The sequence below is a fragment of the Sulfitobacter sp. NFXS29 genome, assembly GCF_040148765.1.
GTDB lineage: Bacteria > Pseudomonadota > Alphaproteobacteria > Rhodobacterales > Rhodobacteraceae > Sulfitobacter.
Window position 1 is genome coordinate 168432 of the sequence record NZ_JAGDED010000004.1, and the last position, 55452, is coordinate 223883.

The window sequence follows — 55452 nt, forward strand, 5'->3', positions numbered from 1 at the left end:
CCGTGGCGCTGCAACTTGGCGGGTCGGACCCCGTAGAGCTGGCACAGGCGGCACGGTTGGGGGCTGAGGCAGGCTATGATGAGATTAACCTCAATTGCGGCTGCCCGTCTGACCGGGTGCAATCCGGTGCTTTTGGCGCGGTCTTGATGCAGCAGCCTGGGCTGGTGGCGGACTGTGTGGATGCCATGCGCGCGGCCTGCGATGTCGAGGTGACGGTGAAATGCCGCATCGGCGTGGACGATCAGAACCCTGAGGAAATCTTGCCCGAGTTCCTCGCGCGTATCGTGGCGGCGGGCTGCACCCGCGTTACGATCCATGCGCGCAAGGCGTGGTTGCAGGGGCTGAGCCCCAAAGAAAACCGTGATATTCCGCCATTAAACTATGATCTCGTGCATCAGATGAAGGGGCTGTTTCCGAACCTGCATATTTCGGTCAATGGCGGGATCACCTCGCTCGATCAGGCCGAAGCTTTTCTGGACGCCGGATTAGATGGCGTCATGGTGGGGCGCAGCGCCTATCATGCGCCGACCGATATCCTCGCCAGCGCGGACCGGCGCGTCTACGGGCGGGGTACTGACAGCAGTGCAGAGGCCGCGGTGCAGGGGATGTTGCCCTATATCGAGGCGCATCTGGCCGGCGCCGGGCGTTTGGGGCAGATCACCCGACATATGCTGGGGCTTTTTGCCGGGCGGCCCGGCGCGCGGCAGTGGCGGCGTATCCTGTCCGAAGGGGCGCATAAGCCCGGCGCGGGGCCGGAACTGGTTGAGGCCGCCTTGGCCGAGGTCGCCGCGGCGCAGGAAATCGCCGCGGCGGGGTAGGGTTAGACCGTGGGCTCTGCCACCGGGCGGGGCCGCAGCAGCGCCAGCGTGAGCAGGGCGGCCACCAGTCCGCAGGCCGCGATCGCCCCCAGCATCGGTGTGACAGTCCCGTCAAAAAACGGCCCGGCAAGCGCGATTGCAAGCCCACCTGCCACCATCTGCAAGGTGCCGCCCAGCGAGGAGGCCAGACCGGCAATATCGCCGTGATCGTCCAGCGCCACGACCATCACCGTCGGCACGACGACGCCAAGGCAGGCGTTGGCGCAGAACAGCCCCGCCATCACCACATAGAGGCCCGGATCCGTCGCCAACGCGGTGATAAAGATGGCTGACGAGAAAAAGACGAAGCCCGCCACACCGCGCCGCACAAGGCTGCGCATGCCCCAGCGTTCGCCCAGCCACCCCGCCAGTTGCGAGGCCGAGAAAAAGCCGACCGCGTTGACCGCGAAGGCCAGCGAAAACCCCGTCGGCCCCAGCCCGTATTGGCCGGTATAGACGAAGGGCGCGAAGGCGATGAAGACAAAGAATGACCCCATGGCAAAGCCGCCGATAAAGGTCAGCCCCATGAAAATCGGATCGCTCAGAAGCACTTTCGCCCCACGCCAAAGGTTGCGCGGGTTGATCCGCACGCGGCGTTTGACGGGCAGCGTCTCGGGCTGGGCGAGGGCGGTAAGTGCCAGCGCGGCGATGGCCAAAACACCCAAGGTTACGAAGATCGCGCGCCAATCGGCCAGCGCCATCACCGCGCTGCCCGCCAGTGGGGCTAACATGGGCGAGATCGAGATCACCAGCATCAACATCGCCATCAACCGCGTCGCCTGTGTGCCGGTGTATTGGTCACGGATGATCGCACGCGGCACCACCATCAGCACGGCGCCGCCAAGCCCTTGCAGAGCCCGCCAGCCGGTTAGTGCCGCCATCGTTGGCGCGAAGGCGGCCCCGAAGGAGGCGATCACGAACAGCACCAGCCCCACCATGATCGGCAGCTTGCGCCCCGCCTGATCGGCCCATGGGCCGTAGAAAAGCTGGCCCAGCCCGAAGGCGATGAAATAGGCGGTGATGGTCGCCTGTACCGCCGTCTCAGACGCGCCATAGCTGGCGGCGATGGCGGGCATGGCGGGCAGATACATGTCGATGGCGAAGGGGCCGACCAGCCCCAGCAACCCGAGAATGAGCGCTGAACGTAGCACGTGATGTCCTTTCGGATGGGATGGCCGGGGCCAAAGGGGCAAGGCGGCAAGCGAAGACCGATGTCTGGGGCCGACTTTCGCGCGCAACCTAACTCCGCTTGGGGGAAGTGCAACCCCGGCGTTATCGCTTGAACCCCCGGCGCGAAAGGGCTTGATAGGCACATCGACAGCCGGGAGGGGCCAGATGCCAGAGTTGAACGATCTTTTGCCGATGCTGGTGCTTATCGCCCTGATCGGAGGTTTTGCCGGGGTTTTGGCAGGGCTGCTGGGCGTCGGCGGGGGGATCGTCTTGGTCCCCGCGTTTTTCTATGCGCTGCAATCGCTCGGCTATGACGGGCCACAGCTGATGCAGATTTGCCTTGCGACATCGCTGGCGACGATCATCGTCACCTCTGCGCGTTCAGTCCATGCGCATAATAAAAAGGGCGCGGTCGATTGGGAAATCCTGCGCACTTGGGCGCCGGGGATCATGGTGGGGGCCATCTTGGGCGTGCTGTTGGTGGCGCAATTGCGCACCCAGACCCTTCAGGCGATCTTTGGCGGACTGGCGTTGATTGTCGGGCTCTACTTAGGGTTCGGGCGCAGCGATTGGCGCTTGGGAGAGACCATGCCGCGTGGCATCAAACGCGCCATCCTGTCGCCGATGGTCGGGTTTCTGTCAGTGCTGATGGGGATCGGTGGCGGCAGCTTTGGCGTGCCGCTGATGACACTTCATGGTCGGCCCATTCACCGGGCCGTGGCCACGGCGGCGGGCTTCGGGCTCTTGATCGCCGTGCCCTCGGTGCTAGCCTTTCTCTTCGTTGATATCGCGCAAAGCCGCCCGCCCTTGACCATCGGCGCGGTTAATCTAGGTGCCTTCGGGATCGTCGTGACAATGACGCTCATCACCGCGCCTTGGGGCGTGCGGCTGGCCCATGCGATGGACCCCAAGCCGCTCAAACGGGTCTTTGCCGTATTTCTGGTGCTGGTGGCGCTAAATATGTTGAGAAAAGCACTTTGGGGCTGAGTTGACCCGCTTTTGACCTTAAACCTGCCGGAATGTGAGATTCTCTGCCCAATTTCGGACAATGTTCATCAAATTGCCGCAATCTCGACACAAACAACTGGCTTATTGCCTTAACATACGCAGAATCATCCGAACCAAGGGACGTGACGAGATGCGCCGAAGCGGGACCAAAGCAATCATCCTCAAAGGGCAGGGCAGAGACCTCGCCTATTGGAAACCTGCGCGCCGGGGCCGTCGGGCGTTTCGCTTTGACGGAATGTTCACCCGTGAAACCAGCCTGACATTTGCCCGTGCCTCGGTGCCTGCGGCCAATTACAACGCGACCCCGATGGGGCTTCACGATGCCACGGATGGCGAAGCGGCTCTTATTTTCCTGAACCAGATCGTCCAGCGTCGCGGCGCCTAAGGCTGCGCTAGTCGCGTCGCCGCGCCAGTTTCGCCGCGCGGCCCCCGCGCCGTTTTGCGTGGGCGCTTTCACGTTGGGGCAATTCCGCCATGATGGTGCGGCGCTCCTCCACGCTCATTACCGACCAGCGGCCAATCTCATCAATCGAACGCAGACAGCCGGTGCAGAGCCGGCTTTCGGGGTGCACCACGCAGATGTTGATGCAGGGGCTTTCGACCTCATCGCGCTGCCAGACTTTCTTATTCACGGCGCATCACCTGCAGGCGGTCCAAAAGCCCCTGAAGGATATAGCCCGCGGCCACATGGTCGATCACCTCAGCGCGGCGTTTGCGGGTGGTGTCAGCCTCTAGCAGTGCGCGTTCGGCGGCCACGGTCGACAGACGCTCGTCCCAATAGGTGATGGGCAGCGGCGTGAGCCGGTCGAAGTTGCGGGCGAAAGCGCGGGTCGACTGGCAACGCGGCCCTTCCGAGCCGTCCATGTTGCGCGGCAATCCCAAAACCAGCCCACCGATACGGCGCTCGGCGATGATCTCGGCCAGACGCGCGGCATCCAGCCCAAATTTCTTGCGCCGCACGGTTTCCAGCGGGGTGGCGACGGATTGGAAGCTGTCGCTCACCGCGACGCCGATGGTCTTTTCGCCCAGATCGAGCCCGATCAGCGCCTGCATCGGGGGCAGGGCGGCGATGAAATCTGCCGTGTCGTCGTAAATCATCCTGCCACTCCTGCACGTTCTCCGGCGCTGCGGATCATGTCCAGCGCCGCATTATCGCCCGAGAAGACCTCAAGCGCGTTATCATAGACTGCGCGGGCTTGATCTGTGTCCCCCAAAACGCCCAGCGATGTGATCAGCCGCGCCCAGTCCTGCGGGGGGCCTCCTTCGCTGGCCAGACGATCCGACAGGCCAGCCACCATGCCGCCGATCATCTCCATCCGGTCGTCCGCGCTCATCTCGGAGGCGGCTTCGATGTCTTCGGCGGATGGCCCCCGCGCCGGCGCTCCGGTGCCGATCTGAGGCATTTCGTAATTCACCCCGGCAAGGCTGGCGACCTGCGAAATCTGCGCGCGGATCGGCTCGATCCATGCCGCATCCGCTGGCCCGCGCCGCAAAAGCGCGTCCCAAATGCGGAAACCGACATCCGGCCGCCCGGTCTGCACCATCATCAGGCCAAGGTAATAGCGTGCGCGGCCATCCTGCTCATCGCGGTTGAGCACTTCCCGCAGGGCGGTTTCCGCCTCGGGAGAGACATAGCCCCCCGCCGCCAGCACCAAAAGTTCGGCGTAATCTGCGATGTCCTTCGCAGTCCGGTCCGCGCCCTTGAGACGCAGCACATTGCCCTGCGCCTCGGCTGCGGCGGCGAAATTACCGACGCGGGCCTCGTTCTGTGCCAGCAGGGTCTGGCCCTGCAAATCTTCGGGCCGTTCTTTGACCGTGGCGCGAAGCTGTTGCATCAGCGCAAGGTAATCCGCGCTCAGCCCCTCGGTGCTGGGGCTGACAGGCAGGCTTTCCACCGCGCTTTGCTGGCTGGGGCGGTTGCGGCGCATGTCTTCGGCAAAGGCGATGCGGTCGGCCAGGGCAAGATCGCCATAGCCGGGCTGCCCCAGATGCCAGTAGAGCGCCAGTGATCCGGCACCCAAGGCCACGACCCCTGCGATCAGCACGACGGGCGCGGGCCGCGAGGTGTTTTGCTGGCCCCCATCTTGCGCCGCATCGACGGCAAGGATGCGGCGCGAAATCTCGGTGCGGATCCGGACGGCATCGGCCTCAGACACCACACCGCGGGCGAGGTCACGCTCGACCTCGTCCAATTGGTCGCGGTAGACCTTGAGGTCATAATCCGCCTGCGCGGGCAGGGGCGTATCCGCGCCGCGCCATGCGGCCCGCGCCAGAAAACCGCCCACGACAAGCGCCATCGCGCCAGAGAGAAACCAGAATATCATGGCCTCTACCTAACCTTTGACCGGCCCCGACAAAAGACCGCAAATGCCGCGCCCCCTGCGGCATTTTTCACCAATCGCGCCACATGTCGCAAAACCGCATCCAAATGCCGTGGTGGTCATTTCGAATATCTGCTCCTAGGCTCAGAAAAGACCTCAGCCGCCCGCGCGGCCCGAATCCTTGCCGGGAAGTGACGTGATGAAGAAATACTCCGTTTTCGCAGTGGCCCGAGAGGCCATGCGCCATCATACGGGCTGGACCCGCGCCTGGCGCGATGCGCAGCCCAAGAAACGCTATGATGTGATCATCGTCGGCGCAGGCGGGCATGGGCTGGCTACGGCCTATTATCTGGGCAAGAATTTCGGCATCACCAATGTCGCGGTGCTTGAGAAGGGGTGGCTCGGCGGCGGCAACACTGGGCGCAACACGACGATCATCCGCTCGAATTACCTGCAAGACCCCTCGGCTGCGATCTACGAAAAGGCGCGCAGTCTCTATGAGACGATGAGTCAGGATTTGAACTACAACGTCATGTTCAGCCCCCGTGGGGTGATCATGTTGGCGCAGACCGAACATGAGGTGCGCGGCTATAAGCGTACCGCACATGCCAACGCGCTACAGGGCGTCACCACCGAATTCATCGGGCCGGACCGCGTCAAACAACTGGTGCCGATTATCAACATCGACGGGCCGCGCTATCCTGTGCTGGGCGGGCTCTGGCAAGCGCGCGGCGGCACGGCGCGGCATGATGCGGTGGCTTGGGGCTATGCGCGGGCCTGCTCGGATATGGGCATGGACATCATCCAGAAATGCGAGGTCACCGGTGTGCGCCAGACGGGCGGCAAGGTCACCGGTGTCAGCACCACGCGCGGCGATATTGATTGCGACAAACTGGGCATGGTCGTGGCAGGGCATTCGGGGCAGTTGGCAAATATGGCGGGCTTCCGTCTGCCGATGGAAAGCGTGGCCCTGCAAGCGCTGGTCAGCGAGCCGATCAAACCCTGTATGGATGTGGTCGTGATGGCCAATACGGTGCACGGCTACATGAGCCAGTCCGACAAGGGCGAGATGGTCATCGGCGGGGGCACCGATGGCTACAACAACTACACCCAACGCGGCAGTTTCCATCATATCGAAGAGACGGTGCGCGCGCTGGTTGAGACCTTCCCGATGATCTCACGGCTCAAGATGTTGCGGCAATGGGGCGGGATCGTGGATGTGACCGGCGACCGCTCTCCGATCCTCAGTAAGACCCCGGTTGAGGGGGTTTTTATCAACGGCGGCTGGGGCACGGGCGGGTTCAAGGCGATCCCCGGCTCGGGCTGGGGTTTTGCCGAGCTGATGGCCAAAGGGCATTCACCGCTGACCGACGCCTTCGGGCTGGAACGGTTTGCCGAAGGCCGATTTATCGACGAATCCGTGGCCGCAGGGGTGGCCCATTGATGTTGCGGATCGGCCACAAATCGCTGATGCGTTGTATCGGGCGGAACGATTTCTCCCGCGCTGGAGTTGCCTGTTCAGACATTGAATATAACGGAGCTGAACAATGGCAACCCCGGATCACAACCGTACAGACCACGTCGATCACACCAACACCACCACGACCACAACCACGACCGATCGTGGCGGCAGCAGCGGCCTTGCCTTTATCGTTGGCGCGGTTGTCGTTGTCGTGGCTCTGCTGGCATATTTCCTCTTTGCAGGTGGCGACATCGACGGTGCGAATGACGTTAACGTCAACGTCGAAGGCGCAACCGAAAGCACAGGCGAAGCCATTGAGGGCGCAGCCGAAGGCACTGCGGACGCCGTCGAAGAGACAGCCACACCGACTGAGTAAACCGATCTTGGCCGCGTCCCCTGTGGCGCTGCCCTTTCACGACCGACGCCGTTCCGCGCTTTTGCGCCGGGGCGGCGTTTTGCCGTTCTCCATACGACAAGGAGCCTGCCCATGCTGATCCTCACCTGTCCTTGCTGTCATGTCACCGCCGAAGAGACAGAGTTTCACGGCGGCGGTGAAGCGCATCTGAAACGTGTCGGCCCCGGTGGCGCGGACGACGATTTCGAAACCTATCTGTTCATGCGCGAGAACCCGAAGGGGGTGCATCTGGAACGGTGGCGCCATGTCTATGGCTGTGGCAAGTGGTTCCACATGGCCCGTGATACCGCCACGCTTGAGGTCTTTGGCAGCTATGCGGCCCAGACCCTCGCCCCGCCCGATCACATCCGTGAGGCGATCCGCAAACGCCATCCCGACTGGCAGTGGCGCAGCGCCAACTAGCCCCGTTCGGTTCTGATCCCCGCACCGGCATCCCTCTTTCTTCAGCCCGCAAGGTTTTCCAAGATGAGCACAAGACTGGCCACAGGCGGCCGCCTGCTGAACAAAAGCAAACCGCTGAGTTTCACCTTCAACGGCAAGCAAATGCGCGGCTATGAGGGCGACACGCTGGCCTCGGCCCTGCTGGCCAACGATCAGGTGCTGGTCGGGCGCTCGTTCAAATACCACCGCCCGCGCGGCATCGTGACCTCCGGCCCCGAAGAACCCAACGGTTTGGTGGGGCTGGGTCAAGAGGGGCAGTTTGAGCCCAATGCCCGTGTTACCACAACCGAACTTCATGAAGGGTTGGAAGCGGCGAGCCAGAACCATTGGCCGAGCCTTGAGTTCGATGTCGGCGCCCTTAACAAGCACCTCAGCCGCTTTCTGCCCGCAGGCTTCTACTACAAGATGTTCATGCATCCGCGCCCGCTGTGGAAGCATCTCTACGAGCCGATCATCCGCCATTCCGCAGGCTTGGGCAAAGCGCCGAAGGCGGCGGATGCGGATACCTATGAGCATTTCCATGCCTTCTGCGATGTGCTGGTCATCGGCGGCGGGGTTGCGGGGCTGCAGGCGGCGCTGGCCGCGGGGCTGAGCGGCGCGCGGGTCATCGTGATGGAGCAATCGGCCCATTGGGGCGGGCGTGCGCCGGTCGATGGGGGCACGGTGGATGGCGCACCGGTTGAGACGTGGATCACCGCGACACTCGACCGCCTCCGCGGCATGGAGAATGTCGACCTACGCGACCGCACCATGGGCGCGGGTGTTTACGATCACGGCTATGTGCTGGGCTATGAGCGGCTACGCGATCATGCCCCCGAAGCACTGGGCCCCCGCCACCGGCTGTGGCGCGTTCGGGCCGGGCATGTGATCACCGCGACAGGCGCGATTGAGCGGCCTATGAGCTTTGCGGGCAATGACGTGCCCGGCGTGATGCTGGCCTCGGCCATGCGCGACTATGTGGCGAATTACGGGGTCTCGCCGGGGGACCGCACTGTTCTGGTCACAAATAACGACAACGCCTATCTCACCGCCATTGCGCTAAAACAGGCGGGGCTGGATGTGCCTGCCGTGCTAGATGCCCGGGTATTGCCGCAAGACAGCGAATTGGTCGCAAAGGCCAAGGCGCTCGGCATTCGGGTGGTCATGGGCCATGCGGTTTCCTCGGTTCAGGGGGGCAAGCGGGTGACAGGCGTGGCGGTCTGTTCGCAGGCGGGCGAAGGCGCGGTGCTGGAAGAGATTGCCTGCGACGCCGTCGCCATGTCGGGTGGCTGGTCGCCCGTGGTGCACCTGTGGTCCCATTGCGGCGGCAAGCTGACATGGGACAAGACGCATGCCTGTTTCCGCCCCGATCAGGACCACCCGCCCACCGGGGCGGATGGGCACGGTTTCGTCACGCCCGCCGGGGCTGCGGCTGGGGTCTTTGCGCTCGACGACGTGCTGCATGACGCCCACGCCGCCGCCGATGGGGTGGCCACCTCGCTCGGGTTCAAGATGCCGCGTGATTACACCTCGCCCGAGGCGCTGCGCCGCGAAGAAGCGCCGATGATGCCGGTCTGGCAAATGCCGCAGGGCGCCAGCGTCAAACTGCGGGAGAAGACCTTTCTCGATTACCAGAACGACGTCAAAGTTTCGGACGTGCGTCTGGCCGCGCAAGAGGGCTTCGTCTCGGTTGAACATGCCAAACGCTATACCACGCTCGGCATGGCCACGGATCAGGGGAAGCTCAGCAATATCAACGGGCTGGCCACGCTAGCAGGCGCGCTGGATGCCGAGATTCCCAAGGTTGGCACCACCACCTTCCGCCCGCCTTATCACCCGATCTCGATGGGGGCGATTGCGGGGTCGGCGCGGGGCGATACCTTCCAACCGATCCGTCGCACCCCGCTGCATGATTGGCACGCGGCCAATGGCGCGGTGTGGGAGCCGGTTGGCCAATGGCGGCGGCCCTATGCCTATGTGCAAAGCGGCGAAAGCACCCATGACGCGGTGATGCGCGAGGTAACGAATACGCGGCAAAACCTTGGCCTGCTGGATGCCTCGACACTGGGCAAGCTGATCGTGCGCGGCCCGGATGCGGCGCGTTTCCTCGACATGATGTACACCAATATGATGTCGACGCTGAAGCCCGGCAAATGCCGCTATGGGTTGATGTGCAATGAAAACGGTTTCCTGATCGACGACGGCGTGGTCGCACGTTTGGATGAGCAGACCTTCCTTTGTCACACCACCACCGGCGGCGCCGATAGCATTCACGCGCATATGGAAGAATGGCTCCAGACCGAATGGTGGGACTGGAAAGTGCATGTGGTCAACGCCACCGAACACTATGCGCAGGTGGCCGTGGTCGGCCCCAATGCGCGCAAGTGTCTGGAGAAGCTCGGCGGCATGGACCTGAGCCGCGAGGCGCTTGGCTTTATGGAATGGACCGAGGGCGAATTGGGCGGTTTCAAGGTGCGCGTCTTCCGCATCTCTTTCTCGGGGGAACTGAGCTATGAGATCGCGGTCGAGGCCGGGCAGGGGCAGGCCTTTTGGGACGCGCTGCTGATCGCCGGGCATGACTTGGGCGTGATGCCCTATGGCACGGAATGTCTGCACATCCTGCGCGCCGAGAAGGGCTTCATCATGATCGGGGATGAGACCGACGGCACGGTGATCCCCCAAGACCTTGGCCTGAACTGGGCGATTTCGAAGAAGAAAGACGACTACCTTGGCAAACGCGCCCAGCAGCGCAGCCATATGCAGGACCCGACACGCTGGAAGCTGGTGGGGCTGGAAACCACCGATGGCAGCACCCTGCCGGATGGCGCATATGCGCTTGGCGAAGGAGAGAATGAGAACGGGCAAAAGGTGATGCAGGGGCGGGTGACCTCGACCTATCATTCGCCGACGCTCGACCGCGGCATTGCCATGGGACTGGTGTTGAACGGGCCGGACCGGATGGGCGAAGTGCTGAGCTTCCCCGGCACCGACGGCAAAACCTATGAAGCGATGATCGTCGACCCGGTGTTTTATGATCCCAAAGGGGAGAAACAGAATGTCTGAACCTGTCACTGCGTTGAAGAACGCCCGCTACGCCTCTGGTATCGCTACGATTTCCGAAGTCGCCCCCTTGGGCATGATCACCATTCGCGGCGATCTGGATGCCCCCTATGTCCGCAAGGTGACCAAAAAACTCACCGGCATTGACCGCCCGGCGCGCGGGCAGTGCCAGTTCGAAGGCGCAGCCGGCGTGGCTTGGATGTCGCCCGATGAACTGCTGCTTTTCTGTCCGCACCCGCAGGTGCCAGAGGTGCTGGCGCGGCTACATGCGGCCTTTGAGGATACCCATGCCACGGCGGTGGATATCTCTGGCGCGCGGGCGGTGTTTCGCGTCGAAGGCCCCCATGCGCGCGAGGTGCTGGCCAAGCTCGCGCCGGTCGATCTTTCTCCCGGTCAGTTTACCCCCGGCATGTTCCGCCGCACCCGCATAGGGCAGGTGCCAGCGGCCTTTTGGTTGCGCGAAGACGGTGCCTTTGAAGCGATCTGTTTTCGGTCGGTCGCGCAGTATATGTTCGACCTGCTCAGTGTCGCTGCCCAGCCCGGCAGCGAGGTGGGCCATTTCCGAACGGCTTAAGTCGGGAGAAAAACTGACTATTTCGCTTGGAACGGATGTGTTTTGCAGACGTTGACCTTGACGTTGCCGCTTGATCCCCATCAAGTGGCCACAGCGAAATTCCCAAATGAGGAGGCCCAGAAATGGCTTTTGAACTTCCCGATCTCCCCTATGCCCACGACGCGCTTGCATCCAAAGGCATGTCCAAGGAAACGCTGGAATACCACCACGACAAGCACCACAACGCCTATGTGACCAACGGCAACAAGGCGATCGAAGGCACCGAGTGGGAGGGCAAGACCCTCGAAGAGATCATCAAGGGCACCTATGACCCGAATGCCGTGGCGCAGTCCGGCATCTTCAACAACATCAGCCAGCTGTGGAACCACAACCAGTTCTGGGAAATGATGAGCCCCGAAGACAACAAGCTTCCGGGCGACCTGGAAAGAGCGATCACCGAGAGCTTTGGTTCCGTCGACAAGTTCAAGGACGAGTTCAAAGCCGCAGGCGCGGGCCAGTTCGGCTCTGGCTGGGCATGGCTGGTGAAAGATAAAGACGGCAGCCTGAAGGTCACCAAGACCGAGAACGGCGTGAACCCGATCTGCTTTGACCAAACGGCACTGCTGGGCTGCGACGTGTGGGAACACTCCTACTACATCGACTTCCGCAACGCGCGCCCCGACTACCTGTCGAACTTCCTCGACAATCTGGTGAACTGGGACAACGTCGCCTCGCGCCTGTGAACAGGCTGCGGCGCGTCTGAGCGACGCCCGCGCTTGATGCGGGTGTTGCTCTCCCAGCCACCGACGTCCACGGCTGCGCCGCAGGCTGGGTGAACTGGGACAACGTCGCGTCGCGTCTGTCATGACCAACACAGCCTCCGGGCTGGCCCCAAGTGACAAACCGAACCCCGCAGCCTGCTGCGGGGTTTTTTCGTTGGAACCCAAGCCCCTTCGCGGATGTTTTTCCCCTGAGACTTCACGTCAATAAAGGAGGATAACATGGCCGAGCGGAAACGATCCAACGACGGGACCAAGGAAACGGAAAAATTCCTCTCCGAGACCGAAACGCCAGATCAAGGCGGCCGCGCCGGGGGTGACTTGCAAAAGGACGTGGGCACCCAAGACGCCATGCGCCGCGCCGAGAAGGGCGAAGACGGCGTGACCCGCGTCACCGGCGAAGACAAACGCAACCACGGAGAGCCTTCATGACCAAACTGAGCCAAGACACATGGGTGCTGATCGCGGATGGCGAAAAGGCCCTTTTCCTGCAAAACCACACGGACGGCGAAGATCCTTATCTTCAAGTCGTGCGCAAGGAAGAGCAGGAAAATCCCCCGGCGCGGGAACAAGCCGCCAACCGCCCCGGACGTATGAGCGACGGGCCCAGCGGGCACCGCTCCGCCTTTGACGACACGGATTGGCACGAGCTGGAAAAAGAGCGCTTTGCCAAAGACTTGGCAGACATTCTTTATAAACTCGCCCACAAGGGACGTTTCGAGCGGATCGTTCTGGTGGCGCCTCCGGCAGTGCTGGGGGATCTGCGCGATGATCTTCATAAAGAGGTGCGGAACAAGGTCGTGGGTGAGATCCCCAAAACGCTGACCAACCACCCCATTGATGAAATCGAAAAGATCGTGGCCGGGGAATTGGCCCAAGCCTGACTTTTCCCTTGGCGCGGGATTTGATTGCCTTCACAAGGAAGCAGTCTACCGCGCCAAGGATTTCCCATGACCGACACCACCAAGGGTTTCGCCGCCATGATCGCGGCCTGCTGCATTTGGGGGCTGTCGTCGATCTTCTACAAATTGCTGTCGCATGTGCCCGCCGCCGAGGTGCTCGCGCATCGCACCCTATGGTCGCTGGTGTTTTTCATAATCGTCCTGACGGTACAGCGGCGTTTGCGCGCGGTATTCGACGCGATGGCGGGGCCGCGAGGCTTTGGATTGCTCGCCTTCGCGGCCTTGGTGATCGCGACGAACTGGTATCTCTTCATCTCAGCGGTGCAAAGCGGGCAGGCGACCGAGGCCGCTTTGGGCTACTACATCTTCCCGCTGGTCTCCGTCCTGCTGGGGCGGCTGGTCTTTGGCGAGCGGTTGAGCCCTGTGCAGCTCTTCGCGGTCGGCTTGGTCACCCTGGCCGTCTCATTGCTCACCTATGGGCTGGGCACCGCGCCTTGGCTCGCTTTGGCGCTGGCGGCCTCCTTCGGGCTTTATGGGCTGGCGAAAAAGCGGTTGGCGGTGGGGCCGGTGGTCTCCGTCACGGCGGAGGTGCTGCTTTTGTCGCCTCTCGCGGTGCTCGTGCTGTGGCAAACGGGTGACAATGGGGCCGGGGCCTTTGGTGCGTCGTTTCGCGATACGGCGCTTTTGATATTGGCTGGGCCGATCACGGCTACGCCGCTGATCCTGTTCAGCTACGCCGCGCGGCGGCTGTCGATGGCGACGGCCGGATTGCTGAGCTACATCAACCCGACCTTGCAGTTTTTCTGCGCCGTGGTCCTGTTCCGCGAGCCTTTCACCGGCTGGCATGTGCAGGCTTTCGTGCTTATCTGGTGCGCGCTGGCGGTCTATTCCGTCAGCACCTTTCGTCAGGACAAGGCACGGCGCAGGGCGCTGAGAGCGGCATCGGCATCCGCCACCACGGTGACGTAATCCAATAACGTCGCATCGGCAAATCCATGGGCCACGACATGGTTCATCAGTGACATGAAAGGATCCCAGTATCCATTTGTGTTCACAAGGAAAATAGGTTTTTCATGCAGGCCCAACTGGCGCCATGTCAGCACCTCGAAAAGCTCATCCAGCGATCCCGCGCCACCGGGCAGAACGGCTACGGCATCGCAGTTCATGAACATCACTTTTTTGCGCTCGTGCATCGTCTCGGTCACGATGTAGCGGGTCAGGTCGGTCTTGCCGACTTCCCATGCGACAAGATGCGCGGGGATCACGCCGAAGGTGTCGCCGCCAGCCGTTTGGGCGGCACGTGCAACGCTGCCCATCAGGCCAACATCGCCAGCGCCATAGACCAGCCGCAGCCCGGCTTCGGCCAGACCACGGCCCAGCGTCTCGGCGTCCTGGGTGAAAGCATCGTCATCGCCGGGGCGGGAGCCGCAATAGACACAGACAGAATGTTGCATGGTAAAGCGTCCTGATGATTAGGAAAATTCGGCGCGGATCGTCTGCGCTTTTGACCCCTGTTAGCCTGCTTGCTAAAAAGGCTCAACCACAGGGGAAGTAGAAGATGTTCAAGGGATTTGGCCGGTTTGGCGGCATGGGAGCGATGGCGGCGGGCGCCTTTGCGGCGGCGGTACTGGCGCTTGGCGCTTGGATCGGCAGCAAGCGCAGCGGGCCGGAGGAGGCAGGGCAAACCACCGTGGCCGTGCTCCCCGAACGCGATGCCACCCCAGAGAACGCCACGCTTGTGCCAAATGCCGTGCAGGGCGTTTCCGTGGGCCCCGAAGACGCGGCAGCGACAGAGCCCAAGGTCACGCAGCAAGCGACAGAACCGCAAGTGCCAGAACCGCAGGCCCCGGCCTTTGATGAAGTGCGCCGCGAAAGTGATGGGATGACCGTGATCGCAGGCCGCGCGGCCCCCGGCAGCAGCGTGGCCGTGTTGAAAGACGGCGAAGAGATCGCCACCGCCACCGCCGATGGGTCCGGAAAGTTCGCGACTCTCGCGATGATCCCCCCCGACGGCAAGGGCCATGTGCTGACGCTTTTGGGGCAGGACGGTGAGACCAAGCTCGCCTCGGAAGAAGAGATCATACTCACGCCGACCGCAGCGCCCCTGCAGATGGCAGAGGCCGACACCACGCCCGAGCAAAGCCCGCTTGAGATTGCGAAGGAGGGCGCGGACCCCGGTGGCGAGGCGGCAGCAGACGAGGGTGCGGAGCCTGACCCCGCATCGCCGGGCGACGTGCAGGTTGAGGCTGAAGCATCTGACGTGACCCCGCTTGCCGAGGCTGAGGCGACGGCAGAGGCGCCTGCAGATCAGATGCCTTCTACCGATGCACCCGCCGAAGAACGGGACGAGGCCGCAATCGAGCCCGCCGCGACCGCTCCGGCACAGGCGACCCCGCTGGCCGGGACCGCGACCGCCGAAGCTGACGCGGATGCCGAAAGCCAGCCAACATCTGACGACGGCTCGGCAGCGCCCGCCGCTGCAAGCGAGACGGCCACAGCGGAGCAAGAGACCATTGAGGGCGGAGGCCAATCTGACCCTCTGGAAACCGACAGGGCTCAGGGCAGTGCAGCAGAGCAAGAGCCTGCCGCAGGCGAAGGAACGATTGCAAACGTATCCGACCCCACTCAGGCCACACCGCTTTCCGGAACTGGCACCGCGGAGGGCGTGAGTCCCGCCTCAGACCAAGAGCCCGCCGCGGGCGAAGGAGAGATTGCCAACGTTTCCGACCCCACTCAGGCCACACCGCTTTCTGATACCGGCAGCGCCGAGGGCGCGGGTTCCGCACCGGAGCAGGACCGTGGTACCGAGGCGGGGGAAGACCTTGCCACCGGCACCGCGCTCTCTCAAGCGACTCCGTTGACCGGAACGGGCACCGGCCCGGGGTTGACCGGCGCGGGCGACAGCACTGTGCCAGAGGAAGGGCAACAGGCGACCTCCGACACCCCAGCCCAAACCACACCGCTGGCGGAGACGGGAACGGCGGATCCCGCCACCGGCGCTGCCGACGGTACCGCATCCCCTGCGCGAGAGGCCCCGACGCCAAATTCCACAACCGATGCCCCCAGCCTTGCGGAACGCGACGCGCCCGGCCCTGAGACCACAACCCCGAGGCCCACGGAAGAAACCGACACCACCGCGGCGCCGGCTCAGCCATCTGCGCCAGCCCCGGTGCTGAAATCCACGGTCGAGGGGGTGGAGCGGCTCGACACCGCGCCGCCGCAGGTGATGACAAATGTGGCGCTCGACACCATCGGCTATTCCGATCTGGGTGACGTGCAGCTTGCTGGCCGTGCGCAGCCGGACACTCGCGAAGTGCGCGTCTATCTCAACAACAACGCGGTGATCAGCCTGCCGGTCGATCAAGAGGGCCGCTGGCGGGGCGATCTGCCGAACGTCGATGAGGGCGTCTATACCCTGCGGGTGGATGAGCTTTCCCGCGCAGGCGATGTGACCAGCCGGGTGGAGACCCCCTTCAAACGCGAATCCCCCGAGGTGCTGGCCGCCGCCACTGAAGGGTTGAGCGGCCCGCTGAGCGCTGTGACGGTCCAGAAAGGCGATACGCTTTGGGCGATCTCGCGCGAACGCTACGGCGATCCGTTGCTTTACGTGAAGGTGTTCGAGGCCAACAGCGGCAACATCCGCGACCCTGATCTGATCTACCCCGGACAGGTTTTCGATCTTCCCGAAGAGCCTGCATCAGAGTGATCTGAAGGCCCAGAAAGGGGCGGCATTCGCAGCGCGCAAAGCGGCTGTGCGCCGCCCCACACTGGCAACCTCGGCGGATGGGGCCTATGTAGCCTGTAATCACTTCAGGAATTCCCATGCCAGCCGATACAGACCATACGCCCGCCGCGCGTCGGCGCGACCGCAAAACCCCCAAGCCTGACCGCATCCCCACCGAGGCCGAGATGATTGACGCCGCCGAGCGTCAATCGGGCTTTTTGGTGTTGCGCAAAGTGGCGCCCTATCTTTGGCCCAAGGATATGCCATGGGTGAAACGCCGGGTGGTTCTGGCGATGTTGGCGCTGCTGGTTTCGAAACTGATCATCGTCGCCACGCCGTTCTTCTACCGCGACGCGGTGGATGCGCTGGCGGGCGAGGGCGCGCCGATGCTGGCGCTTGGGGCGATTGGCCTGACCGTGGCCTACGGCATGGCGCGACTGATGGGCGTGGGCTTTCAACAGGTGCGCGATGCGGTTTTCGCGCGCGTCGGGCAGCGCGCCTTGCGGATGTTGGCGCTTGAGACCTTTCAGCACATCCACAAACTCTCGATGCGCTATCACATCACCCGCAAGACCGGCGGGCTGAGCCGGATCATTGAGCGCGGTGTCAAAGGCGTCGATTTTCTGCTGCGGTTCTTGCTGTTCTCCATCGGGCCGCTGATCCTTGAGTTGATCCTTGTCGGCGTGATCCTCGCTGTGCTCTTCGACATTTGGTATCTGGCGGTCGTGACCGTGACCATCGCGGTTTATGTCTGGTTTACCTTTGCCGTGACCGAATGGCGCGTGCGTCTGCGGCGGCAGATGAACGACAGCGACACCGAGGCCAACCAACGTGCGATTGACAGCCTGCTGAACTATGAGACAGTGAAATACTTTGGCGCCGAGGGCCGCGAGGCCGCACGTTATGACTTGGCAATGGCGGATTATGAAAACGCGGCGATCAAGACGAACTATTCACTCGCTTTCCTGAACTTTGGCCAAGCGTTGATCATTACCGCGGGGCTGGTGGGCGTCATGGTCATGGCGGCGATGGGCGTGCAAAGTGGCGAACTCAGCGTCGGTGACTTCGTCATGGTAAACTCCTATATGATCCAATTGACTGTGCCGTTGAACTTCCTCGGCACCGTTTACCGCGAGATCCGTCAGGCGTTGGTGGATATGGGGCAGATGTTCGGCCTGCTCGAACAACCGGCTGAGATTGATGACAAACCCAATGCGCCAGACCTTAAAGTCACCGGCGGCCACGTGACGCTCGAGAACGTGCGTTTTGCCTATGACACCGACCGCGAAATTCTCAAGGGCGTCTCGCTTGAAGCGCGTCCGGGGGAAACGGTGGCGATCGTCGGCTCGACCGGCTCGGGCAAATCCACCATCGGGCGGCTGTTGTTCCGTTTCTACGATGTCGCAGGCGGCGCGCTGAAGATCGACGGGCAGGACGTGCGTGATGTGACCCAGCATTCGCTGCATATGGCGATCGGCGTGGTGCCGCAGGACACGGTGCTGTTCAACGACACCATTGGCTATAACATCGCCTACGGACGCGATGGGGCAACGCAGGAAGAGGTCGAAGCCGCCGCCCGCGCTGCACAGATCCACGATTTCATCATGGCGCTGCCGCAGGGGTATAAGACCACGGTGGGCGAGCGGGGGCTGAAACTCTCGGGCGGCGAGAAACAGCGCGTGGGCATTGCCCGGACGCTGCTGAAAGACCCGCCGATCCTGCTGCTGGACGAGGCGACAAGCGCGCTCGACAGTGAAACGGAGCATGAGATTCAAGACGCGCTGCGCCGGGCCGGGCAGGGGCGCACGGTGCTGACCATCGCCCACCGCCTGTCGACCATCGCCGAAGCGGATCGCATCGTCGTGCTGGAGAAGGGCGAGATCATCGAGCAGGGCAGCCACGAGGTGCTCTTGGCCCAAGGCGGGCGTTATGCCCAGCTTTGGCAGCGCCAGCAGGCGGAAGAAGAGTAGACGGCCCACAGGCCCCGCCTTCTGTTTCGGCAGACGGGCGGGGCATTGCCGCCGATGGTGCAATCGCTGCTGATCTGCTCTTGCGTTGTGCCAAGCGGCACACGATATCTACCGCCATGACCGATCTCTCCTCCCCCTCGCAACAGTCGCTGCGCGCCCGCGCGGCCCGACTGGCTGACCGCGCATCGTTTCAGAACTTCATTCTGGGCGTTATTCTGTTCAACGCCGTGATCTTGGGGCTTGAGACCTCAGACGAGGTAATGGCGCAGGCGGGCCCGTTGATCCTGCTGCTCGACAAAGTATGCCTCAGCATTTTCGTCATTGAGATCGCGATCAAGCTCTACGGCCGGGGGATGGATTTTTTCAAACGCGGTTGGAGCATTTTTGACTTTGTCATTGTCGCCATCTCGCTGATCCCGGCCACTCAAGGGCTCAGCGTGTTGCGTGCCCTGCGTATCCTGCGCCTGCTGCGCGTGGTCTCCGTCGCCCCCTCGTTGCGCCGTGTGGTTGAGGGGCTGGTCAACGCGCTGCCCGGTATGGGCTCGGTTTTCCTGCTGATGGGGGTGATCTTTTACATCGCCTCCGTCATGGCCACCAAACTCTTTGGCGCGGATTTCCCGCAGTGGTTCGGCACGCTGGGGCGCTCGGGCTATTCGCTGTTTCAGATCATGACGCTCGAGTCGTGGTCGATGGGCATCGTCCGCCCGGTGATGGAGGTCTATCCCTATGCGTGGATGTTTTTTGTGCCCTTCATCATGGTCACGACCTTCGCGGTGGTGAACCTGCTGGTCGGTCTGATCGTGAACTCAATGCAAGACGCGCATCATGAGGAAAGCAACGAGCAGACCAATACCTACCGCGATGAGGTCATGTCGCGGCTGACCGATCTGGAAAACCTTATCAAGGCGCAGAACACCCCGCCCAAACGCTAGGGTCTGGGCGGGGAGAGGGGTTACTCTTCGCCGATCGCCTTAGCGGTGAGGTTGTCCAGCGCCTCGGTCATCTTGGTGATATATTCGGCCTCTTCCGGCAGGCCATGCGCCGTGACCAGTGTTTCAGGGTCGGCATAGGTCACATGCACGGCACCTTCGCCATCTGCATAGACCAGCACCCGCATTGGCAGGTCTAGCCCAGCAGTCTGGGCGTCCTGCATCGCGGGCGTGCCGAGCTTGGGGTTGCCAAAGATCAAAAGCTGCGTTGGGCGCAGCTCCATCTCGACCTTCTCGGCCCCTGCGGCGTGATCGACGCGGGCGAAAACTTCGGCCCCGGCCTCTTCGACGGCGCTTTCCAGCCGGTCCATCGTTGTCACCACGTCATGGGGTGAGACTTTGGCCACCAAGTCCTGCGCCAAGGTGGGCACCGCTGCCATCACCAGACCTGCCGCCATTGCAATCGCTCTCATCATTGTCTCCTTTCATTGCATCCTGTCTCTGACTTAGCGTGACCCCGGCCTGCGCCAAGCGGCCATCCAAGGCGCGTAAGTTCGCTGGGTCTTGGCTTGGCTGGCCACGCGCGGTAAGAGGGGCAAAATCAGGCCGGGGGCAGGGCGCGATGAGCGATACCGACAGTTTTATTGACGAAGTGAACGAAGAGGTCCGCCGCGACCGGTTTTATGGCCTGCTGCGCCGCTATGGCTGGATCGCTGTGGTCGCTGTGGTTGCCATCGTCGGCGGTGCCGCGTGGAACGAATATAGCAAAGCACAAGAGCGTGCGCAGGCCGAAGCCTTGGGCGATGCCATGCTCGAAGCGCTTGAAGCGGATGCCAGCAATGCCCGCGCCGAAGCGCTTGCCCCAATTGAGGCCGAAGGCCCCGGTGCCCGCGCCGTGCTGCATTTCATGCGCGCCGATGCCTTGGCCGAGGCCGGTGAGATTGACGCCGCCGTTGAACAGCTCGACGCCGTGGCGCTCGACGGCGACCTTGCGCCGATTTACCGCCAATTGGCGCAGTTCAAGGCCGTGACCCTTCAGGGCCAATCGGTGCCCGTGGCAGAGCGGCGTCAGGCGCTCGAAGCACTGGCCCAGCCCGGTGCCCCGCTGCGCCTTCTGGCCGAAGAGCAACTGGCCCTGATCGACATCCAAGAGGGTGAGACAGACAAGGCCGTGTCGCGCTACCAATCCATTCTCTCCGATGCGGAAACCACCCCGGACTTGCAACAACGCGCCCTTCAGGTGATTGTGGCCTTGGGTGAAGAACCGGGGGTCGAAGACGCTGCTGCAGCGGCTGAGCTTGAGATCCCCGAAGCAACGGGTGACTGACACATATCCACCCGCCGAAAACGGCGGGGGCGTGAAGGTTGAGGAAAGACAGAAAGTGAGCAGGTCCATGACGAAGCATCGCGAATCCGAACCCGGTCATGCGGGTCTGCGGGGGCTGGGCGTGGCGGGGGCCATCGGTGCCGCGCTGCTGCTGACGGCCTGTGCGGATGAGCAGACCTATCTGCCGGGCAAACGCGAAGACGTGCGCGCGGTGCTGCAAAACCCCGGTGTGCAAGACCCAGCCTTTGACGCCATCGACGGCCCGGTGCCGGTAAACACCAGCCGCGCCATCGCTTTGGGCGGCGCGGTAAACAACGCCAACTGGACACACAGTGTCGGCACCCCCTCGACCCGCGTGGGCCACCCCGCGTTGCGCAGCACATTGCAGCCGGTCTGGAGCGCCAAGATCGGCGCGGGCGACAGCCGCAAGCAGCGCATCACTGCCGATCCGGTGGTCGCAGGCGGGCGCGTCTTTACCCTTGATGCAGGCGCGCAGGTCACCGCGACCTCGACCTCAGGCCAAACGCTCTGGACCCGTGATCTCACCCCCGCATCCGACCGCGAAGGCCAAGCCACTGGTGGCGGGCTCGCCGTGGACGGCGAAACGCTTTACGTCTCCGTAGGCTTTGGTGTTCTTGCCGCGCTCGACGTGACGACAGGCGGTGTGCGTTGGACCCAAGACCTCGACGCCACGGGCTCCGGCACGCCGACCGTCTCGGGCGATCTGGTCTATCTCACGGCGGGTGACGATACCGGCTTCGCGCTCGACAAAACCACAGGCCGCATCCAGTGGCAGACCGGTGCTGTCACCAGCCTCAGCAATGTGTTGGGCGCACCGGCGCCCGCCGTCACCAATGATCTTGCGATCTTTGCCTTCGGCTCGGGTGAGGTGCAGGGGCTGTTCCGTCAAGGCGGGCTGGAGCGGTGGGCGACCTCTGTTCTGGGCAAACGTCAGGGCCGCGCGCTGAGCTTTGTTGGCGACGTGACAAGCGCGCCCGTGGTCTCGGGCGGGACTGTCTATGTGGGCAACCATTCGGGCCGTCTGGCCGCGCTCGACGTTAATAGCGGGGACCGCAAATGGGTCGCCCGCGACGGGGCGATCGGCCCGGTCTGGCCAGCGGGCGATTCTGTTTTCGCGGTCACCGACCTCAATGAACTTGTGCGGCTCGACGCCAGCACGGGCCGTCGCATCTGGGGCACGCCGCTGCCGAATTTCGTCAAGGACCGGCCCAGAAGGCAGTCCGAAGTCGTGGCGCATTACGGCCCGATCATCGCCGGAGGCCGCGTGATTGTGGCGTCCAACGACGGGGTGCTGCGCAGCTTTGACCCTGTGGGCGGCGGGCTGACGGGCACCACTCAAATCCCCGGCGGGGCGACCACCGCGCCCGTCGTGGCAGGCGGCACGCTTTATGTCGTCTCCACCAGGGGGCAATTGCACGCTTTCCGTTAGGCCGCAAATAGGCTAAGGCGCGTGTCTGAACTGGCCCAACCGGGGCCCGGAGCCTGAATTATGTCCTTTACCCTTGCCATCGTGGGCCGTCCCAATGTCGGGAAATCCACGCTGTTCAACCGCCTTGTTGGCAAACGCCTCGCGCTGGTCGACGATCAGCCCGGCGTGACCCGCGATCTGCGCGAAGGGGCGGCCAAACTGGCCGACCTGCGCTTTACCGTGATCGACACGGCCGGTCTGGAAGAGGTCACCGACGACAGCCTCCAAGGCCGGATGCGCCGCCTGACCGAGCGTGCCGTGGATATGGCCGATATCTGTCTGTTCATGATCGACGCCCGTGTCGGCGTGACCCCGTCGGATATGGTTTTTGCCGAGATCCTGCGCAAGAAATCCGCCCATGTGATTCTCGCCGGTAACAAGGCCGAGGGCAAAGCCGCCGACGCTGGCATGATCGAGGCCTATTCGCTGGGTCTGGGCGAGCCCATTCGCATGTCCGCCGAACATGGCGAAGGTCTGACCGATCTTTACTCTGTGCTGATGCCGCTGGCCGATGAATATGAGGACCGCGCCACGCAGGACGCGCCCGAGACGGATGTGGACCTGCCCGAGGATGACGCCGATCTCGAAGCCGAATCCGTGCCGATGCCCACGCGCTCCAAACCTCTGCAGGTTGCCGTGGTGGGCCGCCCCAATGCGGGCAAGTCGACGTTGATCAATCAGATTTTGGGCGAGGACCGCTTGCTCACTGGCCCCGAGGCCGGGATCACCCGCGACGCGATCTCTCTCATGACCGAATGGGCCGGGCCGGATGGCGATCCGGTGCCGATGCGGATTTTTGACACCGCCGGGATGCGCAAGAAAGCCAAGGTACAGGAGAAGCTTGAGAAGCTCAGTGTCAGCGATGGTCTGCGCGCGGTGAAATTTGCCGAGGTCGTTGTCGTCCTGCTCGACGCCGAGATCCCGTTTGAGCAGCAAGACCTGCGCATCGCCGATCTGGCCGAGCGTGAGGGTCGGGCGGTCGTGGTGGCCGTGAACAAATGGGACATCGAAGAGAACCGTCAGGAAAAGCTGCGCGATCTCAAGGAAAGCTTTGAGAGACTCTTGCCGCAGCTGCGTGGCGCGCCGCTAATTACTGTTTCTGCCAAAACGGGCAGGGGGCTTGACCGTCTTCAGGCCGCGATCATGCGCGCCTATGAGGTCTGGAACCGCCGGATTACCACCGCACAGCTCAACCGCTGGCTCTCGGGTATGATGGAGGCGCATCCGCCCCCCGCGCCGCAGGGCAAGCGTATCAAGCTGCGTTACATGACCCAAGCCAAGACCCGTCCGCCGGGATTCGTTGTGATGTGCAGCCATCCCGACAAGGTGCCGGACAGCTACACGCGCTATCTGGTCAACGGGTTACGGTTGGATTTCGACATGCCCGGCACGCCGATCCGTCTTTGGATGCGCGGCCAGTCGGATGCCAACCCCTATAAAAACCGCAAAAAGGCCGCACCGTCGAAGCTGCGCAAGCACACCGACGGCCGCCGCCGGGACTGACCTCGGTCAGCCCTGCCGAAACGCCCTGAGCGTGGGCAGCGCCACAAGGATGCTGCCCCCAAGGGCCAGATAGGCGACCAGAGGCGAGTCGACCCAATTGGTGACGATCACGCCCAGCAGCCCCCAGATCACTGCGATCCCGTAGCTGGGGGTCCGCCCAAGGGCGGTCTGCACGATGGCCCCAATCGCCCCTGCGAGCCCGACAAAGACCACGGCTGCCGTCTGCTCTTCCAGATAGCCATAGCCCGCCGCCAGCAGCGCCAGTGACACACAGGATGCGGCAGAGAGCCAGCCCGCGTAGAGCCCCACCGGGCCCGCGGCCCAGAGCGGGTCTTCGACCGGGGCGAGGAACAGGGCGATCAGCGCGGTGATCAGCATGACCCAGATCAGCACCGCCGCCCAGATCGGGCTCATGGTGGCCACCGCGAGCCATGTTGTCCCCACGGCGAGCGACAGGCAGAGCGGCACGCGCATGTCATGCCACTGCCCATCCCGCGGCGCGCGCAAAAGGCCATAGGCCAGTCCGATGATCAGCCAAAGATAGATCAACCCCCAGATGGAAAACGCATAGCCCGCAGGCTGCGCGGGTGGGTTGTCTTGCGGGATCGGGAATTGGTTTGGGTCAAAGCCTGAAAAGCTGGGCACGAAGAAGGGCGAAATCGCGAAGGCGATGCTGAGCAGCAGCGCAAGGGCTGCGATCAGGGTGCGGGAGGATTTGGGCAAGCTGGGGCCTCGCGGGATTGGTGTTGCGTTGCACCTAATCCTAGAGCGTCAGTTGCCTTCGGCAACCAAGGGCCAGCGCCTGCCCGCGGGGTGGCGATCCTGACTGTGATCTATGCCACTTTATGGTTAAGCTGTGATATGCGTTTCCTAAGTCGCGCCCAACCTTACCAAATCGCCTGCCCGTCCGGGCGGGCAGGCGATGGCCCGGCGCCTGCGGCGCGGATCGGGCCTGATGGCCAATTTAGCGTTTACGCGAGCACACCTTCCGCCGTCAGCGTCGTCTTGCCCCCCAGATAGGGCGCAAGCACCTCCGGCAGCTCCACCGACCCATCCGCCTGCTGGCAATTCTCTAGCACGGCGATGAGGCAGCGCCCGACGGCCAAACCAGAACCGTTCAGCGTATGCACGAACTGCGGCTTGCCGCCGCCTTCAGGCTTGAACCGCGCGTTCATGCGCCGCGCCTGAAAATCACCGGTGGTCGAGACCGAGGAGATCTCGCGGTAGCAATTCTGCCCCGGCACCCAAGCCTCGATGTCATAGGTCCGGCGCGCGCCAAAGCCCATGTCCCCGGTGCAGAGGATCACCGTGCGGTAGGGTACGCCGAGTTTTTCAAGGATACCTTCGGCGCAGCCAACCATGCGCTGCTGCTCGGCGTCGCTTTCATCCGGGTGGGTGACCGAGACCATCTCGACCTTTTCAAACTGGTGTTGGCGCAGCATGCCAGCGGTGTCGCGGCCAGCACTCCCGGCCTCGGAGCGGAAGCAGAGGGTATGGGCTGTCAGCCGGATCGGCAGGGCGCTTTCCTTTAACGTGTCGCCGCCCACCGAATAGGTCAGCGGCACTTCCGAGGTCGGGACCAGCCACCAGCCGTTGGTGGTTTGATAGCTGTCTTCGCCGAATTTGGGCAGTTTGTCGGTGCCATACATCGCCTCGTCGCGCACCAGCACGGGGGAGTTCACCTCTGTCAGACCGTTCTCATCCACATGGGTGTCGATCATGAACTGCGCCAGCGCACGGTGCACCCGCGCCACGGCACCTTTCAGCATGACGAACCGCGCGCCCGAAGTCTTGGCCGCGGTCTCGAAATCCATGCCGGGTTTGACGCCTGCGATCTCGTAGTGCTCGACCGGTTTGAAATCAAAGCTGGGCTTATCGCCCCAGCTTTTCACCTCGACGTTGTCACCTTCGTCATCGCCTTGGGGCACATCATCGGCGGGGTTGTTGGGGATGCGGGCAAGCATATCAGTCAGTTTGTTGGTATACTCTTTCGCAACATCATCGGCGCCAGCAACCGCTGCCTTCTTCTGCGAAATTTCTTTTCTAAGCGCTTCGAACTCCTCTAGTCGGTTCTCACTTTTTAGTTTGCCCACCTTTTTTGAGTTCGCATTGAGCCACGCTTGCAAATCTTCGGCCAACCTAATTTGCGTTCTGCGTTGTTCATCAAGCGACAGCACCGCCTGCGACATCGCAGCCTCGCCCCGTCGGGCGAGAGCGGCGTCAAAAGCCTCGGGATTGTCGCGGATGGCGCGGATGTCGTGCATGGGTTTGTCCTCAAAATCGGGTGAGTCGGTTTTGCTGCCTTATGCCTCAATGTGCTGCGCGGCGGTAGGGGCCGCAACCGTGCGGCGATTGGCCCCGCGCAGGCGGCCATGCGGCGGCGGCTTTCCACCTTGCACCCCGCTGCCGCCGCGCATAGGTTCTGGCCAAATTCTCAGGGCCCATCCTGCGGCCCAATACCCATCGAAAAGGACGACCCCCATGGAAGGCATCCAGCAATTTGTGCCGCTGATCCTGATCTTCGCGATCATGTATTTTCTGCTCATCCGCCCCCAGCAGAAGAAGGCCAAAGAACATCAGGCTATGGTGGCCGGCCTGCGTCGCGGCGATCAGGTCGTGACCCAAGGCGGGATCATCGGCAAGGTCTCCAAGGTCAAAGACGACGGCGAGCTTGAGGTGGAAATCGCCGAAGGCGTGAAAATTCGCGTGGTGCAGGCCACCATCGCGACCGTCGTTTCCAAGACCGAACCGGCGAAATAAACCCTACCCCGAGGCCGCAACCCAAAGGCGGAACTATGCTACAGATTGATCTGTGGAAGCGGATTGCCATTGTCCTGACCTGTTTGGCAGGGCTTTGGCTGGCGCTTCCCAATGCCTTTTACGCTCCTGTCGAAAAGCACAATGACGCCGTTGCGGCCATCGAAGTTCAGGGCAGCACGCCTGAGTTGGAAGCGCAGCGCGCGCTTTGGCCTGAATGGATGCCCTCGGGGTTGGTGAACCTCGGCCTTGACCTGCGCGGCGGTGCGCATCTGCTGGCCGAAGTGCAACTGGCCGATGTCTATGCCTCGCGCATGGAAGCACAATGGCCCGAGGTCCGCGATGCTTTGCGCAGCCTGACCCCGGTCCGCCGTGAAGAAGCGCCAGCGGGCGAATTGCGGGTCCGTCTGAACGATCCGTCAAAGATGGCCGAGGCCTTGCAGATCACCCGCGATTTGGCCCGTCCCGTGACTACGGTCACCGGGGCAGGCGGCAGTGATATTGATGTCAGTGGTACGGATGGCACCATCAACATCACCCTGTCGGACGCCGAGAAACAGGCTACTGATGAACGTACGATGCAGCAGAGCCTTGAGATCGTGCGCCGCCGTATCGATGAGGTCGGTACCCGTGAGCCGACGATCCAGCGTCAGGGCGCTGACCGCATCTTGATCCAAGTGCCGGGCATTGGCTCCGCCGCTGAGTTGAAAGCGATCATCGGCACCACCGCGCAGCTGACCTTCAACCCGGTGGTCAACCGTGGCTCCAATGAAAACGACAACCCCGGCATCGGCAACGCAATCCTGCCGGCGGCGGATGAAGAGGGCGTGTTCTACACGATCGAAACCGCCCCTGTCGTCACCGGCGAGCAACTCGTCGACGCACAGCCAAGCTTTGACCAGAACGGCGCACCTGCCGTGTCCTTCCGCTTTGACACCTCTGGTGCGCGCAAATTCGGGGACTACACAGCCGAGAACATCGGCTCGCCCTTTGCCATCGTGCTTGACGATGAAGTCATCAGCGCGCCGACCATCCAGAGCCATATTCCCGGCGGGTCGGGCATCATCACCGGGCGTTTCTCGGTTGAGGAAAGCACAAACCTTGCGGTGCTGCTGCGCGCTGGTGCCCTGCCTGCGGGGCTGAGCTTTGTCGAAGAGCGCACCATTGGGCCAGAACTGGGCCAAGACAGCATCGACGCGGGCAAGATCGCCACGATGGTGGCGTTTGCTGCCGTGCTGTTCTTCATGTGGGCATCCTACGGCCTGTTCGGGTTCTTCGCCAATATCGCGCTGATCATCAACGTCGGGCTGATCTTTGGGCTGCTGAGCCTGATCGGCGCCACGCTTACCCTGCCGGGCATCGCGGGCATCGTGCTAACGGTCGGCATGGCGGTGGACGCCAACGTGCTGATTTTTGAGCGGATCCGTGAAGAGCAGCGCAATGCCAAGGGGGCTGCGCGGGCGATCTCGCTGGGATATGAGCGCGCACTCAGCGCCATTCTGGATGCCAACATCACGACCTTCATCGTGGCGGTCATCCTCTTTGCCCTAGGCTCTGGCCCGGTGCGCGGCTTTGCCGTCACGCTGGGACTGGGCATCATGACATCGGTCTTCACCGCCTTCTTCGTCACCCGCTTGCTGGTGGTGATTTGGTTTGAACGCCGCCGTCCCAAGACAATCGAGGTTTGACATGCGACTGAAGCTGGTACCCGACAACACGAACTTCGATTTCTTTGGCTATGCCAAGATCACCTTTGGCGCGTCTGTGGTGGCGATGATCCTATCGCTGATCGCTTGGGGCGTGATGGGATTGAACTTCGGCATCGACTTCCGCGGTGGGACAACCCTGCGAACCGAAGCCACTGAGGCGGTGGACGTGGGCGCTTACCGTGACGCGCTGAGCGCGCTCGAGTTGGGCGATGTGACCATCTCTGAGGTCTTTGACCCTGGCTTTCGCGACGATCAGCATGTGGCGATGATCCGGGTTCAGGCCCAAGAGGGGCAGGAAGCTGCGACCACCGGCACGATCCAGACAATTCAGGCGGCGCTGCAGGAGGTATCCCCAAATATCAAGTTCACTTCTGTCGAGTCTGTTGGGCCAAAGGTCTCGGGCGAGTTGATCCAGACGGCGTTTCTTGCCGTGGGGGGGGCGCTGGCAGCGATCTTGATCTACATTTGGCTGCGGTTCGAATGGCAGTTTTCGGTGGGGGCTGTCGTGGCCTTGTTCCATGACGTGGTGCTGACAATCGGTTTGTTCTCACTCTTGCAGATCCGCTTTGACCTGCCGGTGGTGGCCGCGATCCTGACGATCATTGGCTATTCCATCAACGATACGGTCGTGATCTTTGACCGCCTGCGGGAGAACCTGCGCAAATACAAAAAGCGTCCCCTGCGTGAGGTGATGAACCTATCCGTCAACGAAACGCTGAGCCGGACGCTGATGACCTCAGGCACCACGCTACTGGCACTGATCGCACTGCTGATCCTTGGCGGCGACGTGATCCGGGCCTTTGTCTTCGCCATCACATGGGGCGTGATCGTGGGCACCTATTCGTCGGTCTATGTCGCGAAGAACGTCGTCCTGTTCCTTGGTGTGAAACGCGACTGGTCCAAGCCTGACGCGGGCGCTGGTACGCAATTCGCAAATATTGATGCCTGACCTGCTGGCGCAGGCCATCGCCACCCCCGGGGTGGCATGGCTTGCGCTGGCCGTGGTCATTGCGGGACTGGTCCGGGGCTTTGCGGGCTTCGGCTCTGCCATGATCATCATGCCGGTTGCGGCCTCTGTGCTCTCTCCGGTCGAAGCGATCCTATTTATGACCGCTGCCGAATTGATCGGCCCCCTCCCCAATCTGCCAGATGCTCTGCGCCAAGGCGCGCCGCGAGAAGTGGGGCGCTTATTGCTGGGGGTGCTGATCGGCATGCCACTAGGCCTTTGGGGGCTGTCGATGATGTCGCCCGAGGGCTTTGGCTGGATCGTTTCCGGCGTGGTTCTGGGGCTTTTGGCGCTGCTGCTGGCGGGCTGGCGCTATCATGGGCCGCTGAGCGCGAAGCTGGTGACGGCAACTGGCGCTTTGGGCGGCTTCATGACCGGTTTTGCAGGCATCGCCGGGCCGCCTGTAATTTTGCTCTATATGGCCAGCCGACGGCCCGCTGCAGTAATCCGAGCGAATTTCCTGCTCTACTTGCTAGGGATCGATCTGCTGCTCTTTGCGATGCTGGCTGCGACGGGGCAGGTAGTCTGGTCAGTGCTCATCCTCGGGCTGCTCGCTGGGGTGCCGAATATCATTGCGAATATCATCGGGGCGCGGCTGTTTGATCCGGACCGAGAGCGGCTTTTTCGCGCGGTGGCCTATATCGTCATCGCCGCATCGGCTATCCTTGGTCTGCCGCTGTGGAATATCTGAGCCTGAGAGGGACATGACATGCGATTGAATGAGATCACCTATACAGACGCCAAACCGATCGACGGCTACGGCCCCGGCTTTTTCCGCATTGGCGGAGAGGTTGTGCAAGGCCCGCAGGTCATCGGCCCCGACGGCATCACAGGCTGGGGCGGTCTGGCCGACGCGGCGCCGGTGTTGGCGCTGGCGGGCAAGGTCGATGTGGTCTTCCTCGGCACTGGGGCGGATGTGGCACATATCCCCGATGACCTGCGCGAGACGTTAGAAGAGGCTGGTCTAGGGATTGAGGTCATGTCCTCTCCCGCCGCCTGCCGCACCTATAACATCCTGCTGAGCGAGGGGCGGCGCATCGCGCTGGCCCTTTTGCCGGTCTGAGAGCGGAGCGGCTTCCCCGGTGCAAGTAAGCGATCTCAGCGTGGCGCGCGGCGGGGTGCCTGTGCTCTCGGGCGTATCACTCGTGCTGGCGCCGGGCGAGGCACTGGTGCTGCGCGGCCCGAATGGGGCGGGCAAGACGACGCTGCTGCGCTGTATTGCGGGTCTGCAAGCGCCGCTATCGGGGCGGATCGAAGGGGCGGAGGACCGCGTGGCCTATGCCGCCCATGCGGACGGGCTGAAATCCATGCTGACGGTGCGCGAGAACCTAAGCTTTTGGGCGCGAGTCTTTGGAAATGTTGATATTGCGAAGGCGCTCGATGGCTATGCCCTGTGGCCGCTTGCAGATCGTTTGGCAGGGTCGCTTTCCGCCGGGCAAAAGCGGCGTCTGGGGCTGGCGCGGCTGTTGGTCACCGGCCGACCGATTTGGGTGTTGGATGAGCCGACGGTATCGCTCGATGCGGATGCAGTTGCAATGTTCGGCACCGTGCTGCGTGGGCATCTGGCGGCGGGCGGTTCGGCGCTGATGGCCACGCATATCGACCTGGGGATTGACGCACGGGTGCTGGATGTCAGCGCCTACCGCGCCGCGCCCGATGCCGACCTCGGCGCCAGCGACGCAGCATTCCTATGAAGGCGCTGCTGCTTCGTGATCTTCGGCTGGCTCTGCGCGCGGGCGGAGGCTTTGGCCTTGGGCTGGCGTTCTTCCTGATTGTGACGATGCTGGTGCCCTTCAGCGTCGGCCCAGAGGCGACGCTTCTGCGCGCGATAGCCTCCGGTGTCCTCTGGCTTGGGGCGTTGTTGGCCTGCCTCTTGTCGCTTGACCGGCTGCTGGCGCTCGATCTCGAAGATGGCTCGTTGGAACTGCTGCTCACTGCGCCCTTGCCCCTTGAAGGGGCGCTGGCGATCAAGGCTTTGGCGCATTGGCTGACCACGGGTCTGCCGCTGGTGCTGGCGGCCCCATTCCTTGGGGTGATGCTGCAACTCGCGGCGCCCGGTCATCTATGGCTGCTGGCCTCGCTCGCACTCGGCACGCCCGCGCTGTCGGTTATCGGCATGTTCGGCGCGGCGCTGACGGTTGGCATCAAACGGGGTGGCTTGCTGCTGTCACTGCTGGTGCTGCCGCTCTATATCCCCACGCTTATTTTCGGCGCCGAGGTCGCGCGGCGCGGGGCGGCGGGGCTGGATGCCAGCACACCGCTCTTGATGCTCGCAGGGCTGACGCTGGCCGTGGTGGCCTTGATGCCATTTGCCGCAGCGGCGGTGCTTCGGATGGGGTTGCGATGACCCCAAGAAATCGTGCATTGAGCACCACCCAACCGCGCGATAGGTAAACTGCATGTCCCTTTGGCAATACGCAAATCCCGTCAAATTTCTAGCGCTTTCAGAGCGTGTGCAGCCTGTGCTTTGGGCCTTAGCAGCGGTTTTTGTAAGCGTTGGCCTGATCTGGGGGTTCTTCGGCACGCCCGAAGACGCGCGCCAAGGCAGCACGGTCAAAATCATCTATTTACATGTGCCCGCCGCCCTGATGGCGATTAACGCATGGTTCATGATGCTGGTCGCCTCGCTGATCTGGCTGATCCGGCGGCACCACGTCAGCGCCTTGGCGGCCAAGGCTGCAGCGCCGGTGGGGCTGGTGATGACGCTGATCGCGCTGGTGACCGGGGCCATCTGGGGCCAGCCGATGTGGGGCACATGGTGGGCCTGGGATCCGCGGCTGACATCGTTTCTGATCCTGTTTTTGTTCTACCTTGGCTATATCGCGCTGTGGCAGGCGGTCGAAGACCCGGACACCGCCGCTGATCTGACCTCGGTGCTCTGCCTCGTTGGCTCAGTCTTTGCGGTGCTGTCGCGCTATGCGGTGCAGTTCTGGAACCAAGGGCTCCATCAGGGCACCTCGATCCCCGTGGCCACGGGCAACCGCAGCGTGGCAGATGTGTTTTTCTATCCACTCGTGCTGGCGATGCTGGGGTTCGGTCTGCTATTTCTGGCGCTGGTGGTTTACCGCACGGGCACCGAAATTCGCCTACGTCGCACAGCGGCACTGCGGGCGCGGATGAACAGGGGGGCGTGATGCCGGAACTTGGAAAATATGCGGCCGAGGTGCTTTCGGCCTATGGCGTGTCGCTGGTGTTGCTGGGGGCCTTGGTTGCAGTGACCCTGCTACGGGGCCGTGCTGCGCGCCGCGCGCTTGAAGAAACCGAAGCGGAGGCCGGACGCCGTGGCTAAACTCTCTCCCATGATGATCGCCCCGCCGCTGATTTTCGCGGCCTTCGTGGCGCTGGCGGCGGTGGGCATGTACCGTGATGACCCTGAGGGGCTGCCCTCTACGCTGGTTGGCCAACAGGCGCCCGCCATGCCCGAGACCGCGCTGCCGGGCTATCCGCAGGCGACGGACGACATGCTGCGGGGGGGGGAGGTGAGCCTGGTGAACTTTTGGGCCAGCTGGTGCCCGCCTTGCCGGGCGGAACATCCAAAACTGCTGGAAATGCAGGCCGATGGGATGAACATCATTGGCGTGAATTTCAAGGACACCGAAAAGAACGCCAGCGCCTATCTAAAGGACGAAAAAAGCCCCTTTGCCGGGGTTGGATTTGACCCCCAGGGGCGGGTTGCGATTGACTGGGGCGTGACCGCCCCGCCAGAGACGTTCATCGTTGGCGGAGACGGGACGGTGCTGTTTCGGTTTGCCGGGCCGTTGGTCGGCAGCGATTACGAACAGCGGTTTCTCCCGGCATTGCAAGACGCGCTTAGCCGCTGATCTTGCCTGCGAATTCAACAAGACGTTTGGCTTGGAAGGCGATGGATTTCTTGCCGGTTTCATCCAGCGGGCCGGGCTCGCAGGAATAGCCGTAGGGGTTGCCGCCGTCTTCGAACTTCACCCCATCGGCATAGCCCGGCGGCACGATGATCGCGCCCCAATGCATGGCGGTGACATAGATCGACTGAAGTGTGGTCTCTTGCCCCCCATGTGGGTTCTGCGCAGAGGTGGTCGCGGTGACTGCCTTATTGGCCAGCGCGCCTGACTGCCACTGCGGCCCCAGCGTGTCGATAAAGGCGCGGAACTGGCTGGCGGCGACGCCAAAGCGGGTCGGGGCAGAGATGAAATACCCATCGGCCCATTCCATGTCTTCGGGCTTGGCTTCGGGGATGTCTTTCATTTTGTCCAACTGTTCGCGCCAAGCATCCTGTCCGTCGACAACGGCTCTTGGGGCGGTTTCGGTACAGCGGCGGAGGCGGACCTCGGCGCCAGCTTCTTCCGCGGCGCGTGCTGCTTCTTGGGCGATGGCGTGATTTGTGCCGTAGGTGGAATAAAAGAGTACTGTGATTTTCGGGCTCATGAGGTGTCCTTTCGCTTGGGTGCGTCAAGACCAACGGCTCGCGGGGTGTTCTGGTCCTCGCGCTCAAAGCGAATACTGCCGCGCCCAGTCCCTCAGTCGGGCGATGAACTGCGCATCGGTCAGTTGATCCAAGGTGCCCTCAGGTGCGGTAAAGTCGGGCAGCGGCTCTAGTGCGATGCGCAGGCGGCGCATCTGTTCGGCGTAGGGTGCGACCCGCTGGGCCATCTCGACCATCGCCGCAGGCACGCGGCGGGCGGGGTGTTCGGCACTGTAGTAGAGCGCGAATTGCATCGCGTTGAGGTTCGACACCAGATCGGCAAGCTCGGGCAGGATGATGGTGTTCATCTCGTTGCTATCTGCCGCGAACATCGACGCTTTGGTCAGCAGCCCGCGCGCTTGGGCGACCGTGGTGGTGGTCGACAGCACAAAGCTGACCGACAGCGTGAGGATCACCATACCGTTGACCCCGGCAAGGACCGACAGCACCAGCCAAAAGGGGGTTTCCGTCTGAAACGGCCCGCCGCCGAGGGTGGAGAGCAGATGACCGACAAAGGCGAAATTGCGCAGAAAGCCCGCCGGGCGTTCGCTTTCTGTCAGCACCACGGCCTCGCGGCTCATCTGAAAAACCAAGGTCCAACCAAGCGAGACGAGCACGATCCACGTCACCGCAATGGCCGTCATCACCACCGGGCCAGAGAGGCGGTGGCGGGCGTTGCCCTCTGGCATGACCTTGGAAAAGACGAAGAACGCCGCCCGTGCAACCCGTTCCGACAAAGGTGCGACAGGGGCGGCCCCGATGGCGGTATAGAGAAAGTCCAGCAGCACGATAGCAAGGATCACCGCGCCCAAAGCGCCAAGCGCGTAACCTGCTATCATTGCTTTGCCTTCCCCGAACGCGATCGTCTTACAGGGGCAACCCGTGATCGGCAGTCAGGTTCCCGCGCAGAGGCTTGAGGCAAAAGAAAAGGAGCGGCCCGCAGGGGGGGCCGCTCCTTGGATCAGTTCGCAAGAGCGATTGGCGCTTAGGCCGATTTCGCCAAGTTGCGCAGCACGTAGTGCAGCACGCCGCCGTGTTCGATGTATTCGATCTCAATCGCGGTATCGATGCGGCACTTCAGCGTGATTTCTTTGGTGCTGCCATCGGCCATTGTGATCGTGCAGGGCACTTCCTGCAGTGGCTTGATCGTGTCCAACCCGCTGATGGACACGGTTTCCTCGCCAGTCAGGCCCAGCGATTTGCGGGTGTCGCCGCCGGTGAACTCAAACGGGATGACGCCCATGCCAACGAGGTTGGAGCGGTGGATACGCTCAAAGCTCTCGGCGATCACGGCCTTCACACCCAGCAGGGCTGTGCCCTTGGCGGCCCAGTCACGCGAGGAGCCAGCGCCGTACTGTTCGCCACCGAAGATCACCAGCGGCGTGCCGTTTTCCTGATGCGCCATCGCGGCATCAAAGATCGAAGTCTGCTGACCATCGGGGCCTTTGGTGTAACCGCCCTCAACGCCGTCGAGCATCTCGTTCTTGATGCGGATGTTGGCAAAGGTGCCGCGCATCATGACTTCGTGGTTACCACGACGGGAGCCGTAGGAGTTGAACTCCCGCACCGGCACCTGACGCTCTGTCAGATACTGACCCGCAGGGGTGGTTTCCTTGAAGGAACCGGCGGGCGAGATGTGGTCGGTGGTGATCATGTCACCCAGCACCGCCAGCACTTTCGCGCCGTCGATGTTGGAGATCACGCCCGGCTCTGGCGACATGCCTTGGAAGTAGGGCGGGTTTTGCACGTAGGTCGAGGTCGGCGGCCAGTCGTAGGTCTTGCTGTCGGTGGTTTCGACCGACTGCCACTTTTCGTCGCCTTTGAACACATCGGCATATTTCTCTTGGAAGGCTTCGCGCGTCACGGTCTGTTCGACCAGTTCAGCGACTTCCTGCGTCGAGGGCCAGATGTCTTTGAGGTAAACGTCATTGCCGTTCTTGTCCTGACCCAGCGGGCTGTTTGTCAGGTCGTGGTTCATGTCACCCACCAGCGCATAGGCCACCACGAGGGGCGGGGAGGCGAGGTAGTTGGCACGCACGTCGGGGCTGATCCGGCCCTCAAAGTTACGGTTGCCCGACAGCACCGAAGTACCGATCAGATCGTAATCGTTGATCGCCTTGCTGATCGGTGCTTCCAGCGGGCCGGAGTTGCCGATGCAGGTGGTGCAGCCGTAGCCCACGAGGTTGAAGCCGATCGCATCAAGGTCTTCTTGCAGGCCAGCGGCCTCAAGGTAATGCGACACAACCTGCGAACCGGGGGCCAGCGATGTCTTGACCCAAGGCTTGCGGGTCAGGCCCAGCTCACGTGCTTTGCGCGCCACGAGGCCCGCGCCGATCATGACGTAGGGGTTCGAGGTGTTGGTGCAGGACGTGATCGAGGCGATCACGATGGAGCCGTCGTGCAGCTGATAGTTGCCATCATCCGTGGCGACAAAACCGCGGTTGTGGTGGCCTTCGTCGCCGGGGATGTCCTGCGGTTCGGGCTGACCGCCTTCGCCTTCCCAACGGATTTCCGAATTGGCCGAGGTGTCTTTGCCCTCGCGGACGCCTTTGACGTAATCGGCAAAGGCGGTGTGCGCGGAGGTCAGGGCGATGTAGTCCTGCGGACGCTTCGGGCCGGAAATCGCAGGTACGATGGTGCCCATGTCGAGGGTCAGCGTATCGGTGTAGACCGGTGCGTAATCCGCATCGCGCCACATGCCGTTCTCTTGGGCATAGGCTTTGACCAGCGCCACACGATCCTTGTCGCGGCCAGTGTTGGTCAGGTAACGCAGTGTTTCGTCGTCGATCGGGAAGAAGCCACAGGTCGCGCCGTATTCAGGCGCCATGTTGGCGATGGTTGCCCGGTCTGCCAGCGGCAGGTGATCCAGACCTTCGCCGTAGAACTCAACGAATTTGCTGACCACGCCTTTTTCGCGCAGCATTTCAACGACTTTTAGCACGAGGTCGGTGCCGGTGGTGCCTTCCATCATGCGGCCTGTCAGCTCAAAACCGATGACTTCGGGGATCAGCATAGAGATCGGCTGGCCCAGCATCGCGGCTTCGGCCTCGATCCCGCCAACGCCCCAGCCCAGAACGGCAGCGCCGTTGACCATGGTGGTGTGGCTGTCGGTGCCGACGAGCGTATCGGGGTAGGCGACTTCCTCGCCGTTTTGGTCCTTGTCGGTCCAGACGGTCTGGCTGAGGTACTCAAGGTTCACCTGGTGGCAGATGCCGGTGCCGGGGGGCACAACGCGGAAGTTGTTAAACGCCTTTTGGCCCCACTTGAGGAAGGTATAACGCTCAATGTTGCGCTCATATTCGCGGTCGACGTTCATCTGGAACGCGCGCGGGTTGCCGAATTCGTCGATCATGACGGAGTGGTCGATCACGAGGTCGACGGGGTTCAGCGGGTTGATCTTGTCGGCGTCGCCGCCCAAGGCCACCAGACCATCGCGCATCGCGGCAAGATCAACAACGGCTGGAACGCCGGTGAAGTCCTGCATCAGCACGCGGGCAGGGCGATAGGCGATTTCGCGGGGGTTTTTGCCGCCCTTGGTGGCCCATTCGGCGAAAGCCTTGATGTCGTCCTGAGTGACGGTCTTGCCGTCCTCGAAACGCAGCATGTTTTCCAGAACGACTTTCAGCGCCGCTGGCAATTTCGAGAAATCGCCCAAGCCCGCAGCCTCGGCGGCGGGGATCGAGTAATAGGCGATGTTCTGGCTGCCAACGGAGAGGGTCTTGCGTGTCTTGGCACTGTCGTGACCGACTTGGATTGTCATGGCGGGCTCCCTTCGGGGTCTGATGGGTGGCTAGATTGTCGTCTCAATGCCACTACGGGCGCGGCGGTTCAACTGTTATCAGGTGGTTTCGCGCGATTTTGTATACCATTGTGTACCGAGAATAAAGGGGGCAGTCTGCGCAAAGCCCGCTGTGGGCGCTAACGGGCGTCTCAACAAAGGTTGATTGGTATTTTACCCGCCCAGCCGTTAGACCGAAGCCATCACCGCGATATTGATCCGTCTGGAATTTTATGAAGCCCCTGATTTATCCCGTTCTCGCCGCGTTTTCGCTGCTGGCCGCCCCGTTGCAGGCCGAGCAGGATCAGCCTGTGGTGGTCGAACTCTTTACCTCTCAGGGCTGTTCCTCTTGTCCCGCCGCCGATGAAATGCTCGCCGAATTGGCCGATCGGGAGGACATCATCGCCTTGGCGCTGCACGTGGATTACTGGGATTATATCGGTTGGGAAGACCCCTTTGGCGACCCGGCCCATGCCGAGCGCCAGCGCGGCTATGCCGCCGTGGGCGGGCGGCGCAGCGTCTACACGCCCGAGCTGATCGTGCAGGGCGAGACTGATATCGTGGGCGCCAAACCGATGAAGCTGATGGACGCGGTGGAGCGGCACGCAGAGGCCGCGCCGCAGGTGGCGCTGACGCTTGCGCGTTCGGGTGAGACCCTTGAGATTGAGGCGGACCCCCTGACCGACACCGCCGGGCCGATGCATGTCCATATGCTGCGCTATTCGCCGATGGAGCGGACCAAGGTCACCCGCGGCGAGAATGCAGGCCATGTCATGGAACACAGTAATGTCGTGCGGGGCTGGCAGGTTTTGGCGGATTGGGACGGATCAGCGCCGCTGTCGCTGACAGCAAAAAACGAGGGCGATCTGCCCGTCGTGGTGATTGTTCAACGCCAAGAACCGGGTGGTCCGGGCGCGATTCTCGCAGCAGCGCGCATCAAATAGGCGCGCAACGATTAGGTTTCGTGCGGGCGCCAGCGGCGGTGCACCCAGAACCACTGTTCGGGCGTCTTGGTGACCTGCGCGGTCAGGCTGTCGTTCAGCGCCTGCGTCATGGTCATCGGATCGCTATGCGGCACCGGCGCTTCAAGCACCACGTCAAAGCTGACCCCATCGTCTTGGCGAATGCCGTAGAACGGGATCAACAGCGCGTCATAGCGCAGCGCCAGCTCTGCCGCCGAGATCGCGGTGCGGGCAGGTTTGCCGATAAAGTCGAGGATCGGCGCGCGGATCACATGTTGGTCAAACAGCAGCACCAGCCGACCGCCCTGTTTCAGATGCCGCACGAACCCCGCCGTGCCGCGCCGCCCTTGCGGAAACACCGGCCCACCGAAGGCTTCGAGCGTTTTGACGTAATGGGCGTTGAAATAAGGGTTCTTCATCTCGCGGTAGAGCCCGCCGATGTCATAGCCGCGCGCCACGAGGGACGCCCGCGCCGCTTCGTAATTGCCGTAATGCCCGGTCACCAAGATCACCGGCTGGCCGGTGCGGTTGGCCTCTTCCAGCGCCGCCATGCCGGGGCCGCGTGGCTCGGCATCGGCCATGCGTTTGGGGAAATCATCGGCCGAGTAATTCTCGATAAAGGAACGGCCAAGGTTGTTGAGACAGCGCGTGGCGATTTCCTCGCGGCGGGCGAGCGGCATCTCGGGCCAGACATGTTCCAGATTATCAAGCGCGCGGCGGCGGTAGCCCGCCAGCGGGGCCAAGACATGCTGCACCAAGCTGCCGACAAAGCTGAGCCGCGCCTTATAGGGCAGGGCCAAAGCCGTGCGGATGATCCCAACGATCAGCAGATTGCTCAGGTAATGGCGCGCCCGGCGACCGAAGGGATAGGGCTTTTTGACTTTGGGGGCTTGCTCCGACATGGGCTCTGACAGGCTGTTAAAGTTTTCCTGACATAGCCTGCGCCGCCCCGCGCAACAAGCCATGCCGGGCGTCATAGGCCGGGGTTAGCCGTCGAAGGCCCGCGCAGTCGCAGGCGTGGGGGCCGCCAAGGCGCGGCCCTCTGATCCAGCAATGGGAAACCCTGCCGCCCGTGAAAACCTCAGGCGGTGGCGTCTGGCACACAGGTGCCGCTGCTGGTGTCGAGTTTCATTCCCTCGGCGCAGGTCATGACCTGTTTGTCATGGACGCAGCCCGATGCGAGGGCGAGGGAGGGGGCCGTGAGCGCCATGAGGGCGCCGAGTGTCAGTGCGAGTTTCATGTCGTTTGCTCCTTTGACAGGCGCAGACAGGGTACACCCGTCCGCGCCAATCTCAAAGCATTACGATGATCGCATCACGCGCCGAAGACGCGCTTGAAGATCGTGTCGACATGTTTGGTGTGATAGTCCATGTCGAATTTTTCGTTCACGCCGTCTTCGCCCAAGGCCGCGACGACCTCTTTATCGGCCAGCAGCAATTCGCGGAAATCAAGACGTTCTTCCCAGACTTTCAGCGCGTTGCGCTGCACCATGGAATAGGCATCCTCGCGGCTCACGCCCGCCTGGGTCAGGGCCAGCAGTACCCGCTGGCTCATCACCAGACCGGGGAATTTGTTCATGTTCTCCAGCATGTTCTCGGGGAAGACGAGCATTTTGTCGATTACACCAGCCAGACGGTGCAGGGCAAAGTCCAGCGTGACAGTCGCGTCAGGGCCGATGCCACGCTCGACCGAGGAATGCGAGATGTCGCGTTCGTGCCAAAGCGCCACGTTCTCCATCGCCGGAACCACGGCCATGCGCACCAGACGGGCAAGCCCGGTGAGGTTCTCGGTCAGCACGGGGTTCTTTTTATGCGGCATGGCCGAGGAGCCTTTTTGCCCCATCGAGAAGAATTCCGCGCCTTCCAGCACCTCGGTGCGCTGCATGTGGCGGATTTCAATCGCCACGTTTTCGATGCTGCTGGCGATAACGCCGAGCGTGGCAAAGAACATCGCGTGACGGTCGCGCGGGATGACTTGGGTCGAGATCGGCTCGGGGTTGAGGCCCAGTTTCTCGCAGACATGCTCCTCGACGCGCGGGTCGATATTGGCGAAAGTGCCGACAGCGCCCGAGATCGCGCCGGTGGCGATTTCCTCTCGTGCGGCGACAAGGCGGGCGCGGTTGCGGTCCATCTCGGCGTAGAAGCGGGCAAAGGTCAGGCCCATGGTTGTCGGCTCGGCGTGGATGCCGTGGCTGCGGCCCACGCGCACGGTGTCTTTATGCTCCAGCGCGCGTTTCTTCAGCGCTTCCAACAGCTTGTCTAGACCGACGAGCAGCAGATCAGAAGCGCGGACGAGCTGCACGTTGAAGCAGGTGTCGAGCACATCCGAAGAGGTCATACCCTGATGCACAAAGCGGGCCTCGTCGCTGCCGACGTGTTCGGCGAGGTGTGTGAGAAAGGCGATAACGTCATGTTTGGTGACGGCTTCGATCTCATCAATGCGCGCCACGTCAAATTCCACGTCCTTAGCTTTCCACACGGCGTCGGCATTCTCGCGCGGGATCGTACCCAGATCGGCCATCGCGTCGCAGGCGTGGGCCTCGATCTCGAACCAGATGCGGAATTTCGTTTCCGGCGACCAAACGGCAACCATATCGGGACGGGAGTAGCGGGGGATCATGCGCGCACCTTTTTAGGACAGGGGATGGGTCAGGGGCGGCATAGACTGACTTGGGGTTAAGGACAAGTGTGAGGTGGTGAGGGCCAGTGTCTGCCCGTGGGGTGGCGATGCTCAGGTGGCCGCGTGCCACTTAATGGGGCAGCCTTGGGGTGACCTCCTAGACGCGCACTCAGCCTCACCAAATCGCCTACCCGGTCGCACCAAAGGTGCGCCAGTGTATATCGGCACGCCTTTGGCGTGACGGGCGGGCAGGCGATGGCCCGGCGCCTGCGGCTTGATTCCGGGCTGGGGTGGTAAAGTCACCGTACCTAGAGGAGTTCGGTTAGTACCGTCGAACTCCTCTCTAACGTCCGGTGCACCGGGCATTTATCCGCGATCTCCAACAACCGCTGCCGCTGCTCCTTGCTCAAATCCCCCTCCAGCCGGATACGCCGCCGCCACGTGTCTATCTTCTCCGCGGCCCCGGTGCCCGCATCCTGCGCATGGACTTTGTCGTGGCAAACATCGACGCTCACGCCCATCAGCGGCCAGCCCTTGCGCCGGGCATACATGCGGATCGTCATCGACGTGCAAGCACCCAAGCCCGCAGACAAAAACCCATAGGGCGACATGCCGCGATTGGTGCCGCCATAGGCCAGTGGTTCATCCGCCAGCGCGTGGTGGTGGGGGCCTGCGTTCACGTCTTGCAAGAACCCATCGGCGTCGGCTTCGGTCACGCGCACGATCCCTTCGGGCGCGCCGGGGGGCGGGGCGGGGGATTTCAGCGTCATATAGCGATCCGCCCATGTGGCGATGATCTCTGCCGCATATTCGGCATCGTCCGCGCGGGTGATCAGGTGATCGGCATCGTCCAGCGTAACAAAGCTTTTGGGATGTTTCGCGGCCAAGAAAATCTGGCCCGCGTTGTCGATGCTCACGATCTCATCGCGCGGGGCGTGGAGCACCAGCAGCGCGGCCTTTAGCCTGGCGATATCGGGGCCGAGGGTGGCGCCCTGCACATCGTCGATAAAGCCCTGACTGATGGTGAAGGGCCGCCCACCAAGATTGACCTCGGCACTGCCCTTGGCCGAAATCTCGGGCAGACTTTCGGCGAAATTATGGGTGACATGGGCCGGATCGAAGGGCGCGCCGAGGGTGGCGACGGCTTTGACATCGGCCAGTTGCGCCGCGGCTTTCAGCACCGCCGCTCCGCCCAGAGAATGACCGATCAGCAGCGCAGGCGCCATATCGCGGCTCGATAGATAGCTGCAGGCAGAGATCAAGTCGTCGACGTTGGAGGAAAAAGACGTGTTCTCAAACTCACCGCCCGAATGGCCCAGCCCGGTAAAATCAAACCGCAGCACGGCGATGCCCATCGCCGCCAACCGCCCGGCGATACGCCGCGCGGCGGGGATGTCCTTGCCACAGGTAAAGCAATGCGCAAACAGCGCGGTCGCCAAATGCGGCCCTTCGGGCATGTCCAGCCGGGCGGCCAGTTCCGTGCCATCCGGGCCGGGGAAGGTAATGCGTTCGATGGCCATGTGGCTCTCCAATTTGCTTGCCGTAAAGGTGACATGTTCAGCGGTCTGATCAAGGGGCGAGGCGGCACGCTCACCCAAGCGTGACGGGAAAGCATTCTGCGTGATCGCATTTGCCCCGCCTTGTTGCTTTGTATACGACTTGAGCGAAACACCTGTCGGAGACACATCTTGGCCCAGCCCCCGAAACCAAACCTGCACCCTGCCACCATCGCGGCCCAAGCCGCCGGGGCCGTCGATCCAGCTTCGGGCGGGGTGGTGCCGCCGGTGCAATTTGCCACCACCTATCTGCGCGATGAGAACTACGATCTGGTCAACCCCGACAACGTCTATCTGCGCTCGCACAATGAAAACACCCGCGTGGCAGAGCGTATTCTGAATGCGCTCGAAGGGGCAGAAGAGACGCTGATTTTCCCCTCGGGCATGGCGGCCATCGCGGCGGTCTTCCGGACCGTGCCCAATGGCGCGAGCGTGGTGGTGCAAAGCCAGATTTACTGGGGCACGACGAAATGGATCCGCGATTTCTGCACCCGTCGGCAGATTGCGCTGCATGAGGTGGACGCCAGCGATCTTGATGCCTTTGCAGCACTTTGCAGGGCCGAAAAGCCTGACCTGTGTTTGATCGAGACCCCTTCGAACCCATGGCTGCGGATCACCGATATCGCCGGGGCCGCCGCCGCCGCGCATGAGGTGGGCGCGACGCTGGTGGTCGATAGCACGGCGGCTTCGCCCGTGCTGAGCCACCCGCTGGAGCATGGCGCGGATATCGTGATGCATTCGGCCACCAAGGGGATCAACGGCCATTCGGATGTTTTGGCCGGCTCGCTTGCCACCAATGACGCGGGCGCGCCGCGCTGGCAGATGATCCACGATGACCGGAACGAGGCAGGCGCGGTGATCGGCCCGATGGAGGCGTGGTTGCTGGCGCGCGGCATGCGTACCCTGCCGCTCAGAATGCGCGAGATGTCCCGCAATGCCATGACATTGGCGGAGTTTCTGGCGGATCACCCGCAGGTCGAACAGGTGATGTATCCCGGCCTGCCGGATCATCCCGGCCACGCCCTTGCTGCGCAGCAGATGAGCGGGGGCTATGGCGGGCTGTTGTCCTTTGTCGTCAAGGGCGGGGCGGGAGCAGCGCTGAAAGCGGCAGGGCGGTTGCAGCTTTTCCACCGCGCCACGTCGCTCGGCGGTGTGGAAAGCCTTGTCGAGCATCGCCACACGATTGAGCCGCACACCGGGATCCCCGAAGGGCTGCTGCGGCTCTCGGTCGGGATTGAGGATGTCGAAGACCTTGGTGCTGATCTGGGGCAAGCGCTCGGCCAGTAACCTCATTGGCCGCGGGCATCCGCGGCCAATCTCGCCCGAGGCACGGTGTTGCCCCGTTCCCGTGCGTTAAAAACGTCCGCTAGGTTTCAGACCAAGCCTGCAGTTTCTCGATCACCCCATCGGTCAGCGATTGCAGATCGTCTTGCACCGCCAGCGCGGGGCAGGGCCGATCCAGCCGCGCGGCGATATCGCCCATGCGAAACCCGTTGGCGCTGTCGAGGTTTTCCAATTCCTCCCATGTCACCGGCACGGCAACCGGCGCACCGGTGCGCGCGCGCAGGGAATAGGGCGCGATGGCCGTAGACCCACGGTCGTTGCGCAGCCAATCGATGAAAATGCGGCCCTTGCGCTTGGCCTTGGACATGGTCGCAACATAGCGATCAGGGTTCTGCGCGGCCATGACATGGGCAAAGGTCTTGGAGAACAGCTTGACCGTCTCCCAGCCGCGTGTTCGGCGTAAGGCCAGCCAGACGTGCACGCCCTTGCCGCCGGTGACGATGGCACCCGATTGCAGGCCCAGAGCCGCCAGCGCGTCGCGCAGCTCAAAGGCTGCCGCGCGGACATCGGGCCAGTCCAGCCCCTCATCGGGGTCAAGGTCAAAGACCAGCCGGTCGGGGCGGTCCAACCGGTCGACCCGCGCGCCCCAGATGTGATATTCCAAACTGCCCATCTGCGCCGCCGCGATCAGGCTTTCGGGCCGCGTGGCATAGAGATAATCCGCCGCATCGCCATCGCTTTGCTCAATCGACACCCGCGACAGTGCATCAAGCATCCCGCCACTGTCGTGTTTTTGAAAGAAACATTGCCCGTCGATCCCCGAGGGGCAGCGGAACAGCGACAGAGGGCGATGGCCCATGAGCTCAATCATGCGCGGGCCGACACGCGCGTAATGCCGCGCCACGTCACCCTTGGTGCAACCGGCATCGGGGAAGACCTTGCGGTCGGCGTTGCTGATCTGCACGCCGCCGATTTTGCTGTCATCGCCCATCTTCGGCTCCTCCTGCGGTTCCTCCAATGTCACTTGAACGGCGTCCTTGTCCTGACGCAGGCCCAGAAAACTGCCGTGGCGGATCACGCCATCGGCGGTGAACTCGGTAAAGTCGACCTCGGCCACCAGATCGGCGCGGACCCATTTGGCATCCCGCGCAACCTCGGCTGGCACGTCGCTGGCGGGCGGTGTTTTGCGGGCGGTCATGGCACGGGCAAGATCGGCCATCACTGCTTCGGAAAACCCCGTGCCGACACGGCCTTTATAGCGCAATGCGCCGCCCTCATGACTGCCCAACAGGAGCGAGGCGAAGGCGCGGCCCTTTTTGTCAGAGGGGGAATAGCCGATGATGACGAATTCCTGCCGCCGGGTGCATTTGACCTTGAGCCAATTCTTGCTGCGCCTGCCGGAGTAGGGCGCGTCGATACGTTTGCTGATGATCCCCTCGGCCCCGGCTTTGCACGCGCGGTCAAAGACTTCGGGGCCGTGACCGACGACATGTTCGCTCAGCCGCAATGGCCCGCCCGCTGGCACGCCGGAAAGCAACTTTGCCAAACGGGCGCGGCGGTCTTTTTGCGCCTCACCCCGAAAGTCATCGCCATCAAGCGACAGCAAGTCGAAAGCGTAAAAGACCAGCGGATGCCCCTCTTTCAGCGCCTTTTGCAGCGATGAAAACGCAGAGCCGTTGATCTTGGCCGCCATGACCTCTCCGTCCAGCAAGGCGCGATCGCAGGGCAGCGGATCAAAGGCTTGGCCAAGCCCGTTGAATTTGTCGGTCCAATCCTTGCCTGAGCGGGTAAAGAGCCGCGCACCGCCCTTGCCGAGAGAGACCAGACAGCGGTAGCCGTCGAATTTCGTCTCATGCATCCAATCCTCACCCTCGGGCGCGTCGGACACGAGGGTGGCAAGCTGTGGTTTGACGAAACCGGGGTTCTTGCCCCTGCGTTTGGGCTGTGGGTCCGCGACATCTCTCGCGGGGGCGTCCTTGGCGATTTCCGCCATGGTGCGGCCTGTGGTGATCGACCGGGCGGCGCCCTTGGTCAGCCCGTCCGGCACATCGCGGGCATAGTCGTCGCGTTCCTTGATCAGCAGCCAGTTCTCGCGCTTTTCCTGGCCCCGCATCCGCACCAATGTCCAACCGCCCTGCATCTGTTGGCCTTGCAGCGTGAATTTGAGCTTGCCGTCCTTCAACCCCTTGGCGACATCGCCCTGCGGCATCCATGTGCCCCGGTCCCAGAGCATCACCGTGCCGCCGCCATATTGCCCCTTTGGGATCGTCCCTTCGAACCCGCCGTAGTCAAGCGGGTGATCCTCTGTCCGCACGGCGAGACGCTTTTCGGATGGGTCGGGGGAGGGGCCTTTGGTGACAGCCCAACTCAGCAGCACCCCTTCCCATTCAAGGCGAAAGTCATAGTGCAGGCGGGTGGCATCATGTTTTTGGACAACGAAGCTTTGGCCCGCGCCGCTGCCGATCTGGCCACGGGGTTCGGCTGTCGCCTCGAAATCGCGCTTGGCGTTATAGTTGGCAAGCTTGTCGGGAGATTTGGCCATCACGAGGCCTTTTTGCGCGGCGCCTTCTTCTTGGCGCTGGATTTACCGCCCGCTTCCTTGAGGCTCTCTTTCAAAGCGCCCATCAGGTCGATGACATTCTCGCCCTCGGTAGGGCCGTCATCCCCGGTTTGCACGCGCGGGGTTTTCTTGTTCTTCACCTTCGCATCCAAAAGCTTTTGCATCGCCTCGGCATATTTGTCGGTATAGGCGGAGGCGTCGAAGGGGGCTGTTTTCTTGTCGATCAGCGATGTCGCCACATCGAGCAGGTCTTTGTCGGTCTTCTCATCCTCGATATCGGTGAAAATCTGATCTGCCTCACGCAGCTCATCGGCGTAGTGCAGCGTCTCCATCAACAGCCCGTCGCCACAGGGTTTGACGCAGGCCAGATATTCCTTGCCGCGCATGGTGACCTGCCCCAAGCCCACCTTGCCCGCTTGGCGCAGCGCGTCGCGCACCACGCGGTAGGCATCTTGGGCCAGATCATCGGAGGCGGTGATGTAATAGGGTTTGTCAAAATAGAGCGGAGAGATTTCGCAGGCGTCGACGAATTGCACCAATTCAAAGGTCTTTTTCGTCTCGAGCTTGATCTCATCCACCTCGTCGGGGTCAAGCAGGATATATTCGTCACTGCCGACCTCATAGCCTTTGACTATATCCTCGGCCTTGACCGGCCCGATACCGGGCACGGATTTCTCATAGCGAACCCGCTTGCCCGAGGGTTTGTGGATTTGCCGGAAGGAGACTTTGGAACTGGTCTTAGTGGCCGAGAATATCTCGACCGGGATCGACACCAGCGAGAGGCGAAGCTGACCTTTCCAGAGTGCGCGCGGTGCCATTGGCCCCCCTCCTATTTACCCTTGGCGCGGCCCAGCCTGTCGGCCTTGACCGCGTCGCGCTGGCCCATCGGCTCTTCTGGGCCGGTGGTGCTGTCCTTACGGGTCTGGGCTTCCATTTCGGAATTGAATTCGGCCCCCAAGAGCACGATGAAGGCCGAGATCCACAGCCACATCAGCAGGATGATCGCCCCGGCCATGCTGCCGAAACTCTCGTTATAGCTGCCGAAGTTGCTGACATAGATCGAAAAACCGATAGAGGCGACGATCCACAGGATGCAGGCAATGACGGAGCCGGGGGTGAGCCATTTCCACTCTGCGTCATCGCGCGCGGGGCCATAGCGGTAAAGCACGGCCAGCGCGAGCGTTGTGAGCGCGGCCAGCAATACCCAACTGCCATAGGTGAGCAAAGTCTCAACCCAATCCGGCAGGGCGAGGAAGGCCACCACCGCAGGCACCGCCAGCGTCGCGGCAAGACCCAAAAGCAGCACACCGATCAGCATCATGGTGAGGCCCAGTGTCCAGATCAGTTTCTTAACGAAACCACGGGTTTCATCCTCATCATAGGCTACGTTAAGACCTTCCATCAGGCTGCCAACGCCCTTGGAGGCAGAATAGAGCGCGAGGCCCAGACCGATGAGAAAGGCCCAGCCAAGTCCCGTCTCTTCCGACCCGGTCACAGCAACGGCTTGATCGAGAATGATGGTGGCAGCTTCTTTGGGAATGAGGTTGGTGAGCGCTTCAAGCTGGGCGGTGACCTGAGCAGGCTCCATCACCAGCCCGGCCAGCGCCATCAGCGCGGTGACAGCGGGAAAGATCGCCAGCAGCGCATAAAAGGCGACACCGGCGGCGACGAGCGACACGTGATCGGCGGCGATTTCATCCTTGACCCGAAACAGGATGTCCTTCCATCCGGGGGCCGGTATCTCCATCGGCGTTTCCGCTTCACGTCCGCGCGCCATAATCGTACCTCTGACTTGCAATTAATGTCGTAGAAAGGCCCGCCCCCGAATACCGGGGGCGGGCACTGGTATCGCTTAGCTCTTCACGTCGCCGAGTTTTTGCTTGTCGGCTTCGCTTTTGGCAGCATCAGCAACGCGCTGACCGCTTTCCTTCGCCTTTTTCACGGCGGCGTCGGCGGCGGTCTCTTCGTCGGCTGCGGCATCGGCGTTGGCTTTCGTCTCTTTCAAGACTTTGCCTGCCTCATCCGATGCGGCCTTGGCAACTTTGCCCAGCTTGTCACGCTCTTCCGCATAGATACGCTCGGCTTCGTTAAAGAGCGCATCGCTGTGCTCGCCCATATAGGCGTCTTCGGTGCGGCTACGGGGCAGGGCGGCACCGATGGCGGCACCCACGGCGAGGGCCAAGGCACCGGCGACCATCGGATGCTCTTCGAACATGTCCGAGGCACGCTCACCGCCCTGACGGGCATAGCGGCCACCGGCATTCCATGCATCCACGGCACGAGCACGGGCCATCACGATGCGCTCACGCGCTTCGGCGGTCATGTTCTCGGTGCCTTCCGACAGACGGTCGCGCAGCACATGGGCACGCTCGTTGGCGGCATTGGCGCTGTCACGCACGCTATGGGCGGCGCCGCTGGCGGTGTTGCGGATGCTGTCGACGGCAGAGCTTGCACCATAAGACGCGCGGTCACGGGCATAGCGGGCACCGCTGGCAACCGATGACCCGGCCGAGCGGGCACGACCAGCAGCCGAGCTTGCAGCGCCTTTGACGCTACCGGCGGCGGAGCCTGCGGCACCGGACACACCACTCGCGGCGGAGCCTGCGGCCCCCTTCACGCTACCAGCGGCAGAGCGGGCACGATCACCCAAGCCACGGCTGTCATCGTCATCATGGTGTACGTCACGGGCCCATGCGGGCACGCTGTCGCCTGCGCCACGCTCGGAGCCATAGCTGGAAGCATAGGCGCTTGCGGGGGCGGAGGAGCGGCCTGCGTCACGCACGGCGGGACGGTTTTCGGTGTTGGTCACCGGCACCGGCACGGGATGTGCGCGGTCGCGATCGAGCCCTTCGTAGCCCCGGCGGTCACGGCTGTTGCCGCTGCCGAACATCATCCACGCCAGTCCAGCACCCGTCAGCGCCAGAGCAACCGGGTTGCGCTTGGCAGCGTCAGAGATGGAGCGACCCCAGTCGCCGCCATGTTCGCGGAACTGGTCAGAAAACTGGCGCGCGATGCCTTCAACCGAGAAGCGGTCTTGCAAATCGTCCAGCGTGTCGGCCAGACCGGCGCGCTCCCGTTCGATTTCGCGTTCAATTTCTTCGGGATTTCTGGAGTCATTTGTCATCGTAGACCTCCTTCATGGTTGCTGCGTCACGCTTGACGTTTTTGGCGGTGCGGGTCGGCGCAAGGCTGTTGAGTTTCAGATCATTTGTGCCTTTCTGGACCATCACATAAGCGACGATGGCCAGAAGAACGCCGACGATCACGGCGGACCAGCCAGCGGCGATGCCAGCTTCGGTCAGGGCAGCGACGAGGGCGGCGCTCAGCACGTTCAGCGCAGTAAGGGCCACGACCACGGCGCCGACGATCAGGCCAATGGCCACGCCCGCATGTTTCAGGTTCTCGTTCACCTCGGCGCGGGCCAGATCGACCTCTTTGCGCATCAGCGAACTCACGTGGGAGAGTGCTTCGGTCAGCAGGCTCCCGGCGGATTTATTTCTTTCGGTGGTCATGCTTTCTCTCCTGTTACGACGTTGGGCGCGGCAGGCTGCGGGGTCGGCTGTGCGGCGGTGCGGCCGGGCACGGTGCTTGCAGCACCTGTAGGCGGCGTGCCGGGCATGGGTCGGTCGAGGCGGTCGTCGTCGTCATATTCGACGCCGCTGCCGCCATAACCGCCCTGAGGCCGGTCGCTGGAGGCTTTGGCAAAGCGGGTCGCCACAAAGCCCAGAAGGGCCGCGCCACCAAGGAAGACCAGCGGGTTACGCTTGGCAAAGCCATTGAGGTCGCCCATCATTTCGCCGAGGTCTTTGTCGCGCATCGTGTCGGAGACATCGGCAAGGCCATCGGCGAGTTGGCTAAAGCTGCGCTCCTGCGGGGAGCCGCTGCGCAGCTCATCGGCTGCGGTGCGCAGTGCGGATGCGACGCCTTTGACTTCATCGGCGGCGGTGTCACGCGCTTGGTAGGCATAGTTGGTGGCTTCGGCAGACACGGTGTCGGCCACGTCCCGTGCCTGTGCCTTGGCGCTCTCGGCAGCGCTGCTGGCGGCAGCGGCAGCTTTGTCTTTTGCAGCGGTCGCCTGCTCTTTCGCGGCGGCGCTTTGGGTCTGTGTGTTTTTGTCGTCGGGCATGGTGACCTCCTTTAAAATACGAGATTCAGGATCGCGAGAACGACCACGATCAGGCCGATGAGGTAGAAAATTCCGTGCATGGGTCCCTCCATTCGTCTGCAGCAATTATCTTATCTACAGTCCAACGACTGACGCTGCGGGCGGTTCCCCCGTCGGGCCAAAAGATTGTATGGAACCCGTTGGCCTGAGTGAATTAAACGGGCTCTGAGGTCCGCCGAGGTCACAAACGCAAGCGGCACGCCCCAAGGGGACGCGCCGCGGCTTAACAAAGGTTAAGTGGCCTTAGCCGTCGATGCGGCTGGCCATGATGGCGATGGCCTTTTGATAGACGCCCGCCGCGTTCCACGCCTGAATGACGCGGAAGTTCGGCTGCCCTTCCTGATAGCCAGCCCCCGGCTGCCAGCCTTTCTGGCGCAGGAAATTGGCGGTCGAAGCCAGCGCGTCGACTTCGTTATAGAAATCCACGCGGCCGTCACCGTTACCATCAACACCATAGGTCAGCGCGTTGCCGGGCAGGAATTGCGTGTGGCCAAGCTCACCGTGTTTCGCGCCTTGTGTGTTGGGCGTGATCGCGCCGCGGTCCACCAGCTTCAGGGCACCGATGGCATGGGGCACGAAAAAGTCGGAGCGGCGGCAATCATAGGCCAGCGTGGTGATCGCCGAGACGACCGCGCTATTGCCCATGAAACCGCCAAAGCCCGTTTCCATCCCGTGGATCGCCAGCAAAACCCCCGCAGGCACGCCATAGCGCTGCTCAAGCGCATTATAGAGCCCCGCGTTGCGGGCTTTGCGCTTGCGGCCTTGGGCTACGATCGTATCCGCGCCACGCACCTGCATGAACTTGGATAGGGAATATTTGAAGGATTTCTGGTTCCGGTCAGCGGCGATGGTCCCATTGGCGTAGCGGGCGCTGGCCAAGGCATCCAGTCCGCGCTGGCCTACTCCGGCGGCGCGGGCCTCTTGGGAGAAAGCGCCTTTCCAGGCCTCAAAGCCATTGCCCGTATTGCCGCATTGGGCTGCCAATGCGGGCGCGGCCACAAAGGTGCAGATGGCCGCGGTGGTGGTGAAAAGTGATTTGAACATGAGTTTGACCCTCTGCGTCTGTGTGCCGATCAGAGGTTAGCCCGTCTGGACAACGGTTCAACTCAGTTGGTGAAGGAAAGGTAAAATCTTTGACCCTCAGCGTGGCAGCAGGGCGCGGACATATTCGATCGCAGTGCTTGTCCAGGCATTGACCTGTGGGGCGCTATCTTGGGCAAAACTCGCCCCGCCCATAAGCAGACCGAGGGTTACCAGTAAAATCAGCCCCATTCGGCTGCGTTTGGCGCGACGGTGCTTGCCGTCTGCGCGTTTTGCGCGCTGTTCAATGCGGGTCAGCCGCTCGTTGAAGGTCGTGGTGGAAATCGCCATCTTATCTGCTTCCTTTGCAGGGTCTCGTTAAAGACTGCTTAGGTCCTGTGGCTCTTTTATGGCGATGGTGGGGCGGGCTGCGGTCAGGCGCCCAGAAAATAGGACGCGCCCGTAAATCCCGCAATGCCCGCCCCGATGAAGGCCAGCAACATCAGCAGGCCGTCACGATAGAGCAGCGCCAGCCCGAAGATCGAAATCACGATCATCGGTGCCGAAGTGGCAAAGGGCACCACCTCTAACGGCGGGACGGCGAAGCAGAGGCAAAGGATAACGATACAAGCGACCTTTTGACCGGTAGGGCCCGCAAAGCGGGACAGCCGGGCATGCAACTTGTCGTCGATCCATTCGGACACGGGCCGCAGCCACTCAACCGACTTTAACACCTTTTCGGATCTCAGAGATCGTTCGCGCAGCCAGTTCGGGGCCCAAAAATGCTCATAGCCGAGCAGCAGCCGCAACGCGAGGATGCCCACCAACAGCGCCAGAACGGTTGGGAAACCGGGAATGCCGCCCAAGGGGGTAAGCTCCATCAGCGGAATGACAGCAAGAGCAGGGCCGTAGCCCCGTTGGTCTAGCGCGTCGATCAACTGGCCGACTTCAACGGTGTCTTTCCCCTGGGAGGCGTCTTTCAGCTCGTCAACAACATCCGTCAGCGCCGTTGAATCCTCGGCCATGATGCGCACCCCTCTCTCGCTGCTCTGCCAAGCCAACGCGGCACGGCAGGCTCTGTTCCGGGGGGTGTCATGCAAAAGGGCGCGGAATGAACCGCGCCCTTTCTAATTTCTCCAATCGCCCGGCAGGGCGGGGATGGATCAGCAGCTGTAGTACATGCCGAATTCGACGGGGTGTGGGGTCTGTTCGAATTTCAGAACCTCTTCCATCTTCAGCCCGATATAGCCTTCGATCTGGTCGCGGGTGAACACGTCACCGGCCAGCAGGTAATCCATGTCCTTGGACAGTTCGTCCAGCGCTTCGCGCAGCGAACCGGCCACTGTCGGGATGTCCGCCAGCTCTTCTGCGGGCAGGTCATAGAGGTTCTTGTCCATCGCCTCGCCCGGGTCGATCTTGTTCTTGATGCCGTCAAGGCCAGCCATGAGCAGGGCCGCGAATGCCAGATAAGGGTTCGCCGCCGGATCGGGGAAACGGGCCTCAACGCGCTTGGCTTTGGGGCTTTCGGTCCATGGGATACGCACGCAGCCCGAACGGTTACGCGCGGAATAGGCGCGCAGAACGGGGGCTTCGAAACCGGGGATCAAACGCTTGTAGCTGTTGGTCGTCGGGTTGGTGAAGGCGTTCAGCGATTTGGCGTGGCTCAGGATGCCGCCGATGAACCACAGGGCTTCTTGGCTCAGGTCAGCATATTTGTCGCCCGCAAACAGCGGCTTGCCGTCTTTCCAAATCGACATGTTAACGTGCATGCCAGAGCCGTTGTCGCCAAAGATCGGCTTGGGCATGAAGGTCGCCGACTTGCCATAGGCATGGGCCACGTTGTGAACAACGTATTTGTACTTCTGGATCTCGTCCGCCTGTTTGGTCAGCTCACCAAAGATCAGACCAAGCTCGTGCTGGCAGGACGCAACCTCGTGGTGGTGCTTGTCGACCTTCATGCCAAGGCGCTTCATCGTCGACAGCATCTCGGCGCGCAGGTCTTGGGCTTCGTCCACCGGGTTCACCGGGAAGTAGCCGCCCTTGAGGCCCGGGCGGTGGCCCATGTTGCCCATCTCATAGTCGGTGTCGGAGTTCCACGAGCCGTCGGATGCGTCAACTTCGTAAGAGACCTTGTTGATCTGGTTCGAGAACTTGACGTTGTCGAAAAGGAAGAACTCGGCCTCGGGGCCAAAGTAGGCATTGTCGCCGATGCCGGAGGAGCGCAGATAGGCTTCGGCTTTTTCGGCGGTGCCGCGGGGGTCACGCTCATAGCTTTCGCCGGTGTCGGGCTCGGCGATGGAGCAATGCAGGCAAATCGTGGTTTCTGCATAGAAGGGGTCGACATAGGCGGTGCTGACGTCGGGCATCAGCTTCATGTCGGAAGCTTCGATGCTTTTCCAACCTGCGATGGAGGAGCCGTCGAACATGAAGCCTTCTTCGAGGAAATCTTCGTCGACCAGATCGCTCACGATGGTAACGTGCTGCAAGGCGCCGCGGGTGTCAGTGAAGCGGATGTCGACATATTCGATGCCTTCATCTTTGATTTTGCTCAGGAATTCCTGGGTATCCATCGTGTAGGTCCTTTATGGTCTATTCGTAGTCTGGGCCCGAAGGCCGATGTCAAAGAGCGTCTGAGCCGGATTCTCCGGTACGGATGCGAATTGTCTGTTCTACAGGGGAAACGAAGATTTTGCCGTCACCGATTTTCTCCGTTTTGGCGGCGTCGACGATGGCCTCAATAGCGGCATCGACCTGATCGTCATCCAATACCACTTCCACCTTCACTTTGGGAAGGAAATCTACAACATATTCCGCACCACGGTAGAGTTCGGTATGGCCTTTTTGACGGCCGAAGCCTTTGACTTCAATCACGCTGAGGCCTTGAACGCCCACATCTTGAAGGGCTTCTTTGACTTCGTCGAGTTTGAACGGCTTGATGATGGCTTCGATCTTTTTCATGGTATTCCCCTGACAATTCCCGCGCATTTATGCTCTGGTTTCGACAGAGCATCCCGCCCGCGTAACGTCCAGCGCCGGGCAGGGGGTAACATGGCGCGGCGGATGCATTTGCCCAGGGGCGCTGAGAATTTGCGCACCTCGCCTAAAAAATAAGCATTCGTGAATCGGTCTCAGGCTGTACCTTTGGGCGGCAGTTGCTAAATCCCTGTGCATGACCATTTCCGAGATCACCCGCGAGAGTCTTGATGTTGCACTGTTGCGCAAACAACCGGGGCATAAATACGACCACGGCCATGCGCTGATCCTGTCCGGCGGGCCGGGCCAGACGGGTGCCGCACGGATGGCGGCGCGCGCGGCACTGAGGATCGGCGCCGGGGCTGTGACATTGGGCGTGCCGCCAGCGGCGCAGCTTGAAACGGCGATGCAGGTCACGGCGATCATGCTGCAAAGGGTGCCGGATGGGGCGGCGTTGTCGGAGGCGTTGAAAGACAGCCGGATCAACGCGCTTTGTCTTGGTCCTGCCTTGGGATTGGGGGCGCGTGCGGCGGAAATGGTCAAGGCCGCCCTTGCCGCGCCCCAAGTTGTACTGGACGCCGATGCGATCACCCTGCTGTCGCAAGACGTTGATCTGCGCGCCGCCCTTCACCCCGGCTGTGTTTTAACCCCCCATATGGGAGAGTTCGCCCGGCTGGCCCCCGATTTGGCGGAGGCCGCCAAGGCTGCGGGGCAGGGCGCCAAAGCGCAGGCCGCC

The 55452-nt window shown here is 62.4% G+C and carries 57 protein-coding genes (2 of these 57 running past the window's edge); 31 read left to right on the top strand and 26 right to left on the bottom strand.

Annotated features, from left to right (window positions below; genetic code table 11):
* On the top strand, positions 1–818 hold the 3' portion of the coding sequence (gene dusA, locus J3456_RS08945) for a tRNA dihydrouridine(20/20a) synthase DusA (protein WP_349579849.1). Its footprint begins 190 nt before the window's first position; 818 of the gene's 1008 nt are visible here — the last part of the coding sequence; its start codon lies off the left edge, out of view; it ends in the stop codon at positions 816–818.
* A gap of 2 nt (positions 819–820) precedes the next feature.
* Here the strand turns inward: dusA and J3456_RS08950 are convergent, their stop codons facing one another.
* On the bottom strand, positions 821–2008 hold the full coding sequence (locus J3456_RS08950) for a multidrug effflux MFS transporter (RefSeq protein WP_349579850.1): 1188 nt from the start codon (positions 2006–2008) through the stop codon (positions 821–823).
* A 184-nt stretch (positions 2009–2192) separates the two neighbouring features.
* Here J3456_RS08950 and J3456_RS08955 point away from each other — a divergent pair, with 184 nt between their 5' ends.
* Entirely contained in the window at positions 2193–3014 is an 822-nt protein-coding gene (locus J3456_RS08955; protein ID WP_349579851.1) for a sulfite exporter TauE/SafE family protein, read from the top strand.
* Positions 3015–3165: 151 nt separating this feature from the next.
* A complete protein-coding gene (locus J3456_RS08960) occupies positions 3166–3420 on the top strand; it encodes a hypothetical protein (RefSeq protein WP_349579852.1) in 255 nt (84 codons plus the stop codon).
* A gap of 7 nt (positions 3421–3427) precedes the next feature.
* Here J3456_RS08960 and J3456_RS08965 read toward each other — a convergent pair whose 3' ends face one another.
* The 3 genes from J3456_RS08965 to ccmI are packed head-to-tail and all read right to left on the bottom strand — an operon-like array spanning position 3428 to position 5359.
* Complete coding sequence (locus tag J3456_RS08965) at positions 3428–3667, bottom strand: DUF1289 domain-containing protein (RefSeq protein ID WP_349579854.1); 240 nt, start codon at positions 3665–3667, stop codon at positions 3428–3430.
* Positions 3660–4133, bottom strand: a complete 474-nt coding sequence (gene ruvX / locus J3456_RS08970; RefSeq protein ID WP_349579856.1) for a Holliday junction resolvase RuvX — start codon at positions 4131–4133, stop codon at positions 3660–3662. Before ruvX ends, J3456_RS08965 begins: the two co-directional genes overlap by 8 nt.
* Positions 4130–5359 (bottom strand): c-type cytochrome biogenesis protein CcmI, encoded by a 1230-nt coding sequence (gene ccmI / locus J3456_RS08975; RefSeq protein WP_349579857.1) that lies wholly within the window; start codon positions 5357–5359, stop codon positions 4130–4132. Before ccmI ends, ruvX begins: the two co-directional genes overlap by 4 nt.
* Positions 5360–5555: 196 nt before the next feature.
* Between ccmI and J3456_RS08980 the strand changes: the two genes are divergently transcribed.
* The 9 genes from J3456_RS08980 to rarD all read left to right on the top strand — a co-directional run bounded on the left by J3456_RS08980 (position 5556) and on the right by rarD (position 13916).
* Entirely contained in the window at positions 5556–6800 is a 1245-nt protein-coding gene (locus J3456_RS08980; protein WP_349579859.1) for a sarcosine oxidase subunit beta family protein, read from the top strand.
* A gap of 103 nt (positions 6801–6903) precedes the next feature.
* Complete coding sequence (locus J3456_RS08985; RefSeq protein ID WP_349579860.1) at positions 6904–7194, top strand: hypothetical protein; 291 nt, start codon at positions 6904–6906, stop codon at positions 7192–7194.
* Positions 7195–7305: 111 nt separating this feature from the next.
* Positions 7306–7635 (top strand): sarcosine oxidase subunit delta, encoded by a 330-nt coding sequence (locus J3456_RS08990; protein ID WP_349579861.1) that lies wholly within the window; start codon positions 7306–7308, stop codon positions 7633–7635.
* A 63-nt stretch (positions 7636–7698) separates the two neighbouring features.
* Complete coding sequence (locus J3456_RS08995) at positions 7699–10716, top strand: sarcosine oxidase subunit alpha family protein (protein WP_349579863.1); 3018 nt, start codon at positions 7699–7701, stop codon at positions 10714–10716.
* Positions 10709–11287, top strand: a complete 579-nt coding sequence (locus J3456_RS09000; protein WP_349579864.1) for a sarcosine oxidase subunit gamma — start codon at positions 10709–10711, stop codon at positions 11285–11287. The genes J3456_RS08995 and J3456_RS09000 overlap by 8 nt, the downstream gene beginning before the upstream one ends.
* 122 nt (positions 11288–11409) lie before the next feature.
* Positions 11410–12009: a superoxide dismutase gene (locus J3456_RS09005; RefSeq protein WP_349579865.1), complete on the top strand. Its 600-nt coding sequence runs from the start codon at positions 11410–11412 to the stop codon at positions 12007–12009.
* Between the two features lie 258 nt (positions 12010–12267).
* Positions 12268–12477, top strand: coding sequence for a hypothetical protein (locus J3456_RS09010; RefSeq protein ID WP_067630683.1), 210 nt, complete (start codon positions 12268–12270; stop codon positions 12475–12477).
* Positions 12474–12929: a host attachment family protein gene (locus J3456_RS09015; protein ID WP_269346047.1), complete on the top strand. Its 456-nt coding sequence runs from the start codon at positions 12474–12476 to the stop codon at positions 12927–12929. The genes J3456_RS09010 and J3456_RS09015 overlap by 4 nt, the downstream gene beginning before the upstream one ends.
* A gap of 66 nt (positions 12930–12995) precedes the next feature.
* The gene (gene rarD, locus J3456_RS09020; RefSeq protein ID WP_349579866.1) at positions 12996–13916 is read left to right on the top strand and encodes an EamA family transporter RarD; all 921 of its coding nucleotides are present in this window, start codon (positions 12996–12998) and stop codon (positions 13914–13916) included.
* On the opposite strand, the gene J3456_RS09025 is transcribed toward rarD, so the two are convergent.
* Positions 13853–14401: an LOG family protein gene (locus J3456_RS09025; protein WP_259949174.1), complete on the bottom strand. Its 549-nt coding sequence runs from the start codon at positions 14399–14401 to the stop codon at positions 13853–13855. The two genes, rarD and J3456_RS09025, sit on opposite strands and share 64 nt — an antisense overlap.
* A gap of 104 nt (positions 14402–14505) precedes the next feature.
* Here J3456_RS09025 and J3456_RS09030 point away from each other — a divergent pair, with 104 nt between their 5' ends.
* From J3456_RS09030 to J3456_RS09040, 3 genes are all read left to right on the top strand, one after another.
* The gene (locus J3456_RS09030) at positions 14506–16653 is read left to right on the top strand and encodes a LysM peptidoglycan-binding domain-containing protein (protein ID WP_349579867.1); all 2148 of its coding nucleotides are present in this window, start codon (positions 14506–14508) and stop codon (positions 16651–16653) included.
* A gap of 203 nt (positions 16654–16856) precedes the next feature.
* The gene (locus tag J3456_RS09035) at positions 16857–18641 is read left to right on the top strand and encodes an ABCB family ABC transporter ATP-binding protein/permease (RefSeq protein WP_349580032.1); all 1785 of its coding nucleotides are present in this window, start codon (positions 16857–16859) and stop codon (positions 18639–18641) included.
* Positions 18642–18757: 116 nt separating this feature from the next.
* On the top strand, positions 18758–19573 hold the full coding sequence (locus J3456_RS09040) for an ion transporter (RefSeq protein ID WP_349579869.1): 816 nt from the start codon (positions 18758–18760) through the stop codon (positions 19571–19573).
* Positions 19574–19593: 20 nt separating this feature from the next.
* Here the strand turns inward: J3456_RS09040 and J3456_RS09045 are convergent, their stop codons facing one another.
* Positions 19594–20043 (bottom strand): DUF302 domain-containing protein, encoded by a 450-nt coding sequence (locus J3456_RS09045; RefSeq protein WP_349579870.1) that lies wholly within the window; start codon positions 20041–20043, stop codon positions 19594–19596.
* Between the two features lie 149 nt (positions 20044–20192).
* Between J3456_RS09045 and J3456_RS09050 the strand changes: the two genes are divergently transcribed.
* The 3 genes from J3456_RS09050 (at position 20193) to der (ending at position 23889) form a co-directional block, all read left to right on the top strand.
* Positions 20193–20897 (top strand): tetratricopeptide repeat protein, encoded by a 705-nt coding sequence (locus J3456_RS09050; RefSeq protein WP_349579871.1) that lies wholly within the window; start codon positions 20193–20195, stop codon positions 20895–20897.
* Positions 20898–20964: 67 nt separating this feature from the next.
* Positions 20965–22347: a PQQ-like beta-propeller repeat protein gene (locus J3456_RS09055; RefSeq protein WP_349579872.1), complete on the top strand. Its 1383-nt coding sequence runs from the start codon at positions 20965–20967 to the stop codon at positions 22345–22347.
* Between the two features lie 60 nt (positions 22348–22407).
* Positions 22408–23889, top strand: coding sequence for a ribosome biogenesis GTPase Der (gene der / locus J3456_RS09060; protein WP_132443681.1), 1482 nt, complete (start codon positions 22408–22410; stop codon positions 23887–23889).
* Between the two features lie 6 nt (positions 23890–23895).
* Here der and J3456_RS09065 read toward each other — a convergent pair whose 3' ends face one another.
* A complete protein-coding gene (locus J3456_RS09065) occupies positions 23896–24612 on the bottom strand; it encodes a TspO-related membrane protein (RefSeq protein ID WP_349579873.1) in 717 nt (238 codons plus the stop codon).
* Positions 24613–24860: 248 nt separating this feature from the next.
* Complete coding sequence (gene serS, locus J3456_RS09070; protein ID WP_349579874.1) at positions 24861–26153, bottom strand: serine--tRNA ligase; 1293 nt, start codon at positions 26151–26153, stop codon at positions 24861–24863.
* A 217-nt stretch (positions 26154–26370) separates the two neighbouring features.
* Here serS and yajC point away from each other — a divergent pair, with 217 nt between their 5' ends.
* The 10 genes from yajC to J3456_RS09120 are packed head-to-tail and all read left to right on the top strand — an operon-like array spanning position 26371 to position 33182.
* A complete protein-coding gene (gene yajC / locus J3456_RS09075; protein WP_067627241.1) occupies positions 26371–26649 on the top strand; it encodes a preprotein translocase subunit YajC in 279 nt (92 codons plus the stop codon).
* 35 nt (positions 26650–26684) lie between these two features.
* Positions 26685–28334 (top strand): protein translocase subunit SecD, encoded by a 1650-nt coding sequence (gene secD / locus J3456_RS09080; RefSeq protein ID WP_349579875.1) that lies wholly within the window; start codon positions 26685–26687, stop codon positions 28332–28334.
* 1 nt (position 28335) lies between these two features.
* Positions 28336–29304, top strand: a complete 969-nt coding sequence (gene secF / locus J3456_RS09085) for a protein translocase subunit SecF (RefSeq protein WP_349579877.1) — start codon at positions 28336–28338, stop codon at positions 29302–29304.
* Entirely contained in the window at positions 29297–30052 is a 756-nt protein-coding gene (locus tag J3456_RS09090; protein WP_349579879.1) for a TSUP family transporter, read from the top strand. Before secF ends, J3456_RS09090 begins: the two co-directional genes overlap by 8 nt.
* Before the next feature lie 18 nt (positions 30053–30070).
* Positions 30071–30424, top strand: a complete 354-nt coding sequence (locus J3456_RS09095; protein WP_317389565.1) for an Mth938-like domain-containing protein — start codon at positions 30071–30073, stop codon at positions 30422–30424.
* 19 nt (positions 30425–30443) lie between these two features.
* Positions 30444–31055, top strand: a complete 612-nt coding sequence (ccmA, locus tag J3456_RS09100; protein ID WP_349579882.1) for a heme ABC exporter ATP-binding protein CcmA — start codon at positions 30444–30446, stop codon at positions 31053–31055.
* On the top strand, positions 31052–31708 hold the full coding sequence (ccmB, locus tag J3456_RS09105; protein WP_349579883.1) for a heme exporter protein CcmB: 657 nt from the start codon (positions 31052–31054) through the stop codon (positions 31706–31708). Before ccmA ends, ccmB begins: the two co-directional genes overlap by 4 nt.
* Positions 31709–31760: 52 nt before the next feature.
* Entirely contained in the window at positions 31761–32495 is a 735-nt protein-coding gene (gene ccmC / locus J3456_RS09110) for a heme ABC transporter permease CcmC (protein ID WP_349579885.1), read from the top strand.
* A complete protein-coding gene (gene ccmD / locus J3456_RS09115) occupies positions 32495–32650 on the top strand; it encodes a heme exporter protein CcmD (protein WP_342851342.1) in 156 nt (51 codons plus the stop codon). Before ccmC ends, ccmD begins: the two co-directional genes overlap by 1 nt.
* Before the next feature lie 13 nt (positions 32651–32663).
* A complete protein-coding gene (locus J3456_RS09120; protein WP_349580033.1) occupies positions 32664–33182 on the top strand; it encodes a DsbE family thiol:disulfide interchange protein in 519 nt (172 codons plus the stop codon).
* On the opposite strand, the gene J3456_RS09125 is transcribed toward J3456_RS09120, so the two are convergent.
* The 3 genes from J3456_RS09125 to acnA form a co-directional block, all read right to left on the bottom strand.
* The gene (locus J3456_RS09125; RefSeq protein ID WP_349579886.1) at positions 33172–33762 is read right to left on the bottom strand and encodes an NAD(P)H-dependent oxidoreductase; all 591 of its coding nucleotides are present in this window, start codon (positions 33760–33762) and stop codon (positions 33172–33174) included. The genes J3456_RS09120 and J3456_RS09125 overlap by 11 nt on opposite strands.
* 63 nt (positions 33763–33825) lie before the next feature.
* On the bottom strand, positions 33826–34638 hold the full coding sequence (locus J3456_RS09130; RefSeq protein WP_349579888.1) for a hypothetical protein: 813 nt from the start codon (positions 34636–34638) through the stop codon (positions 33826–33828).
* A gap of 146 nt (positions 34639–34784) precedes the next feature.
* Complete coding sequence (gene acnA / locus J3456_RS09135; RefSeq protein WP_349579890.1) at positions 34785–37559, bottom strand: aconitate hydratase AcnA; 2775 nt, start codon at positions 37557–37559, stop codon at positions 34785–34787.
* A 251-nt stretch (positions 37560–37810) separates the two neighbouring features.
* On the opposite strand from acnA, the gene J3456_RS09140 reads away from it, so the two are divergent.
* Positions 37811–38521, top strand: coding sequence for a DUF1223 domain-containing protein (locus tag J3456_RS09140; RefSeq protein WP_349579892.1), 711 nt, complete (start codon positions 37811–37813; stop codon positions 38519–38521).
* Between the two features lie 11 nt (positions 38522–38532).
* On the opposite strand, the gene J3456_RS09145 is transcribed toward J3456_RS09140, so the two are convergent.
* The 4 genes from J3456_RS09145 to J3456_RS09160 all read right to left on the bottom strand — a co-directional run bounded on the left by J3456_RS09145 (position 38533) and on the right by J3456_RS09160 (position 42678).
* Positions 38533–39441, bottom strand: a complete 909-nt coding sequence (locus J3456_RS09145; protein WP_349579893.1) for a lysophospholipid acyltransferase family protein — start codon at positions 39439–39441, stop codon at positions 38533–38535.
* Between the two features lie 179 nt (positions 39442–39620).
* The gene (locus J3456_RS09150; RefSeq protein WP_349579894.1) at positions 39621–39779 is read right to left on the bottom strand and encodes a hypothetical protein; all 159 of its coding nucleotides are present in this window, start codon (positions 39777–39779) and stop codon (positions 39621–39623) included.
* A gap of 74 nt (positions 39780–39853) precedes the next feature.
* Positions 39854–41158, bottom strand: a complete 1305-nt coding sequence (gene purB, locus J3456_RS09155; protein ID WP_349579895.1) for an adenylosuccinate lyase — start codon at positions 41156–41158, stop codon at positions 39854–39856.
* Between the two features lie 308 nt (positions 41159–41466).
* Positions 41467–42678, bottom strand: a complete 1212-nt coding sequence (locus J3456_RS09160; protein WP_349579896.1) for a bifunctional alpha/beta hydrolase/OsmC family protein — start codon at positions 42676–42678, stop codon at positions 41467–41469.
* Between the two features lie 168 nt (positions 42679–42846).
* On the opposite strand from J3456_RS09160, the gene J3456_RS09165 reads away from it, so the two are divergent.
* The gene (locus J3456_RS09165) at positions 42847–44001 is read left to right on the top strand and encodes a trans-sulfuration enzyme family protein (RefSeq protein ID WP_349579897.1); all 1155 of its coding nucleotides are present in this window, start codon (positions 42847–42849) and stop codon (positions 43999–44001) included.
* A gap of 79 nt (positions 44002–44080) precedes the next feature.
* Here J3456_RS09165 and ligD read toward each other — a convergent pair whose 3' ends face one another.
* From ligD to J3456_RS09220, 11 genes are all read right to left on the bottom strand, one after another.
* Positions 44081–46540: a DNA ligase D gene (gene ligD, locus J3456_RS09170; protein ID WP_349579899.1), complete on the bottom strand. Its 2460-nt coding sequence runs from the start codon at positions 46538–46540 to the stop codon at positions 44081–44083.
* Positions 46540–47376, bottom strand: a complete 837-nt coding sequence (gene ku / locus J3456_RS09175) for a non-homologous end joining protein Ku (RefSeq protein WP_349579900.1) — start codon at positions 47374–47376, stop codon at positions 46540–46542. Before ku ends, ligD begins: the two co-directional genes overlap by 1 nt.
* 11 nt (positions 47377–47387) lie before the next feature.
* Positions 47388–48335, bottom strand: coding sequence for a YihY/virulence factor BrkB family protein (locus tag J3456_RS09180; protein ID WP_349579901.1), 948 nt, complete (start codon positions 48333–48335; stop codon positions 47388–47390).
* Between the two features lie 75 nt (positions 48336–48410).
* Positions 48411–49682, bottom strand: coding sequence for a DUF3618 domain-containing protein (locus tag J3456_RS09185; RefSeq protein WP_349579905.1), 1272 nt, complete (start codon positions 49680–49682; stop codon positions 48411–48413).
* Positions 49672–50070: a phage holin family protein gene (locus tag J3456_RS09190; protein WP_349579907.1), complete on the bottom strand. Its 399-nt coding sequence runs from the start codon at positions 50068–50070 to the stop codon at positions 49672–49674. The genes J3456_RS09185 and J3456_RS09190 overlap by 11 nt, the downstream gene beginning before the upstream one ends.
* Positions 50067–50684: a hypothetical protein gene (locus J3456_RS09195; protein WP_349579909.1), complete on the bottom strand. Its 618-nt coding sequence runs from the start codon at positions 50682–50684 to the stop codon at positions 50067–50069. The genes J3456_RS09190 and J3456_RS09195 overlap by 4 nt, the downstream gene beginning before the upstream one ends.
* 282 nt (positions 50685–50966) lie before the next feature.
* Positions 50967–51767, bottom strand: coding sequence for a lytic murein transglycosylase (locus J3456_RS09200; protein ID WP_349579910.1), 801 nt, complete (start codon positions 51765–51767; stop codon positions 50967–50969).
* A gap of 96 nt (positions 51768–51863) precedes the next feature.
* Positions 51864–52094 (bottom strand): hypothetical protein, encoded by a 231-nt coding sequence (locus J3456_RS09205; protein WP_349579912.1) that lies wholly within the window; start codon positions 52092–52094, stop codon positions 51864–51866.
* Positions 52095–52177: 83 nt separating this feature from the next.
* Positions 52178–52768, bottom strand: a complete 591-nt coding sequence (locus J3456_RS09210) for an exopolysaccharide biosynthesis protein (RefSeq protein WP_349579913.1) — start codon at positions 52766–52768, stop codon at positions 52178–52180.
* A 138-nt stretch (positions 52769–52906) separates the two neighbouring features.
* On the bottom strand, positions 52907–54313 hold the full coding sequence (glnA, locus tag J3456_RS09215; RefSeq protein ID WP_349579914.1) for a type I glutamate--ammonia ligase: 1407 nt from the start codon (positions 54311–54313) through the stop codon (positions 52907–52909).
* 49 nt (positions 54314–54362) lie between these two features.
* Positions 54363–54701 carry a P-II family nitrogen regulator gene (locus J3456_RS09220; RefSeq protein WP_067266338.1) on the bottom strand — a complete coding sequence of 113 codons (339 nt, stop codon included), beginning with the start codon at positions 54699–54701 and terminating at the stop codon, positions 54363–54365.
* 211 nt (positions 54702–54912) lie between these two features.
* On the opposite strand from J3456_RS09220, the gene J3456_RS09225 reads away from it, so the two are divergent.
* On the top strand, positions 54913–55452 hold the 5' portion of the coding sequence (locus J3456_RS09225) for an NAD(P)H-hydrate dehydratase (protein WP_349579915.1). 315 nt of this gene lie beyond the right edge of the window; the window shows 540 of its 855 coding nt (coding positions 1–540); the start codon lies at positions 54913–54915; its stop codon lies off the right edge, out of view.

Excerpts from the sequence above, each read along its gene's own strand:
- J3456_RS08955 (WP_349579851.1), top strand. The coding sequence starts at position 2,193 with ATGCCAGAGTTGAACGATCTTTTGCCGATGCTGGTGCTTATCGCCCTG.
- J3456_RS08960 (WP_349579852.1), top strand. The coding sequence starts at position 3,166 with ATGCGCCGAAGCGGGACCAAAGCAATCATCCTCAAAGGGCAGGGCAGA.
- ruvX (WP_349579856.1), bottom strand. The coding sequence starts at position 4,133 with ATGATTTACGACGACACGGCAGATTTCATCGCCGCCCTGCCCCCGATG.
- ccmI (WP_349579857.1), bottom strand. The coding sequence starts at position 5,359 with ATGATATTCTGGTTTCTCTCTGGCGCGATGGCGCTTGTCGTGGGCGGT.
- J3456_RS08980 (WP_349579859.1), top strand. The coding sequence starts at position 5,556 with ATGAAGAAATACTCCGTTTTCGCAGTGGCCCGAGAGGCCATGCGCCAT.
- J3456_RS08985 (WP_349579860.1), top strand. The coding sequence starts at position 6,904 with ATGGCAACCCCGGATCACAACCGTACAGACCACGTCGATCACACCAAC.
- J3456_RS08990 (WP_349579861.1), top strand. The coding sequence starts at position 7,306 with ATGCTGATCCTCACCTGTCCTTGCTGTCATGTCACCGCCGAAGAGACA.
- J3456_RS08995 (WP_349579863.1), top strand. The coding sequence starts at position 7,699 with ATGAGCACAAGACTGGCCACAGGCGGCCGCCTGCTGAACAAAAGCAAA.
- J3456_RS09000 (WP_349579864.1), top strand. The coding sequence starts at position 10,709 with ATGTCTGAACCTGTCACTGCGTTGAAGAACGCCCGCTACGCCTCTGGT.
- J3456_RS09005 (WP_349579865.1), top strand. The coding sequence starts at position 11,410 with ATGGCTTTTGAACTTCCCGATCTCCCCTATGCCCACGACGCGCTTGCA.
- J3456_RS09010 (WP_067630683.1), top strand. The coding sequence starts at position 12,268 with ATGGCCGAGCGGAAACGATCCAACGACGGGACCAAGGAAACGGAAAAA.
- J3456_RS09015 (WP_269346047.1), top strand. The coding sequence starts at position 12,474 with ATGACCAAACTGAGCCAAGACACATGGGTGCTGATCGCGGATGGCGAA.
- rarD (WP_349579866.1), top strand. The coding sequence starts at position 12,996 with ATGACCGACACCACCAAGGGTTTCGCCGCCATGATCGCGGCCTGCTGC.
- J3456_RS09025 (WP_259949174.1), bottom strand. The coding sequence starts at position 14,401 with ATGCAACATTCTGTCTGTGTCTATTGCGGCTCCCGCCCCGGCGATGAC.
- J3456_RS09030 (WP_349579867.1), top strand. The coding sequence starts at position 14,506 with ATGTTCAAGGGATTTGGCCGGTTTGGCGGCATGGGAGCGATGGCGGCG.
- J3456_RS09035 (WP_349580032.1), top strand. The coding sequence starts at position 16,857 with ATGATTGACGCCGCCGAGCGTCAATCGGGCTTTTTGGTGTTGCGCAAA.
- J3456_RS09040 (WP_349579869.1), top strand. The coding sequence starts at position 18,758 with ATGACCGATCTCTCCTCCCCCTCGCAACAGTCGCTGCGCGCCCGCGCG.
- J3456_RS09045 (WP_349579870.1), bottom strand. The coding sequence starts at position 20,043 with ATGAGAGCGATTGCAATGGCGGCAGGTCTGGTGATGGCAGCGGTGCCC.
- J3456_RS09050 (WP_349579871.1), top strand. The coding sequence starts at position 20,193 with ATGAGCGATACCGACAGTTTTATTGACGAAGTGAACGAAGAGGTCCGC.
- J3456_RS09055 (WP_349579872.1), top strand. The coding sequence starts at position 20,965 with ATGACGAAGCATCGCGAATCCGAACCCGGTCATGCGGGTCTGCGGGGG.
- der (WP_132443681.1), top strand. The coding sequence starts at position 22,408 with ATGTCCTTTACCCTTGCCATCGTGGGCCGTCCCAATGTCGGGAAATCC.
- serS (WP_349579874.1), bottom strand. The coding sequence starts at position 26,153 with ATGCACGACATCCGCGCCATCCGCGACAATCCCGAGGCTTTTGACGCC.
- yajC (WP_067627241.1), top strand. The coding sequence starts at position 26,371 with ATGGAAGGCATCCAGCAATTTGTGCCGCTGATCCTGATCTTCGCGATC.
- secD (WP_349579875.1), top strand. The coding sequence starts at position 26,685 with ATGCTACAGATTGATCTGTGGAAGCGGATTGCCATTGTCCTGACCTGT.
- secF (WP_349579877.1), top strand. The coding sequence starts at position 28,336 with ATGCGACTGAAGCTGGTACCCGACAACACGAACTTCGATTTCTTTGGC.
- J3456_RS09090 (WP_349579879.1), top strand. The coding sequence starts at position 29,297 with ATGCCTGACCTGCTGGCGCAGGCCATCGCCACCCCCGGGGTGGCATGG.
- J3456_RS09095 (WP_317389565.1), top strand. The coding sequence starts at position 30,071 with ATGCGATTGAATGAGATCACCTATACAGACGCCAAACCGATCGACGGC.
- ccmB (WP_349579883.1), top strand. The coding sequence starts at position 31,052 with ATGAAGGCGCTGCTGCTTCGTGATCTTCGGCTGGCTCTGCGCGCGGGC.
- ccmC (WP_349579885.1), top strand. The coding sequence starts at position 31,761 with ATGTCCCTTTGGCAATACGCAAATCCCGTCAAATTTCTAGCGCTTTCA.
- ccmD (WP_342851342.1), top strand. The coding sequence starts at position 32,495 with ATGCCGGAACTTGGAAAATATGCGGCCGAGGTGCTTTCGGCCTATGGC.
- J3456_RS09120 (WP_349580033.1), top strand. The coding sequence starts at position 32,664 with ATGATCGCCCCGCCGCTGATTTTCGCGGCCTTCGTGGCGCTGGCGGCG.
- J3456_RS09125 (WP_349579886.1), bottom strand. The coding sequence starts at position 33,762 with ATGAGCCCGAAAATCACAGTACTCTTTTATTCCACCTACGGCACAAAT.
- J3456_RS09130 (WP_349579888.1), bottom strand. The coding sequence starts at position 34,638 with ATGATAGCAGGTTACGCGCTTGGCGCTTTGGGCGCGGTGATCCTTGCT.
- acnA (WP_349579890.1), bottom strand. The coding sequence starts at position 37,559 with ATGACAATCCAAGTCGGTCACGACAGTGCCAAGACACGCAAGACCCTC.
- J3456_RS09140 (WP_349579892.1), top strand. The coding sequence starts at position 37,811 with ATGAAGCCCCTGATTTATCCCGTTCTCGCCGCGTTTTCGCTGCTGGCC.
- J3456_RS09145 (WP_349579893.1), bottom strand. The coding sequence starts at position 39,441 with ATGTCGGAGCAAGCCCCCAAAGTCAAAAAGCCCTATCCCTTCGGTCGC.
- J3456_RS09150 (WP_349579894.1), bottom strand. The coding sequence starts at position 39,779 with ATGAAACTCGCACTGACACTCGGCGCCCTCATGGCGCTCACGGCCCCC.
- purB (WP_349579895.1), bottom strand. The coding sequence starts at position 41,158 with ATGATCCCCCGCTACTCCCGTCCCGATATGGTTGCCGTTTGGTCGCCG.
- J3456_RS09160 (WP_349579896.1), bottom strand. The coding sequence starts at position 42,678 with ATGGCCATCGAACGCATTACCTTCCCCGGCCCGGATGGCACGGAACTG.
- ligD (WP_349579899.1), bottom strand. The coding sequence starts at position 46,540 with ATGGCCAAATCTCCCGACAAGCTTGCCAACTATAACGCCAAGCGCGAT.
- ku (WP_349579900.1), bottom strand. The coding sequence starts at position 47,376 with ATGGCACCGCGCGCACTCTGGAAAGGTCAGCTTCGCCTCTCGCTGGTG.
- J3456_RS09180 (WP_349579901.1), bottom strand. The coding sequence starts at position 48,335 with ATGGCGCGCGGACGTGAAGCGGAAACGCCGATGGAGATACCGGCCCCC.
- J3456_RS09185 (WP_349579905.1), bottom strand. The coding sequence starts at position 49,682 with ATGACAAATGACTCCAGAAATCCCGAAGAAATTGAACGCGAAATCGAA.
- J3456_RS09190 (WP_349579907.1), bottom strand. The coding sequence starts at position 50,070 with ATGACCACCGAAAGAAATAAATCCGCCGGGAGCCTGCTGACCGAAGCA.
- J3456_RS09195 (WP_349579909.1), bottom strand. The coding sequence starts at position 50,684 with ATGCCCGACGACAAAAACACACAGACCCAAAGCGCCGCCGCGAAAGAG.
- J3456_RS09200 (WP_349579910.1), bottom strand. The coding sequence starts at position 51,767 with ATGTTCAAATCACTTTTCACCACCACCGCGGCCATCTGCACCTTTGTG.
- J3456_RS09205 (WP_349579912.1), bottom strand. The coding sequence starts at position 52,094 with ATGGCGATTTCCACCACGACCTTCAACGAGCGGCTGACCCGCATTGAA.
- J3456_RS09210 (WP_349579913.1), bottom strand. The coding sequence starts at position 52,768 with ATGGCCGAGGATTCAACGGCGCTGACGGATGTTGTTGACGAGCTGAAA.
- glnA (WP_349579914.1), bottom strand. The coding sequence starts at position 54,313 with ATGGATACCCAGGAATTCCTGAGCAAAATCAAAGATGAAGGCATCGAA.
- J3456_RS09220 (WP_067266338.1), bottom strand. The coding sequence starts at position 54,701 with ATGAAAAAGATCGAAGCCATCATCAAGCCGTTCAAACTCGACGAAGTC.